The following is a 43535-nucleotide window of genomic DNA, read 5'->3' on the forward strand; positions in this document are numbered from 1 at the left end:
CCGGCCAGATCGCAGCCGGTGATCGTGGCGTTAGCCAGATCGCACTCTCTGAAATCCACGTCATGCAATTTGCACTCATCCAGCTTCAAGCCATTTAACTTCAGCCCCTGAAAGGTGGCATTGGTTAACATGCAGCGGGTAAATTGCAGTTCGGGATCAAGATTAAACGTGGGCCACTGTGCACGCGTCCAGTCAATGCCACTGAGCTTGCAGTCAGTAAAGGCGACTTCATAGAATGTAGACCAGGCAACGCCCATCACGCTGAGGTTGCAGTGGTTAAAGGTGCACTGGCTGAACTTGCAGCGGGTGAGTTGGGCAGAGGTGAGGTTGCAGTTATTGAACACGCACTCTTCAAAGCGAGTGCTTTCCAGACAGGCTGAAGTGAGGTCCAGCTTATCGAAGGTTTGCTGAAAATAGTCTTGATGACTGACCGGCTGTTCCACTGTGATTCTCCTTACTACTCTGCCGCTCAACGCGGGGTTGTCAGTATGCCCGGCTGCGTTTAGCGACACAAGAGAAGGGAATGTGGTGATTCGGGATAAGAATGTCACTCTGCTATTCACCAGAAAAATCAAATAGCCTCGAGGCACTCTGGCAGGATAAAGTGATTCTTCGCCCCCGATAGCCCTTAAGAGCAGGAGATCCCGGCATGTCAGAAGTAGAGATCAGCTACAAAGTTAACGAACCCATCAGTGAAGCGCAGTTCATCAGCTTGCTGAAGGAGACGTCATTAGGGGACAGAAGGCCGATCGCAGAACAGGATCGCATCGCGGACATGCTTAAACACAGTAATCTGCTGGTGACCGCGTGGAGTGGGGATAAGCTGGTTGGCGTAGCCCGTTCGCTTACCGATTTCAGCTTCTGCTGCTATCTGTCCGATCTGGCCGTGTCAGAAACGGTGCAGAAAGCCGGACTGGGTAAAAAACTGATCTCCGTTACGGCCGCGCAGCTGCATCCTAAGTGCCGGGTTATCCTGCTGGCGGCACCGCTGGCCGTAGAATACTATCCAAAAATCGGATTTGAACAGCATCCCAGCGCCTGGACCTTGCTGGCCGATCAATTCTGAGTCTCTGTCAGCGGGAACACCTGTGGCATTCCCGCCTGAACCGATCAAAGACAGCTAGCTTCCCCAGCGGGTTCTCAAATAATTGACCGCTTCCTGCGTCTGAGGTTGATTAAGGTAGTTCTCCCTGAACAGGATCGTGCCGCTAATCTGTGGCACGGACTCATTCAAATCGAGCTGCTTTTTCAACTCCGGCACGCCACCTTCTACCATCCAGTCCGGCTCCATCTTTGAAGGTTCGCCGACTTTATACAGCGCTACGCCGATATAGAGCCTGGTTTTGGTGTTTTTCACTACGTTTGCCCACCAGTTTGCCAGCACATCATACCGGGCGGCATCACGTTCGAACGGCCAGTAAAGCTGCGGAGCAATGTAATCCAGCCAGCCTTGCTGCACCCAGCGGCGGGTATCCGCATAGGACTCGTCATACGCGGCGGCTCCGCGCGTGTTGGAACCCGCCGGGTCATGTGAAATATTCCGCCAGACTCCGGCAGGGCTGACGCCAAACTGAACATCCGGCTTCAGCTGCTTAATAGTGCGCGAAACCTGTTCGATCAGCAACTCGGTATTGTGTCGCCGCCAGTCGGCTTTGGACGCAAATCCCTGACCGTATTCTTTGAACGTTTTACTGTCGTTCAGCGCCGAGCCTGGGGATTCGGTATAGAAGTAATCATCAAACTGCACGCCATCTAGTGGATAACGCGCCACCACTTCGGCAACAATGCTGGTGATCCAGTCGCGTGCGGCCGGGATACCAGGATCGAGCACGAAGCGGTCGCCTGATGTCCGCACCCAATCGGGATGCAGCACAAAGACACTTGCCGGATGCAGCGACACCGTGCGGTTCAGTTCTGCAACGGTTGAGGGTTTGGTGTTCACAGAAACGCGATACGGATTGAACCACACATGAACCTTGATGCCACGCTTGTGCGCTTCATCGAGCATAAATTGCAGGGGATCGTAACCCGGATCCTCACCAATCTTGCCTGTCAGCATATCTGACCAGGGCAAAATCTTTGAGGGCCACAGCGCGGTGCCATCCGGTTTTACCTGGAAGAAGACAGTATTGATCCCAAGGCTTTTCAGTTTATCCAGCTTGTCCTTCATGGCCTGCTGCTGCTGGCTGATGCGCAGGGCAGCACTGCTGCCATTGACTGAGGAGACTGGCGGCCAGTCCAGGCGTGAAACTGTCGTCAGCCAGACTCCGCGAACCGGTTCCTGCTGCTGTTGTGGCTTAACCGGCACAGGCTGCTTAGCGACCTGAGGGAAGGGAGTGACCAGCGATTTTGGCGGCTCGGAGGAGCAGCTGGCCAGCAGCAAAGCGGTGCCAACCAGCGCAAGCGTGCTTAATTTTCTGACCTTCGTGACCGGAGAAGAACGGTTAATAGAGGTGATGACAGGCTCCCTGCTTATCGGATAATTACTTGAAAAGATGCCGTATCTTAACCTAATCAGGTGCCTCAGAGACACCCGATGACTGGCAGCTCTTACTCAGGCGTATAGGAGATATAGCCCGCAATGCCGCCAGCACCACCATCTTTCGGATGATTAATGCCATCAGAGACGGGGACAGAGGCAAAATCGAAGGGAGAAGCGCCTTCAATGCAGGCCACATTAATACCATACAGTTCAGGATTAGAGCGGCGCTGGTGGAAGGTATAAACGCCGCAATCAGCACAGAAGAAATGCGCGGCTTCGCCCGAGTTGAAACGGTACTCCGTCAGTTTTTCCTGTCCTTTGAGCACTTCTACCCGTTTGCCCATGGCCATCACCGCGCCACGCATACTGCACAAGGAACAGTTACAGCGAAGCACATTATTGAACCCATCAATGAGTTCCACCTCAAACACGACTGAACCACAATGGCACTTAGCTGACTTAATGTCTGACATGACGACCTCTGGAGAGTGTGTTGATTAGCCCCCACGTACCGATCCTCGCCACACTACGCTTGCCTCATAGAGGCATTTGTCGCTGGGTTGATCAACGCGAGGGTTCAGTTCATTACTGTTTCTTTCCTGGTCGACCAGCCATTGCACCGCGTCGCGGGAAAAGTTTTCCATCGGCGGAGCGAAGGTAGTGAGGTTGTAGGACGACCAGCCGCTTTGCGCAATATTATCGTAGCCAACAATACACAGATCTTCCGGAATGCGTAACCCGAAACGGGTTCTCGCTTCATCCATAAAGCCACAGGCAACTAAATCAGTGACGCAAAATACGGCATCAGGTCGGTTCTGACGGGTAAGAAGGCGATGCGCTAAAATCTGCCCGCTCTCATAAGAGGTGGTGCCGAAACGTTCCACCTCCACAGTCACCCCAACGCGTTCTGCTGCGGCCAGAAAATCTTTCTCTCTTTTCATCAGGCTTGGTGTGCCAGCCAGTGAATTAGCAAAAGCCAGATGGCGACATCCTGCACGCAAAAAAGCTCTTAATGCCGTTTCTGCTGTTTTGCTGGAGTCCAGATTGATGCTCAGCGAGCCGGGAAGGGACTCATCACGGTTAATTAAAATCAGATGCTGACCGTGCTTATAACAGAGTTGCGTGATGCCACTGTCAGGCATACCGGAGAGGATAATAGAGGCATCGGCTCTGAAATTGATCGCCTGCTGTAGAGCAGACGAGACGCTGTTGTCTGAAAGGTCTGTGTTAATGATCATCGCCACTTTGCCGGCTTCCTGCAGAAAATGGGTCAGCCAACTGACCAGGCTGGCGCGGTAGGGCGTAGCCACATCAGAAACAATCAGGCAAACGATGCCGCTGCGATTGCTGACCAGGCTGCGGGCCAGATGATTCACATGATAGCCCAGCTCTTCCGCCGCTTTCATTACGCGTAACCGAGTACTTTCAGACACGCTGGCCCCGGGCGTAAAGGTGCGCGAAACCGCAGACCGGGACACACCCGCACGCAGCGCAACATCATACGCATTGATTCCCGTTTTACCCTGGCTCACATTTTCTCTCCCCCTGACAACAGAACCTGAATGACTATGACGCACTTGCACAAGTGTGCAAAATGAAAGAGTGGCGTTATGTTGCAATTTTGTGACACTACCAGCCAATTTCGAATCAAGGCGATTGACGGGCTATTTTATGTACTCTATTACTTTGCACACATGTGCAAGATAGTTGTTTTATCAGCATCAGAAATAACAATCAAGGAGAACACCTATGCGTCACACCTTGTTGATCACCGCCATGGCATTTTGTGGATCAAGCTTCTCGCTGGCTGCCAGCGCGGCCGGGAACCTGAATATGATTTGTTCTGCCGATGTGGTGGTATGCGAGCATATGACCACTCTTTTCAGCCAATCTCATCCTGATATTAAGGTCAGCATGGTCAGGCTTTCAGCCGGGGAAGCCTATGCTCGTCTGCGCAGTGAGGCCCGAAATCCCCGGACAGATATCTGGTGGGCAGGCACGGGAGACCCGCATATGCAGGCCGCATCAGAAGGGCTGACCCAGATCTATAAATCGCCGCTTTTGCCTCAGCAACATGACTGGGCACAAAAGCAGGCTGAAATTTCTGGTTATCGAACCGTTGGGATCTACGCCGGTGCGTTGGGCTGGGGCTACAACACCAGGTTACTCGCTGAGAAGAAAATGAAGGCGCCAGCCTGTTGGGCGGATCTGCTTAACCCGGAATTTAAGGGCGAGATCCAAATTGCTAACCCAAATTCCTCCGGCACGGCCTATAACGCATTAGCCACGCTGGTACAGATTATGGGTGAAGACAAGGCATTCGATTACCTGAAAAAACTCAATGACAATATCTCGCAATATACCAAATCCGGTTCTGCACCGGTGAAAGCCGCTGCTCGGGGTGAAACCACCGTAGGCATCGTTTTTATGCATGATGCCGTAGCCATGGAAGTGGAGGGTTTCCCGGTGAAAACGGTCGCGCCTTGTGAAGGAACCGGCTATGAGATTGGCTCAATGTCGATAGTGAAGGGCGCACGTAATCTGGCCAGTGCCAAAGCCTGGTATGACTGGGCGTTGAGTGCAGAAGCTCAGTCGCACATGAAAGAAGCCAAATCTTTCCAGCTCCCTTCAAACACCAAAGCTGAGATCTCTGAATACGCGCCTCGCTTCGAGAATATCAAGCTGATTGATTACGATTTCAAAACCTACGGTGACACTGCCAAACGCAAAGCGCTGCTGGGGCGCTGGGATAAGGAAATTGGTTCAAGCGCCCAATAACTCCACGTTGCTGGGGGTGCCCGGCAGCCTAAACCAACAGCGGTGGCTAACGCCTGACGTCCGCTTCAGCCTGTAGCTCAGGTCGAGGTGTTGAATGAATACAAATAACCGGCGATTAGTCGGCGCGCTGAGCCTTGGAGCAATAGCGCTAACAGTCTTGCCCTGGTACAGTCTGGAAGCGGGTTTCTTCCAGTTTGGCTGGCTGACCACACTCTGGAGCGATGAGACGTCAGCACCTGGACTGTGGCAAATGCTGTCTCATCTGCATCCCTGGCTGGCGGTGATTGTGACATTGTTTGGCCTGGCTGCGTTGAGTGGGTTAATCAAAAACAGCGGGGCACGAAGTGCTCTGTTACTGGCCGTCAGCGCTGCCGGCATCCTCTTTATGATCCTTGAAGGTCATGCGATCGGCTATAGCGGCTGGAACTGGATGTGGCTGGAAAATTCTTTTGGGCCGCTGGCGCAGGGGCAACCGGCGTTTGGCGCAGGGGGAATCCTGATGCTCACCACCTTCCTGCTGCTGTTCTCTTTTGCTTTAGCTGAGCGCGGCGTGCTGAAGGGCGATGCCTTTGTGGTGACCTCCATTGTGATGTTGGTTGCTCTGGTCAGCACATTTGTTCTGTATCCGGTGCTGAGCCTGTTCGTTGCCTCGGTGCAGGATGTGGACGGTAGCTTTAAACCTGATGGGCTGATCAGCAATATTCAGGATCCAGCAATCTGGAGTCTGTCCTGTTTGACAGGGGGAACTTGTGGTACTGCCTGGCGCACGCTGATGCTGGCACTTATGACGGCCACCGGTTCAACGCTGCTGGGATTAGCTTTTGCGCTGGCCGTCACGCGTACGGGATTGCCCTGTAAAAAAGCGCTGCGGATGCTGACCATCCTGCCGATCATTACGCCCCCCTTTGTTATCGGTCTGGCTCTGATCCTGCTATTTGGCCGTTCTGGTGTGGTTACCACGCAGCTTGCTGCGCTTTTTGGCATTGAGCCGGGACGCTGGTTGTATGGCATGACGGGCATTTGGATCGCCCAGGTGCTGTCCTTCACGCCGGTCGCTTTTATGGTACTGATCGGCGTGGTCGAAGGTATCAGTCCCTCACTGGAAGAGGCTTCGCAAACCCTGAGAGGCAACCGCTGGCAGACCTTTTCTCGTGTTTCGCTGCCGCTGATGGCACCCGGCCTGGCCAACGCCTTTCTGATCAGTTTTATCGAGAGCATGGCGGATTTCGGTAATCCTATGGTGCTGGGTGGCAGCCACGGCGTACTTTCTACCGAAATTTTCTTCTCGGTGGTCGGTGCGCAGAATGATCCCAGTCGGGCGGCGGTGCTGGCAATGATCCTGCTTTGTTTCACTTTATGCGCCTTCATTATTCAACGCGTTTGGCTCTCTGGTAAAAGTTTTGCCACGGTGACTGGCAAAGGGGACGGAGGCCGTCATGCGCAATTGCCTAAACCGATGCGTTTCGGCGTGTATGGCTTAGTCATTCCCTGGGGACTGTTCACGCTGGTGATCTACGGCATGATCATGATTGGTGGCTTTGTTCAGTCCTGGGGGTTGAACAATAACCTGACGCTGGAACATTACATCCGTGCATTCAGCATCACCTTGCAGGACGGGCATCTGCTCTGGAGCGGTGTTGCCTGGAACTCTTTCTGGACCACGCTGGAAATTGCGCTGATCGCCGCACCTCTGACCGCCATCGTGGGGCTGTTAACGGCCTGGCTGATTGTTCGGCAGAAGTTTGCTGGTCGCCAGGCGTTTGAATTCGCGCTGATGCTGAGCTTTGCTATCCCAGGCACGGTGATTGGCGTTAGCTATGTGATGGCCTATAACTTGCCTCCGTTAGAAATTACCGGCACAGCGTTAATCCTCATTGTCTGCTTTGTCTTCCGCAATATGCCTGTCGGTGTTCGGGGGGGCATCGCCGCGATGAGTCAACTGGACCAAAGCCTTGATGAAGCCTCTTTAACTCTGGGTGCCAGCAGCTTTCGCACGCTAAGAAAAGTGGTCTTACCGTTGCTGAAACCGGCCATCAGTGCTGCGCTGGTGTATGCCTTCGTCCGCGCGATCACCTCGATCAGTGCTGTGATTTTTCTGGTCAGCGCGCAGTACAACATGGCGACCTCGTACATTGTCGGGCTGGTCGAGAACGGTGAATACGGCGTAGCTATTGCGTATTCCTCCGTGCTGATTGTTGTCATGCTGGCGATCATTGCGCTGTTCCAGTTGCTGGTCGGCGAACGTCGGCTGGGCAGGGCAACCAAACCCACACAGGTGGCTGCGGTTTCACCCTCTACCTCTGCATTAACCCAGGAGAATGCTGTATGAGCGCTTTAAAAGCAGGAACCGTTGTTTTCGAACATGTCTCGAAGCGCTTTGCCGGATTTTCAGCCGTGCCCGACCTCAGTTTAACGGTGGAGGCGGGGACGCTGGTAACGCTACTTGGCCCCTCTGGCTGCGGCAAAACGACCACGCTGCGCCTGCTCGCCGGGCTGGAACATCCCACTTCCGGCACTATCAGGATCAGTGGTAAAGACGTGACCAATTTGCCGGCTAATGAGCGTGATGTGGCGATGGTCTTTCAGTCTTACGCGCTGTTCCCGCATATGACTGCGTTGGACAACGTCATGTATGGATTGCTGGCTGGTGGTATGAACAAGAAGGAAGCCCAGGATCGCGCAAGAGAAGGGTTGAAGATGATCGGTCTGGAGCAACAGGGACAACGACTGCCTTCTGAACTTTCAGGCGGACAGCAACAGCGTATAGCGGTAGCACGAGCGCTGGTACTGGAACCCCAGGTGCTGTTGCTGGACGAACCTCTTTCCAATCTGGATGAACGATTACGCCGCCGCGTGCGAACCGATATCCGGGACCTTCAGCAACGTCTTGGCTTTACGGCAGTTTATGTCACGCACGATCAGGAAGAAGCGCTGGCCGTTTCCGATAAAATCATCGTGATGCAGGAAGGCAAAATTGCCCAGCAAGGCGCGCCTGAAACCCTGTATCGTTCGCCAAACTCGGTGTTCATCGCCGATTTTATGGGGGAGGCCAATATTTTGCCTTGTGAAGTTGAAACATTGGAGGGGGATAATGCCTTGATTCGATTGGGCAGCCAGCGTTATCGCGTGCAGGGAAATGGCGTAAGGCCGGGCACTGCCCAGCTGTCGGTTCGCCCGCAGTTCATCACGGTATGTCCTACTGGTGAAGGTGCGCTGGACGGCGAAATTATTCATGCGACCTGGCTGGGCGATCATATTGAATACGAGGTGAAAACCCCCCTCGGTGCAGTATTTATTGTCGATACGCAAATGGACCAGAGGTTACCGCTTGCTGCTCAAGTTAAGCTGGATTTTAAACCGCAAGGTCTGGCGCTGATTGCCCCTTAAACCTGGATGTAAGGAAAAAATATGACTGATTTAGAGAATGGCGCTTTGATGGAGCGCCTGGCACTGGCAGAGAAAACAGCAAGAACGGGCGGCGCGCTGGCCCTGCGTTGGTTTAACCAGCGTGAAAGTTTAGTCATTGAAACCAAGAAAGATTTGCAGGATGTTGTCTCCATAGCCGACCGGGAAGTCGAGCAAATGATCGATCAGCAAATTCGTGCACAGTTTGCCAACGATGGTTTTCTTGGTGAGGAAACAGGCTTACAACCCGGTACTTCAGGGTTTACCTGGGTCGTTGATCCTATTGATGGCACCAGCCCATTTCTGAATGGCATGCCAAACTGGTGCGTCTCTGTCGCGGTGTTATTCCAGGGTGAACCGGTGATTGGGGTTATTTACGCGCCGTGTTTCGATGAATGTTACCTTGCTGCAACCGGAAAAGGTGCGACGTTAAACGGGTCGGTTCTCCAGGTTGATCCCAACAGAACATTGCAAAATCATGTGGTTGGTTTTGGTGCTAACAGTTATGTTACGCCGCAGGAAGTCGGCGAGTTGCTAAGCGGATTGCTGGCAGCAGGCGGCAACTTTATCCGCATCGGGTCTGGCGCGTTAATGCTGGCCTGGGTGGCAGCCGGACGTGTGGTCGGCTATTTCGAACCCTATATGCATGCGTGGGATTGTCTGGCCGGTTATTGTCTGGTGAAAGAGGCTGGCGGCTGGTATTTACCGTTTAATACCGAAGGTGACCGTTTAACGAAAGGCGCAAAAGTACTGGCCGTAGCGCCTGGTGCACAGGAAGAGCTTAAGCGGATTGCCGGAGTTGAATAACGTCCGGTCTGGCTAGAATTCAGAAGGAAAGGGCGCTGATAACCCTTTATGCCCTCTTTTTTTGCCCTTCCTACGTGAATTCTGCAAGGCCATGACCTTGATAGCAATGCAGAATTCACGTAGCGCGATCACACATCCAGCCGATGAATGACGCTAACGAACTGGCTAACACCGCTATTAATTTCCTTCAGGCTACGCGAAAGATCGGTGATCTTATCCTGTTCGGTGAGTACAAACTGTTTCACCGCATCCAACTGTTTATACATCTGCTGAATCAAATCGGCGTTCACTTCCACCACCGAGGTGATTTTTTGCGTGGCGCTGGCCGTTGAGGCAGCAAGCCGGCGAACTTCAGCGGCAACTACGCTAAACCCGCGCCCAGCTTCGCCAGCTCTGGCTGATTCTATCGCCGCATTCAGTGCCAGAATGTTGGTTTGCGCGGCAATGACGTTGATAGTATCGACCACTTCACTGATACTTTTTGCCGAAGCATTCAGCTGCGCGCCAATCTCGGTTGCGGCGTTCACCTGAACGGCAACCAGCCCGGAGTTACGAACCGTCTCCTCCAGCACTTCGTTGGCGTTATGGGTAATTTGAGAGGTTTGCTCGGAGGTGGTCACCGCGATATCTGCCACGCGTTTCGCTGCTTCAACGCGAGTGGTGATGTCCGAAGCGATCTTGATAACCTTACCAACACGGCCATCAGTATCGAAGACTGGGTTATAACTGGCTTCTAACCAGATGCGCTCACCGCTGGCCGTTTTACGTTCGAAGCGGCCCACGAAGTGCTGGCCTTTGCCAATTTTCTGCCAGAAGTCGGGGTTTTCGCGATAAAAGCTTTCATAGCAAAAGATACGGTGATGCTGACCGACGATATCAGATAACTTGTATCCCATATGGCTAAGGAAATTGTTATTGGCCGTAAGGATTTTACCCTCAGGCGTAAATTCAATGACCGCCATGGAAAGATCCAGTGCGGTGATAACGGCTTCTTTTTGCTCTAGTTCATGGTGCCGTGCGGTAATATCGCTGGCAACCTTAATGACTTTATACACCACACCTTTATCATCAGTGACCGGGAAATAGGTCGCACTGAGATAAAAACGCTGGTGCGCTTTGCTGAAGCGTTCAAAGATCCCCGTTACCGACTCGCCAGTAGCCAGAGTCTGCCAGAATGCACGATAATCGGCTGAATGGGCGTACTCAGGTTTGCAGAAAATACGGTGATGCTTGCCCTGAATCTCACTCAGGTCGTAGCCAGTAACCTCTAGAAACTGCTCATTGGCGCTGAGGATCTCTCCATCAGGTAAAAACTCGATCCAGGCTACGTGCTGTTTGATCGCATTGATATCACGGGCGATGCTGTTACTTTTGGACGAGGGCAGAGAAAAACTCGATTTTTTCACACCAAACATAGAACACCTCAGGAAGTTATCAATACTCAATGATCCAGCTGCGGGCGGGTGTTGTAGTGGCTAATTGAAACTGGCCACGACCCTGGCATCTGAATACTGTTCGGCAAGCCCACAGTGGGATGCATTGTTTTCCCGCAGGACACTTAATCATTCCCCAGTATTGGGTGAAGGACTGTATCTCTTGACGCACCAGGTGCGCAGGCTGGGATGAATTGTGTGTAGCTTTCCTGATGTTCTGACAAGATTTATGACAGGCACACCAATGCCTGTACTTAAACTGATATCGGCAGCAGCGCGAAAAGTTTGAGGGTTGAAAGACGAAATATTAGGGATACTTCACAAAAATGTGGAGCGGGGTGACCAGAGGAGAGACCAGACGGTGGAAACTCACGCTAACGTACCCACAAAATATGAATTTATCGATTACATAACGTTTATCACTCATTAGGCCGGTTTGAGCGTGTTACGCCTGACAGGGTCAGTTTGGCTGGGTGGGCAGGGAAAGAGTGAGCTGTGAAGTCTGTGGTTCAATACCTCAAATGCAATTTAACATAATATACATTATGCGAACCAAGGTAAGATCACGTGGAATCTGACATTTTGAGCGCCCATGGGCTTTGAACGCTTTTTAGCTTCACGGCCTTTGCATCGCCTGCTTTAGATGATGGCTGATAAAATCCTGCTTCAGTTCCTGATAACGCTTTATGTCGCACGTTGCTGCCGCAATGTGTTTAACCTCCGCGTAAGCTTCTGCCACTTTCGGGTTTTCAATCAGGTAATCTCTGAACACCAGATGCGTAAAGATTTGTTCATCTCCCACGTTGAACGCATGCACCTGATGACTCCGTCGGTCGCCGCCTTTGATAAAGTATCTTCTGCCGGCTATGCCGTTTTCACCTCGAGCTTCGTATCCTGCAACGGCCATCAACTCGCTGTGTGTATCCAGCTCACCCAATTCTGTGACTTCCAGCAGAATGTCGATCACGGGTTTTGCCGCCAGGCCTGGCACTGATGTGCTGCCGATATGATGACTGGCTATCAATACTGAATTCAACGCCAGGCATAACCGAACCCGTTCTACTTCATACTGGCCTGGCCATTGCGGATCATACGGCGTTACGATCACATCCCGCATCTGCATCTGCATCTGCCCTCAATTCTTGGGTTGTAAACTGGTGTCGCTACGTGAATTCTTTATAAACTCGGGAGCCATGACCCTGCAGATTTCACATAGCACGCCGGGATATTTAACATAAATCTGGATTGCAGAAACCTAATTTTCTGCCTTCGTGGGCATCTACCCTGCGGCGGCCTCTTTTGCTTGAGCCGGGCCATTTCGACTTAGCTCTCACATGAGCGTCACTTGATGAAAACCTTAAAAGGTCATAAGTGACACTTTATAATGCAAGTTCGGCATTAAAAGTCCCTCCTTAAGTTCATTGCTCATTTAAGTGTCAAATATGACACTTTATTGCTATCGACAAGGATAAATGGCACCATAACCCTGATGAAACCTCTGGAAGTGTCAAAAATGAACCTTGATGAAATCAGAACCCTGATAAAAAACCTTTCTGAGTCAGAGAAGCAACAGCTGTTCAGTGGGTTATCTTCAGACATTCACCCTTTGAACACGCCAGAATCAGTGCGTAGCGCTCAAAAGATGCCGCAACTCAGTTTGTTGGAGTTTTCATTGCTTCCCCGGCTGCTGACAAGTGAACTCAAACGACAGAACATTACTTATGAGGAAATGGCCATTCAAACAGGCGTTTCCATCTCAACGTTTAAGAGACTTGTTGCTAAACCCTCAGCAGCGAAAGCTATCAACCTTCACGCATTACTTAAAGAGCTTGGGATAAAAGTATGGCTCGAAAAATAGGCGTCTGGCTTTACAACAAGCCAGCAGGCACATTGAGTGAAGATGAATCGGGATTTATCTTTTGCTATGAGGCGAATTATGTCGGCATCGCCCTCTCTCTGAGCATGCCTGTAAGAGCTGAGCCTTATATGAGTGAAGAGCTTCATCCCTTCTTCAAGGGATTAGCGCCTGAGGGATGGTTGCGTAAGCGATATTCTGAAATTCAAAAAATAGATGATAAAGATCTTTTCGGTTTGCTGATGCAAAATGGGAATGATTTGCTCGGTGCAGTCATACTTAAAGAGATGACATAATGAATCCAAAACACTGCCTGATAAATCTTAACCTGCTTAAAGATCAAGAGGTAAGAAACGGTTATTCAACAAAAGGGATTAAGCACCTGTTTGGTCGCTTAAAAGTGGCTCTTAACCTACCCTTTACCCGCAGCCAGTTCATTCAAGAGCTTCCTGAACGTCAAAAAGGGATGAGTATCTCTGGGTATCAACCCAAGCTGTCTCTTCGCCTGGAGGGAGAAGAGCTAAGGGTTGTCAGCAACAACGGTACCTATATTTTAAAACCCTCTCCAGAGGAATATCCCCATTTAGCGGAAAATGAGCATGCGACAATGTGCGTCATGCAACGCCTGAAATTTGATGTTCCTCCCTTTGGCCTGATCCGATTCAAACAGGATGAAAACCGTCCGGATGAACTGGCATTTGTGATCAAGAGATACGATCGCCTGGATGCAGAGATGAGACTGCATCAGGAACAGTTAGATGGCGCAATGGGGCTTGGCGATAAATACGGCAACATTAACAACAAGAAAGCGGTCAGCTATGAGAAAGCCGCAAAATTTCTGAACAATGCGGTCAGTAGCAGTTTGAAGAGCAAACGAGACGTTTTCTTACGTATCGTTTATGCCTATGTGCTGGGTAATAATGATTTTCATCTGCGTAACCTTGGCATCATCCTCCCTGAAGAAGGTTCTCCCTGCCTGGCGCCGGTTTATGACTTTATCAGTGTTGTGCCCTACCCTGCGGCATTCGGAGAGTACCTGGCGTTGCCTCTTCTCGAGCGTGAAGAAAATGATGTAGAGTGCTCGCCCGGGATGGATTCAGCCTATGGGGAATATCTGGGTGCCGATTTTATCCTTCTTGCAGAAGGTATGGATATTAAAGCCTCTTTAGCCAAAAAGTGGCTTGCCGAGGTGGGTAAAAACCATCAGCTTATTATTGATACTTATACTGATAGCCATATGCCAGAAGACCAATGCCAGGCCGTTCTCGCATACGTTGCCAGGAGGATGACGCTGCTGGCTATAACCGAGCTTGAATAAAGCCTCAAAATCCGTAGTTCTTACCACACAATGTTGAGGTTTGATTTTTTTTTCCCGCACTTCCGTTTCAGCGTAGTTCATAAATGAGGTCTGGCGCACAATAGGAGCGCATAAGCTGGCGGGTTTCGGAGCCGTCACCAATGGCCTTAGTACTCTTCAACATATAAATACCCAATGCCTAATATCTGACTGGCGCGATCCAACCGGCCGAAGTGAATATTGGTGGCTTTCCTTTTGGTGCTGTCCCGGTGATCAAACGGGTTTAGTGCAATTTGATCAATCAGCGTTTCACGCCATGCCTCACCAAAAGCACTGCTGCGACCGTACAGCCAGATTTGATTAATATTCAGTATATTCAGAAAGTTATACAAACTAATTCCTATCGCTTTGGCCGCCTGATTAACCCAGTGCATAATCCATGGTTCGCCCTCCTGCCAGGCCTGCAACAGCGAGGCAGTGGAAGGAGTTGGCTGATCGGGATGGCGTACCAGTGCCTGATGCTTTAAGGCGGAAAGTGAGGCGACGGTTTCCAGGCAGCCCTGACGACCACAGCTGCACAGCTTGCCGTTCGGATCGAGTATCGTATGGCCAATTTGCCCGCTGCCATTCAGGCTACCGCGATACACCAACCCGTTGATCACGAAAGACGAACCAATGCCGTAATCGACATTGATCACGCAATAATCCGCCTGATGGCTGCTGTTCAGCCACTTTTCTGCCAGTGCCAACATTACGCAGTCGTTGTCGACGCGCACCTGAATGCCCAGTTTCTCTTCGAGCAGGTATTTCAGTTCAATCGGTGTTTTCCAGGGGGCCTGCGGCATATGTTGCGAGACTCCGGTAACCGGATCGACCTGCCCGTGAATTGCCAGTGCAAGGTTGATCACGCGGTCCGGCCAGCGAAGGCGATTATGCCGCCAAATCTTTTCTATCTCTGCCACCAGTTCATCCGGCTGGGTCACCCTAATAGCCCTGTGTTGATAGCCGCCCTGAGCCACCAGCTGGGCATCGGCCAACTGGCTCTCAATCCTTCTGGGTGTGATGCTCATACACAGTGTCCATGCCCCCGCTTCTGGCAGCTGAAAGCTACCGTTGGTTTGCCCGCGATTACTTAGCTGCTGCTCTGAGTGCCAGATACGGCCCTCTTCAATTAACGCACGCAATATCTTACCGGCCGCCGGGATCGAGAGACCGCTAAGCTGCGCCAGTTGCGACTGACTCAGCCGTTTATGCTGCCACATCAGCTGCATAAAAAGCTGTTTATTCCAGCGTCGCATCTGCTGATTATTTATTCCGTTTTGCACTTCCAGACCCCTTCTTCGCAGGCCAGTCCGACAGAATGACGATCATTCTGTCGGTTAACCCGTTTTAAACCAGTTTACTAAACAGTGTTAACTATGTTCTGTGACCCGCTCTCCAGCCCTTAACACAGCATTCCATTAAAGTTCACAGCCTCAATGAAAGTGACGGGAAAAGGAGAGGAACAGATGCGCTTTACGCTGCGTAAACCCCAGCAACTGGCTGATGAACTGCGATCCACTCAGGTTTACGATGGGATGTTGGCGGTCTGGAGTCTTGGTCAGGCGGGAATAGTGTTGAAAAATGCTCAGGGTGATCTGATAGCTATCGATCCTTATCTGAGTGATGCGATTGAACGTAATAATCCCGGCAATGAGTTTGTCCGTCGTTTCCCTCCGGTGTTTCCTCCTGAAGCGCTGGCGGTATGCGATGCCGTACTGATCACCCATTTCCATGACGACCATCTGGATCGTGAAACACTCGGCCCTCTGGCAGATATTGCCCCGCTGTTACCCTTCTGGATCCCCTCTCCCGATGCGTTGCCGATGGTGCAGGAAGGATCCCGTCTTAGCAACAACATCCGCGCGGCCATAACAGGTGAAGCGTTCGACGTCGGTGCATTTCAGGTGCTGCCGGTTGCCGCAGCCCATAGCGACTATGACACCAACGCGCATGGACATGACCGCTATCTCGGCTATTTCATCACCTGTGGTGATATTCGGTTCTGGCACAGTGGAGACACGCTGGTTACGCCGGAATTACAGGCTGAAGTGACGAGGCTGAAGCCTGATATCGCCGTACTGCCAATCAACGGCGGCGATTATGCGCGGATGAAACGGGGCATTCTGCCGAATATGAGCTTCCGCGATGCGGCAGATTTAAATCATCAATTGGGCTGCGACCTGCTGCTGCCCTGCCATTACGACCTGTTCAGCTGTAACAGCGATAACCCCAGCTATTTTGTTGACTACATTATGGCGAATTACCCGGGCGACAAGTTCCACATGATGATGCCCGGCGAACGACTTATTTATATGACAACTCCCCGAAACCAGTAGCTACACCTTATAACAACAGAAGGGAAAACCTGCGATGACAATCTCCTCTGCTTCACCTGCACTGCTCAATCGACTTGGCATTCCACCCAGTCTGGCCTGGGGCTACATTGCCGTACTGATCTTTATGGTCGGTGACGGCGTTGAGTCCAACTATCTGGCACCCTATCTGAGCCAAAATGGTTTCACCCTGGATATCGCCGCCACGGTCATCGCCTTCTACGGCATCACCGTCACTATCGGCTCCTGGCTCGCAGGATCGCTCTCCACCCTGTATGGCCCACGTAGGGTGATGATGCTTGGTGCAGCAATCTGGATCATCTTTGAAATTCTGTTCCTCAGCTTCGCCTTGCCGAGCAAAAGCGTAGTGCTGACCGCCCTGACCTATGGACTGCGTGGCGTAGCCTACCCGATGTTTGCCTATGCGTTTCTGGTGTGGATTCAGGCTGCGGCACCGGCAGAGATGCGTGGCTCGGCGACCGGTTGGTTCTGGCTGGCGTTTACCGGTGGCTTGCCAACGCTCGGCTCACTGGTCGCTATCTTCTCCATCAACGTGCTAGGTGAATATGCCACCTTCTGGCTGTCACTGGGCCTGGTGATACTGGGCGCCTTAATCATGCTGATTGCGGTCAAAGATCGCACCGGCCATGCGCCCCTGCTCGATCCTTCGCTCCGCCAGCAAAGTAAGCTTAAAACCCTGATGGGTGGTATCGATATTCTCTGGCGTCGCCCACGTATTGCGGCAGCCGCCGTGGTTCGCATCATCAATACCACTCCCTATTTCGGCTTCTTTATCTTCCTGCCAGGCTTCTTCACCGAAATAGGGTTTTCTCAGACCGAGTATCTGGCTTTGATAACCATTATGGGGTTGGTGGGCATGAGCTTTAATCCGGTGATTGGCAAACTCAGCGACCGCATCGGCTGGCGTCGTGTGCTGACCTTCTTCGGTGGCGTTGGCTCTGCCATCTCCATGCTGCTGATGTACTTTGTTCCGCAATGGAGCCACGGCAATTTCACTCTGAGTGTGATCTTCGCCTGTCTGTACGGCATAACGTTGTGCGGTTATGTGCCCGCAGCAGCGCTGTTTTCATCCCTGTGTGACAAGAAAGACAAAGGCAATGCGATGGCGATTTACTGCTTTGCGGCCGGTCTTTCTACCTTCTTTGGTCCGGCACTGTACGGCATTCTCAACGCATTATTTGGTACCGCTGGCGTGATTTGGTTCTATGCCTCGCTATACATCGTCAGTGCACTGGTTTCCTGGTTCTTCCTGCTCAGTCCGCTGGATCCAGGTGAACAGAATAATCCGGCAGCAGCGCGTGCACGGATACTGAACCCAGTGGCTTCTGAGTAAAGGAATAGCAATGAATAACTACGATTACATCATTGTCGGCGGCGGAAGCTCCGGTTGCATCGTGGCGGCAAGACTGGTCAAAGAGCAGCATGCTCGCGTTTTGCTGCTGGAAGCCGGAAGCGATCGTTACGATCCTGTATTGAAAATGCCCGCAGGGTATATGAAGTTTCTGGCCAGCGACCGTTACCTGACCTTGCACCAGACCGAATCCCAGCCACAGCTGAATGGCCGGGGAGTGATTGTTCCACAGGCCAAAGTGCTGGGTGGTGGCTCAACAGTCAATGCGATGGTCTATATGCGTGGTCATAAACAGGATTATGTGGACTGGAATACCACCGTGGATCACCCTGCTATAGACTGGTCATTTGACGCGCTGCTGCCGCACTTCAAAGCAATTGAAGATAACGACCATCTGGGCGCGCCTTTTCACGGCACAGGTGGACCAATGAAGATTTCGCATCTCGGTCACTTCAGTCCACTCAGCCGCGCCTACGTCAAAACGATGCAGGCATTAGGCATCCCCTACACGCCAGATTTCAACTGTGGTGATCCGCGTGGCGTTGGTTTTATGCAACATACTATCGACTGGCAAACCCGAAAACGCTGTAGCGTTGTCGATGCCTTTATCGAGCCACTTAAAAATGACCCGAACCTGACGGTTGTGACCGGTGCCAGCGTCAGTGAACTGCTGTTTGATGGCGACCGGGCCGTTGGCGTGGCCTGGCAACAAAAGGGAGAAGCAAAGCAGGCTCGAGCGGATAAAGAAGTGATTCTGGCAACGGGTGCATATCAGACGCCAAAACTGCTGATGCTTTCAGGGATCGGGCCGCAAGATCAGCTTGCAGCCCAGAATATTCCGGTGCGGCATGTGCTTCCGGGCGTTGGTAAAAACCTTCAGGATCATTATGAAGTTCCGGTGGTGGCCACCACCAACGGTGCATTTGGCTATTACCGCCAGGATAAAGGCTGGCCGATGATCAAAGCCGGACTGCAATATCTGTTGTTTAAAACTGGCCCGGTCACCACCACCGGCGTGGAAACCTGTGCCTTCTTTAATCCACTGGATCTCAACGCTACGCCGACCATTCAGATGTTCTGCGTACCGACGGTCTATCTGGACCGTGATGTGCTGGGAACCGATCCGGGCCATGGTGTTACGGTTAACTCACTGCTGTTAAGACCCAAAGCCACTGGCAGCGTGACGTTACGCGATGCAAATCCGGCCTCATTACCTTGTATAGATACGCAAATTTTTGGTCACCCAGACGACCTTGCCACCACGCTCGGCGGACTGCGCTTTGCACGCAAAGTTATTGCCAGCGGGCCGATTCACACCTTGATCGACAGGGAAATTTTCCCGGGTGCTGAAATCACCTCGGAAAAGCAACTAAGCGACCACTGCAAACGGATGGTGAAAACCGGCTATCACCCAGTCGGTACCTGCCGTATGGGGCATGACCAGGATCCTATGGCGGTGTTACATGCGGATTTACGCGTGCGTGGGGTGAGAGGATTGCGCGTAGTGGATGCCTCAATGATGCCCAATATTATCAGTGGCAATACTAACGCTGTGGTGATGGCCGTGGCGCACCGGGCAGCAGATCTGATTATGGGGAACGAGCAGGTACTGCAGGAAAGAAAACCGCTGGAGGAATTAGAGTGAGCGAAAAAATCCAACGGCTTCAGAACGCTATGCGGGAAGCAGAGCTGGATGGCCTGCTGTTGACTCGCAGGGACAATATCGCCTGGCTGACTGAAGGGGCTACTTTTTACGTCGTCGACCGTGCGGAAACTGGCGTAGCCAGTCTGCTGATCACCCATCAAGGGGTCACGCTGATTGCGCCAGACAATGAGTTACCGCGCATTCTGGCAGAAGAAACCCTCCCATTTCCCCTGCGCACAGTCAGTTATCCATGGTTCACCGAGTTTAATAAAGTGCTGACCTCGCTGCCACTTTCCCGCTTGGGTAGCGATACGCAACTGCCGGAAACCGTTAACTGCGAGGCACAACTGATCGCTATGCGTAGTGGTCTCAATCCGGCTGAGCGCGAACGATTTTTTGAATTGGGTCAACAGGTTGCCACTTTGGTTGAAAAGGTGGCACGCCGTGTTCGTCGAGGAATGACCGAACGTCAGGTTGAGGCGGAAATTTATGCAGAATGCCTGCCGTCAGGTATTCGCCCGTTATGTACGCTGGTGGCGGCGGACCAGCGTATAACTGATTATAAACACCCTATTCCAGGCGCTACCGCAGTACAGCAGAAAATGTTGATTACCCTGGGTGCGGAGCGTCACGGGCTAAATGTCAGCCTGTCTCGTATGGTGCATTTAGGTGAACCCTCTGCCGCCGACCGGCACAAGCTTCAGGCGGTGGCAGAGATTCATGCCGATATGTTGGCCGCATCTCTGCCCGACCGCCGCTGGCAAGACATTTTTGGGGATATCCAGGCCAGCTATGCGCGTCAGGGCTATGCCGACGCCTGGCAGACGCATCATCAGGGTGGGCCAGCAGGCTATGGCTGTCGGGACTTTATTGTGGCGGCAGAAACATCCGGACTTCTGGCCGTTAATCAGGCACTTGCCTGGAACCCCACTCTGCCCGGCGTCAAAAGCGAAGAAACGGCAATGGTGACTGAAGAAGGTCTGCGCTTTTTGACCCGTACCGATGACTGGCCAGTAATCACTTTACAACGTGGCAATAGCGTCTGGACATTTGCCGACTGGCTGGTTATTTAGCCGTTACACACAGGAAAATTTATGTCTGAACGATTGAAAGGAAAAACGGCCATTATCACCGGTGCTGCCAGCGGTATTGGCAGCGCTATCGCAACGCTGTTCGCCGAAGAAGGAGCCAGTCTGGCGTTGCTCGATATTAATGTTGCTGACTGCCAGGTTTTGGCAACCCATCTGACGCAAAAGACAGGCCAGTCTTGTCTGGCCTGTCAGGCCGATGTTACCGATGCGTCGCAAATGCAGCACTGTGTAGCAGAACTCATGTCTGAATTGGGGCCACCGGATATCCTGATTAACTGCGCTGGCGTTAATGTGTTCCACGATCCGCTCAGTATGAGTGAAGATGAGTGGCAGCGATGCCTGGCCGTGAATCTGCAAGGCCCGCTGAACGGTATCCGCGCGGTATTGCCAGCCATGTTGGCACGTCAGACAGGAAATATCGTCAATATCGCCTCCGTCCACGGCCACAAAATTATTCCAGGAACCTTTCCCTATCCCGTGGCAAAACATGCCCTGATTGGTCTCACCCGTTCGCTGGGTGTAGAGTACGCCAGCCAGGGAATTCGGGTTAACAGCGTGTCCCCAGGCCTGATCCTCACGCCAGCCGCCGAAAAGTGGTTAAGCAGCTGCCCAAATCCTGATGCAGAAAGAGCGCGTCAGCAAGATTTGCTGCCTTGTAAACGTATTGGTGAGCCGAAAGAAGTCGCCTATACCGCACTCTTTCTGGCCTCCGACGAAGCCCGTTTTATCAATGCGGCAGATATTATAATGGATGGCGGCCGTAGCCAGCTTTATCATGATTAGGTAGCTTATAAGGGGGATCTGAGGATAAGTCTGACACCATTTAATCGGCTAGGTGAGCAATGTTATTCAACAAGCGACTGGTCTCGGTACTTTTTTCGGTGATGGTGTTCGGCCTGACCTACGGCATCAGTTCGCCGCTGATCGCTTTTAAGCTTATTCACGCTGGGATGCCGGAGAGCCTGATCGGTTTTAACGCGGCCATGCAAGCGGCCGGGGTTTTCTTCGTTGCTCCGTTTATCCCTGCGCTTTTCCGGCGATTCCGCCCCACTACGCTAATGCTGGTTTCACTTCTGTCACTGGTGGCCATTTTTATGCTTTTCCCCGTTGTCGCCTTGCCCTACTGGTTTTTACTGCGGCTGGGGCTGGGCATGTTCAGCGAAGTCATCATGGTACAGACCGAAACCTGGCTTAACGGCAGTACGATCGAACGGGCCAGAGGAAAAGTGCTGGCGCTCTACACCGCCGGTATGTCACTCGGGTTTGCCTCCGGTCCGTTGCTGCTGGTCAGCACCGGTAGCGTAAGCGATATCGCTTTCTATGTTGCTGCCTCGCTCGCCGTTTTCGCCGCTATGCTGATTGGCCTGACAGGTATGCCCCGCACGGATCGGCCCGGAGACGGGACTGAAAGCCTGCTCAACAGTCTGAAGCTGGCAACGCTGCCGATAATGGCCACGGTGCTGAATGCCGCTGTTGAAGTGCTGGGGATGAACTTTCTTTCGCTTTACGCAATGAAACTGGGCTGGAGCGAGTCGGCATCAGTGCTGTTGATCTCCGTGCTGATGTTCGGTGCGATCATTTTGCAACTGCCCGTTGGGTGGCTAGCCGATAAAGTTAACCGTTTATCCCTGATGCGAACATTGGCCTTTATTGCCGCTTCACTGGCATTTGTCTGGCCCTATATCCTTACCTTCCACGTTATCGCTTACGCCGTGCTGTTTATCTGGGGCGGAGTGTTTGTGGGAATTTATACCGTGGCCATCACCTGGGTTGGTGAGCGCTTTCAAGGGGCTCAGCTGGCGGGGATTTATTCTGCTATGTCGATGGCCTGGGGCGCAGGAGCGCTGGCTGGTCCGCTGCTGGGCGGATTCGCCATGGAGTATTCTCTCCATGGATTGCCCTGGCTGACCGGGATACTGTGCCTGATGTTCGCGTTGTTTAGTCTGCGCCTTCCCCGCGCTTAAAGCAGGAACCATTGGCAGTTCGTCGCTTTCGTTTAAGAAACGACAGCAGCGAAATATTCGAAGGATGAACGAGTGCATGCAGCGCGCGGGTATAGTCGAGCACTAAGCCCGGCGTCCAGGCCATGGTGGTGGCTCGCTTGCGGAGCTGCGCCGCAATCCACAGTTCGGGAATAAAGAACAGGCGCAGAAATCCTGGCCAGCTACAGCGTTCCCTCAGTGTGCCGTCAAGCGCCGCTTCCAGCGCATAGGCCACGCTGCTCGAGCAATTACGCCAGGTCAGATTGTAGGTTTCAACCTGCCGATAACGCGCCCAGAAGTCGTTCAGCGACGCAGCGTTATAGCTCGTAAAGAGGATATTACGATCCGCTTCACACCACTTATTCGCCTCTGTCGGATAATCTTTCTGGAATTCCCCTCTGACCGTGTTCGATTCCACGGCTTTAAGCGTATTGAAAAATTGCGATGGCGACCGATCGATATCCTCGCCTGGATAGAGACTAATATAGAGTGAAGTCGGGACTTCCAGGGCTGCGTGCCCTGTGGAGATCACACCATTGATATCTACTGCAGCGATATAGCGGTTGAGGACCGGACGGGGCAACGTCTCGGTTACCGCTGAGCCTTCCGGCGTCCATACATGAACAATCAGCTGCCCTGTCACCAGCTCATCGGGTGAGGTACGTGGAGTTGAGGTTGTGCCAGTCAGATCCTCCGGAGCGAGAATATCAAACACCGAACGCCCATTTTTAATCCGCAGCATTCGGATGGAAAGAAGCAACCACTGGATCCCTCCGGTGAGCAGCACCATGCCGATAAACTGCGAAACCGTGCCGTCATGTTGAGTTGGAAAAGGTAAAAACAGAAAGATGGCGAAGGCAAGCTGTGCTAATCCAGAGAGCAGAGAGCGGCGCCAGTGTTGGAATTGCACCACAATTGCAGAGGCGATAACAAACAGCCCGGTAAAAAAGTAGGCCATCCCTAAGACAACCGCCAGTACCAGGCTACCCTCGTGATTTCCGAACAAAATGAGCATGGAAATAAGAAAAAACAGCCCGCCTTTGAAGTAAAAAACCCCGCGCTGGGTCCCTTTGGCAGCCGATCCGACCATCAGCGAGACGATGCTGTCCAGCAGCAGAAGCAGACCAAATACATGGAGCGGAAAGTGCCGATGACCTTGCAACCCATCAATAAAAATCGACAGGCCAAGCCCACCCCAAAACACCCCTACCAACATCAGCACCGGTGCGGATTTTCTGACAAAGGTGGCGCCCGCAAGTAACAAGGCTATCTGTAGCATATTAGCGCCCTCCTTCTTTTGCAGGTGTCATCAGGCTGCCAGGTGCCTCAGCCCAGAAACCGATAATCGCGTCGGCGTCAGTACCAGCCAATATCAGTGTTCTTGTTTCGATCATCTTTACCGGATTGCGTCCCTCAAGTTGCAGCGTAAAGTGAAAATCTTCCTCTACTGTTTGATTGTCATGCACCGCCTGCCAGCGATCTTGCAACCTTATTTTCTGTGTCTTATCCGGGATATGTGCCAGCAGTTGCTCTTGTGAATGTATCTGCTCCAGCTCAAGGCTTAGTGAAGACTTTGCATGCGGATTCCAGCTAAGCGCGCCAGTCTGCAGGTCTAAGGAGTACGCTATGTCCCAAAGGGTGCTTTTAGCCGCACCAACCGCAGAAAAGTTCTTCTGCGCCCGGATAAAGACAATCAGCAATGCCGATCCCGACAGGTAGCATTGGGCCAACACTATCGACTCTTCAGCCGTCAATCGGGCGAGATAGAAAGGTCCGGTTTCCTGCCATGAAGCCCAAATGACTACAGCGCTGAACAGAATAAAAGCCACCGATCCGAAGCGATTACTGCAGAGTGTTGCAGTGATAGTCACCAGGATAAGGGGGATGCAGGCCATGCAATAAATTAAGGCAATGTTCTGAGCGTTATCCGGCATTCTGATAAAAGTGATCATCGTGACAAGCAGCACGGCCACCACCAACACCACAGAAACCCAGCGAGGGACTCGAGAACTCTTATCGCGTTTCGAGAACAGACCTACCAGCGCCGGGGTAACGAATATCGTGCCGGTGACATTGGCACTCCACCATATCCAGATATTTTCCAGTAAGGGATCGGCTCCCTGTAGAGAAAGTAACAGCACAGCCACCAGAGAGGCGACCCCGCTGAACAAAATGGTGGCCATAATCCAGTTCACCACTTTATATAATTCATCATGCCTGCGGGAAAAATGTCGCACGCTCCAGGCAATAACCAGATCGTTCAGAAGGGAGACGAGAGTCAATATCAGAGAAACAGTGAGAGGGGTAGGAAAGGAAAAACTCAGTACTATTCTGGCAATACAAAATGAAGTGAAAAGCAGGACCCAGTGATTTCGCGGTGAAAGGAGAAATGCGCTTATCGCTACCCCCGCCGGGAGCCAGACAAAGGCAAGATGACCGTCAGGATTGTCCAATGTTAACGAAAGAAAACCCAGCAAATAATACAACAAGCCCCATCCGAGTGCAGTAGCCATCCACACCCTATTGTTTTCTATCATCTTCGTTAGCATATCGAATCCTGGTGTTGTTGCCATGGACGTATGTTTTTATGACTCGCAGTGAAGAGTATGTCTCATGTTTTGATTTTGCATAGGATATTAAGCAGTAAAACGACAGGCTGGCCGGGCCGGATCGTAACTTGATTGGCCAGCCTGTTGAGGGGCGCTGGCCGCACGAAAATCATGATAATAAAGAATGTTCAGTTGCTTCCTGATTACCGCATCCGAGCGTTTCGGATGCGGCTTAGCATTACTCTTCTTCGATAGAGGTCAGCAATGCATTCTGGATAATACGCTGTGCCTGCATCGCGTCCTGACGCGCCTGCGCAGCTTGCAGCGCCGGGATATCCAGTTTATCCAGCGCACGGTAGATATGTTTAAGGAAGCGGATCGACAGGCGCGCCGCCTCGACATTATCTTCCCGGAACGGGAACTGATCCAACTGCCAGACGCCATCCCAGTTGTTCATCTTTAGCACATAGAAGAATTCGAAGATCTCCGTCATATGCACGGTGCCAACGACTAAATCGTCATCCCAGCCACGCAGGTTGTCGTTCACATCCATACCAAACAGGCGACCCCTGTCGATAATCAGCTGCGCGGAATCCGCCGGGGATTCGCCACCAAATAGGGCGTGGCCAAAATCTAACAGCACGCCGACATTATCCAGCCCGATGTCATCGATACCCAGCAGCGTACGTGCGGCTGAATCCCAGGTCATTTTTACCCTTGGCTCGCGGGGTTTGTACTCAATGGCAAATTTCACATCCGGGTTTGCGGCTGCAAGCTCGCGCATCCCATCAACGGCCAGCTTCCACAGCTGTTTGTGATCCACCTGGAACGGATAATCCCAGCCATCCTGTCCCGGCCAGACCTTCACATAGCTCGCGCCTAATTCACGCACGACATCAGCGGCTTCATTCATCAACTGCATCGCTTCGGCACGGGCCACCGGATCGGGGTTGGTAAAGGCGCCCCGCGACCATTTTCTCAGGTAGATCTCAGGCGTAATGCCAATGGCTTTCAGCCCTGCGTCAGCCAACGCTTCTTTCACCTGGCTTAGGGTCACGCCAGGCGAAAAGGGATAAGGAATATCTACATAGGACAAATCCCCTACCAGTTTCGCCTGCTGAATCTGCTCAAGCGTATTCAGAGCCGGACCGTAACCATCAACCGCATAGCGGTCGACGTAGTTTGCAAAATGCCATAAACCAGCACCGAATTTTGGGTAGTTGTAGGTAGTCATCTTGATTATTCTCCATGCTTAACGACGTAAGAGGTTGTGCGCAGACGTTGCTGCGCAAGGGAAAATATTACGGATGCGGCCTTATTTAGGCTCCTTGCAGATCCTTAGCGCATGACGGACGACACCCGCCGCATCAATTTCATGACGCTCGCGCATGGCGGCGCGGTCAGCGGCGATAGCATATTCACCGTCGGCAATCCCCAGGCGCAGCAGCGGGATACCACAGCCACCTTCGGCCAGCACCTCCGCCACCAGACTGCCCAGCCCACCGTTGATATTGTGCTCTTCTACCGTGATCACTTTCGGGCAACGCTGTACTATTTCGCGTAGCTGTTGGGTATCACAGGGACGAATGGACGGCACAGAGATCACAGCAGCCGAGAGGCCAAGATCCGCCAGCGCAGCGGCAGCATCCACAATTTCATGCACCGTCGACCCGGTGGCGACCAGGGCGATATCGCTGCCTTTTCGCAGCACATTGATGGCACCAGGAACAAACTGGTAGTCATCCCCATGCAACTGCGGCAGCGCTTTCCCGTCCAGACGAATATAGACCGGCCCTATATGCTCCAGCGCGTAGTCAATAATCTGGCGGCACTCCAGTGGGCAGCCAGGGGCAAAGATCTGAATATTGCCGAACCCACGCATAATCGCCAGATCGTCAATACTGTGATGGGTGCTGGCCAACGGGCCATAACTGGCTCCGGCATTCAGACCGAACAACTTAACGTTGGTGTTGTTGTAGCAAACGTCGACCTTGACCTGTTCATTGGCGCGGGAAACCAGGAATGGCGCTGCATTACAGGTGACGGCAATTTTTCCGCCGATGGCCAACCCGGCAGCAGTGCCAACCAGCACTTGCTCGGCAATACCCACATTCACCAGTCGACCAGGGAAAGCCTTGATGAACGGCGAAATTTTCGCGGTAGAGGTGGAGTCTGCCACCACCGGAACCACGTCAAGTCCGCGCTCAACGGCGGCAATTAATGTCTCCACCATCACCGTAGCTAAATGCTGTGCATTACTCATCTTTCAGCTCCTCTAACGCCAGCGCAATCTCTTCGCCTTTTGGTACCCGGTGATGCCATTCGACCTGGCTTTGAATAAACGACACACCAAAACCTTTCTCGGTATTGGCAATCACCACGTTGGGTTTGCCGTTGGTGGGCAGATTTTCCAGGGTGGTGACCACCGACTGCATGTCATTGCCCGCGCATTCGGTAACGTTGAGGCCAAAGGCCAGCCACTTTTCCGCCAGCGGGTCGGTATTCATGATCTCGCGAGTGGCACCCGCTAACTGCAACTTGTTCTTATCATTGATAATAATCAGGTTATCAAGGCCATAATGGGCGGCAACCAGCGCGGCTTCCCAATTACTGCCTTCCGTCAGTTCACCGTCACCGGTGACGACATACACTTTGCGACCGCTGCCATCTTTCTTTGCCGCCAGGGCAATACCCACGGCGACCGGCAGGCCATGCCCTAGCGCCCCTGTATTCAACTCAACACCGGGCGTTTTGTGTTTCACCGGATGCCCCGGAAGATGAGAATCAGCATGCTGATAGGTTGGCAGCCAGCTTTCCGGAAAATAGCCCGCTTCTGCCAGTACGCAGTAGTAACCACCAACCGCATGGCCTTTCGACTGAATATAGATATCTCGCGAATCGTCCTGGGTGCGGTCAGGTGCGCAGTTCAGCAATCGAAAATACAGTGCCGTCACGATCTCGACCTGCGAGAGATCGGCACCGGTATGGCCTCCCGCCGGACTCCCCGCGTTCATCTGAATAATGCGACGGCGTACGGCCCGAGCCTTGTGTTGCAGCTGTTCGACTGTCAGGTTGAATGGATTCATCACATCACCTCTGAATTTTAATTTAATACTGAATATAAATTCACGCTGAGCAAAAAAATAAGCCGTCGCGGGGTTAGCCCGTTCGACTGGCTCCCCCTTCCTCAATCAGCGCCTTTTGCGCCACCACAGCGGCCTTCCGCTGCATGCGGTTTTGCATCTGATCGATAATGACCGCGACGATGATCACAATGCCTTTGATCACCATCTGCCAAAACTCACTCACGCCCATCATAATCAGCCCGTCGGCCAGGAAACCGATAACAAAGGCCCCTATCAAGGTGCCAAGGATTGTCCCGCGCCCGCCCGCCAGTGATGTGCCACCCAGTACCACAGCCGCAATGGCGTTCATCTCGAAGGATGAACCGTTAGCCGGATGGCTGGCCACCAACTGAGACGACACCACAATTCCGGCAATCGCGGCGCAAAAACCGGACAGCGCATACACCATGATTTTGACCCGCTTCACCCTCACGCCGGACAGTTCAGCAGCATGTTCGTTATCCCCAATGGCGTATACCTGGCGGCCAAAAGGCAGGCGACGGGCGACATAAGCAATCACCAGCGCCAGAACAATCATCATCCAGATGGCATAAGGCAGACCAAGGAAGTACCCGGCACCAATCTTGTCAAAACCGGTATTGTTCAGTTGCGGATTACCCTGCAGGCCAGGGAAAGTTTCTCCCCCTGAGGTCAACATTGCCGCCCCGCGCAGAATGTACATGGTGCCAAGTGTGCAGATAAATGGCGCTACGTTATAACGGGTGATAATCCAGCCGTTCGCGGCCCCGATGATGCCACCGATCAACAGGACCAGCGGCACAATCACCCAAACGCTGGGAAAGATAGCAATGCCAAACATCGGCAGGACAATCCCTTTGGTGATCAACCAGCCGGCGATCATGCCGCACAGCCCGAGGGTGGCACCAATCGACAGGTCGATACCGGCAGTAATAATCACAAACGTTATGCCCAGCGCCAGGAAGGCGTTAATGGCAATGTGTTTCACCATAATCACCATGCTGCCAATGGCCAGAAAGTCCGGTACGGTGACAGAAAAGAAGCCAACAATCAGGATCAGCGCAATAAAGGTGCGCATTTTTAACAGCAGCAGTAACACGCCTTCGCGCGAGTTAAACACCTTCGATGACGGGATGGCCAGCGCGGCCGTGGTGGTATTTTTCATATCAGAACCCCTGAGCACTTGCTTTCACCAGCGCCGACTCTTCCGCCGCTGCACGTGGAACATTGGCGGTCAGCTTGCCGCCCGACATCACCAGGATCCGGTCTGAAACGGCCATGATTTCTTTCAGATCGGAGGTGGAGAACAGCACAGCAATGCCCTGCTTAGACAGCTGGACCATCATGCGAAACACATCCGCCTTCGCCCCGATATCAATGCCACGGCTGGGTTCATCCAGCAGCAACAGCCGCGGATTAGTCAGCAGAGATCGGCCAATCACAACCTTCTGTTGATTGCCCCCACTCAGGGCGTTAATCGTGACCTCCGGTGAAGAAATTTTGATCGACAGATTAGTGACGGTGTCACTGACTACCGCCTGCTCTTGCTGGCGTGAGATGGCAAAGCGGTATTCGAGCCGCTGCCACAGGCTGCCGATTGTCAGGTTGCTGGCCACGGATGACACGGGGAATATGCCGGTGCGTTTACGGTCCTCCGGCACCAGGCTCATGCCCATGCGGATACGCTCGGCGGTATTCAGACGCTGGGGAACAGGCTTACTGTCCAACCACAGTTTGCCGAGATAATCACGCTGAGTCCCCAGCAGACACTCGAACAACTCGGTGCGGCCAGCCCCCATCAGGCCATAAATACCGACTATTTCGCCGGCACGGACGTTGAATGTGACGTTGTCCACGGTGGCAATACCCGCAGGCCCGACACAGGTGATATTCTCTGCTTCCAGTACCGGCACGCCAAATTCACGTCCGGGTTCAAGGAAGCTGGTAACAGGTTCGCTACCGAGCATTTCGCGCACAATCCAGGGCACATCAATATCACTGACCTGGGCTTCTGCCTGAAAGCGGCCGTCACGCAGAATGGTAATCACATCACCAATCGCCATCAGCTCTTCCAGTCTGTGGGAAATATAGAGAATGGATACGCCCTGGCGGGTCAGTTCACGGATCACCCGGAACAGGATCTCCACCTCCGTTTTACTGAGCGCAGAAGTAGGTTCATCGAGAATTAAAATGTCCGTATTTTCTGCCAGCGCCTTAGCAATCTCTACCAACTGTTGCTGACCGACCTTCAGGTTGGCAACGAGTTCACGCGGGGAAATAGCCTGATCAAGCCGTTGCATCAGCGCAGCGGTCCGCGCCTCCTGAGTTTTCTCATCGATTGGTTTCAGCCCCTTTTGTAGCTCGCGGCCAAGGAAGATATTTTCTGCCACCGACAGATTCTCAAACAGGTTCAGTTCCTGATGAACCATCCCTATTCCCAATTTCGCTGCCGCACGGGTGTCAGACAGGACTACCCGCTTACCGTCGAGCCAGATTTCCCCACTGGTCGGTTGCTGCACACCGGCAAGGACTTTCATTAGCGTCGACTTACCGGCGCCGTTCTCACCGATAATCACATTCACCTTGCCGCGCCAGACGTTGTAGTCAATATTGTCCAGCGCCAGCGTACCGGGGTAGAGCATGGATATCCCTTTGGTACGCAAAATAATCGGGTCGGGCTGGCTCATTGCGGCGGCTCCTGTTTCACAGTGACGGCAATCACATCCTGGACCTTGCCGGGCTGCAGCGTCACCGCCAGCATCAGCTGAACCGGTTTCCCTACCCAACTTTCATCCATCGGCGGCAGCTGTTGCACCGCCTGACGGTTAAGTGCTTTGGTCAGTTGGGCATACTGAACCTGATTGGTGAACTCTTCGAATTTGAACCCGGCAGCATCACGTATCGCATTGCTACGCACCACGGGACCGATGGCAACGGGAACCGCCTCCCCATCCAGCGTAACGGTGAGGAATCGTTCGTTCTCACCGGCCGCCGTGATGGCTGTGACCGTGCCTGTGCCGCGGACAAACAGGCTCTCGCTGCTGCCGGCTTTCACCGAAGTGCTGCGAGTTTTCATCGCCTCCCAGCTCAGACCCTGTTTTTCACCGGCTTCCAGCACTTTGCTGCTCCAGGTGGCTTTCGCCACCTGTTGTGCTGTTTGATCGCGGTAGCCCTGCTGCGCCGTCGGATCTTTCGGGATTATGGGCTGACCATTAGCATCCAGATCAACCACCGTACAGGCACTCAGCAACAGCGCAACGACCGCCAGCAGGCTACCTTGTGCAAGTTTCGTCACCATCGTGGGCTCCAGGTTTACTTCGCGAGGTTGAAGATTTTCAGCTTGCTGGCATTGGTGTCGTCAATCAGCACGCAATCCATCAACTGTTTCTCTTGCATCTGCGCTTTACCGTGGGTCAGGTAATAATCTGCCTGCTCTATCGCCATCTGAGCCTGTGCCCAGCCCGGCTGCAATACCGTGGCTTTGATATTGCCCTTATTAATAATGGAGTCACGAACATAGTCGCTGCCGTCAAAACCCACGATGATCACCTCTTTTTTACCGGCCGCTTTCAGCGCAGCTTCGGCACCCAATGCCATGGTGTCATTTCCGGAGATGACACCAACGATATTCGGATGCTTTTGCAGGATGGTTTCCATACGACTGAAGGCTTCGGTCTGGCTCCAGTTAGCACTTTGCTGTGCCACCATCTTCATATCCGGATAGTCATCAAGGACGTCGTGGTAACCCTGAGAACGCACCCCAGCGTTGGTATCCGACTCTTTACCCAGCAGTTCTACGTATTCACCTTTGTTCTTCAGCAATTTGGCGAATTTCTCCGCGCCAAGCTGTGCGCCCTGATAGTTGTTGGAGACGATCTGTGCCACCGCGATACCTGTTTTATTAATTTCACGGTCAATCAGGAAGGTAGGAATACCGGCATCTTTGGCCTTTTGTACCGGTCCCACCGTGGCATCGGCCCCGGCGTTATCCAGTACGATGGCTTTGGCCTTACGGCCAATGGCCGTTTCAATCAGCTGGTTTTGCTTACTCACGTCATCATCGTGCGATGCCACGAGTGTGCTGTAACCCAGTGCTTTTGCTTTTTGCTCTGCGCCGTCGGCTTCCGCCTTGAAGAAGGGGTTATCGTGAGAAGGAGTGATGATGACAATCAGCCCTTTATCGGCTGCCAGAGCGGCTGCAGAAAGCGTCATGGCAGAAAACAACAGGCTGGTCAGTAGGGTACGTTTCATTTATTATCTCCACTATGAATAAATATTCAAGCATGATTTATTATTCAAACACTATTGTTTACCCGACTTAAGTTGTCCAAAAAAAACACTAAGAAAAGCGAAGATGATCACAGCTTGCGCCGGAATTTGCTCTGTATCGTGCGCCAGTTGTCATTTTCAACGCCTTGCATGACAATGAACTGCGCACGGCTACGGAGGAACTATGTCGAAGCAGGATGAACAACGCTTGATGGTGAAAATCGCCACGCTTTATTACACCGATGGGATGAAACAGTCCGATATCGCCAAAACACTGCACCTTTCCCAGTCGTTTGTTTCACGTATGTTGATGCGTTGCCTGAATGAAGGCATGGTGAAGATCAGCGTGATCCCACCGGGCAATATTTTCCCGGCACTGGAAAACAGTCTGGAAAAGAAATACGGCATCCAGCAGGCCATCGTGGTAGACACCGTGGAAGATGCCAGCCCGGCACAAATTCGTCAGGCGATCGGTTCCGCCGCTGCGCACTATATGGAAACTCGTATCAGGGCTAACGATTTGGTGGGCATCTCTTCATGGAGTGGCACTATCCGTGCCATGGTCGATGCACTGCACCCACAGAGTATTAAGGCGCGTGGGGTAATCCAACTCCTCGGGGGGGTGGGCGCTAATGGGAATGTTCAGGCGACAATTCTGACGCAAACGCTCGCTGCCTACCTGAGCTGTGAGGCAGGGCTCCTGCCGTCGCAGAGTATTGAGCGTTCGGTTGATGAGCGACTGCGTCTGTCGACGAACAGTGAGGTGGCGGAAGTGGTCAGCAAGTTTGCCGAAGTCGATGTGGCCATTGTGGGCATCGGCGAACTGGAGCCTTCTCAGCTGCTGAAAAACTCAGGTAACTATTACGATGAGGGAATGTTGAAGATCCTCTCCGCGCGCGGCGCAGTCGGCGATATTTGTCTGCACTATTACGATGCTGAGGGTCAGCCAGTCTTAACGGCGGATGAGGATCCGGTGATTGGTATGGAACTGAAACAGGTACACGACTGCCCACAGGTTGTCGCGCTGGCGGGCGGGATCAGTAAAGCCAATGCTATTCGGGGGGCGTTGACAGGAAAGTACATCAACGTGCTGATTGTTGACTTCCCTACTGCCCGCTGCCTGCTGGATTAACGGTAATACCCTTCCCAGTCATTCCCCCACTTAACAGCACCCGATCGGTGCTGTTTCTTTTCAAAAAGCCGGTAAGTGATCTTCCAACATTATATTTATAAATGGTACGTAAATTGGGTGCGGTATAAATAAGGTCACCAGAAATAAATTAGCGTATCTACATATTCTGGCAATTTACCGATCAAAATCTATAATTCAAAAAGGTCTCTCACGGGTGAAACGACAGGGGTAATGATGAAAGCGAAGACGACGATATGCAGTCTGGCATGTCTCTGGTCTGGGTATGCGTGTAGCACTGGTTATGTTTCCGGACAGGAACAGCAATATATCCACGATGGTTTATCGTTATCGGGTTCACTCGGTTATCTTGGGGGAGAGTCGAAAGAATATGTTTACTTTGATGGCCGGCAATTAAGCCGACTTGACTGGAAGATAAAAAACGCAGCAATAATCAAACTTGAAGCTAATTATGATGTTCTTCCCTGGCTAAGCGTCAATGCATCCGGTTGGACAACGTTGGCCTCGGGCTCAGGAAGCATGAACGATTATGACTGGCAAAACACAAGTTCAACAGACTACACAGACAGCTCATCAAGTTCAGCCGTGCTCAATGAAGCGAATGAGTTTGACCTCAACCTCAGAGGCTGGTTGTTGAACACCAATGATTACAAGGCTGGAGTGATTGTCGGGTATCAACAAACTCGCTTTAGTATGACCGCGAGAAATGGAACCTATGATTATGCAGGAACAGATGCTAATGACGACTATGACCCAAATGCACCACGAGATGTGGGTAGTTTCCCGAGAAATCAAAATCTCGTCGGCTATTCGCAAACCTATAAAACACCCTATATTGGACTTACAGGAAAGTATTCGATCAATAAATTTGAATTCAGCACCCTGTTAAAATACAGTCACTGGGTTGAAGCCAGTGACTCTGATAATCATTACCTGAATAAAGAAATCACTGAAACCAATAACAATAATGCAGAGCTCTGGTCTGGGGAAGTCAATGCCGGGTATTGGGTGACACCCAATGCTAAAGTGTTTACTGTTGCCACATACACCTACTATCCGAATAAAAAAGGTGACATTGGTAAATGGGACAGTGATGGATATGAATCAATGTCTGATGGCGGTGGAATTCAGAACCGAAACTGGTCCTTAACCGCAGGATTGCAGTACCTGTGGTAACAGAAGCCCCAACCAGAAGGTTGGGGTTTTACTTTTCGCGGCGACAGTGGCCGACGCGGCAACGCTGAAATTACTCACTCCCTGCCCTGATCATGAAGAAACTTCATGTTCGGTGAATTATCATCACTTTTCCTCACTTCAAGGCTATGGCATAAAGTAAGCACTGCTTTCAGCAACCGACATTATGAAGACAACTGAATAAGTAAACCATGACATAAATTGTGGGCACTCTTATCAATAAAGAGATGAATTCAGGTCTTATATCTAAAATAAGGATGCCAGACACAATGAATAACGAATTCAAATTTAACATTAACAGTATTTCTTTCGATGAGAATTATAATCCATCCAAAAATACTCGTATCACCACCAACTTCGCCAACCTGGCCAGAGGCGAGATGCGCCAGCAAAATTTGCGCAACACGCTGAAGATGATCGACGATCGTTTCAACACCCTCGCGCATCTGGACAACCCAACAGGCGATCGTTATTCAGTTGAGCTTGAAATTGTTTCTGTTGAGATGGATGTGGAAGGCAAAGGTCATGCCTTCCCGGTGATTGAAATTTTGAAAACAAACATCATCGATAAAAAAACCAACCAACGTATTGAAGGCATTGTAGGAAATAACTTTTCCTCTTATGTCCGTGATTATGACTTCAGCGTTGTGCTGCTTGAGCACAACAAGAATAAATCTGGCTTCAGCACGCCTGACGATTTTGGTGATTTACATGGCAATCTGTTCAAGTGCTTCATCCATTCTGCCGCTTACAAAGCGCATTTCAGTAAAACGCCGGTTATCTGCCTGAGTGTTTCCAGCAAAAACACCTATCATCGCACTGAGAATCATCATCCGGTTCTGGGCTATGAATACCTGCAAGATGAAGATTCCATGACCGATCGCTACTTCAATAAAATGGGCCTGCAGGCTCGCTACTTTATGCCGAAAAACGGTGTTGCACCTTTAGCATTTTATTTTACTGGTGACTTAACAAACGATTACACGGATCTGGAGCTGATCGGCACCATCAGTACGATGGAGACGTTCCAGAGAATTTACCGACCTGAGATTTACAATGCTAATTCTGCAGCCGGAAAAAAATACCAGCCGAGCCTGAATCACCGGGATTATTCATTAACGAAGATTGTTTATGATCGAGAAGAACGCAGCCAGTTAGCGGTTGAACAAGGTAAGTTTACTGAGAAGAACTTTATTAAACCTTACCGCACTATTCTTGAGCAATGGTCAGCTAATTACGTTCTTTGATTCATCAAATTGACAAGGTTATCTATTATGAAAGTATTATTACCCACGTCTACTGCGGGCAGCTTGCCTAAACCCTCCTGGCTGGCACAGCCAGAGACGCTTTGGTCACCGTGGAAATTGCAAGGTGATGAACTGATCGCGGGTAAACAGGATGCGCTGCGTCTGTGCCTGCAGGATCAACTTCAGGCTGGTATTGATATCGTCAGTGATGGTGAGCAAACTCGCCAGCACTTCGTCACCACGTTCATTGAGCACCTGACCGGTGTTGATTTTGAAAAGCGTGAGATCGTTAAAATCCGCAATCGCTATGATGCGAGCGTCCCGACTGTGGTTGGTGAAGTTAGCCGTCAAAAGCCGGTTTTTGTTGAAGATGCCAAATTTTTGCGTCAGCAAACCAATCAGCCGATCAAATGGGCCCTTCCTGGCCCGATGACCATGATTGATACACTCTACGATAGCCATTATAAAAGCCGCGAAAAACTGGCCTGGGAATTTGCCAAAATTCTGAATCAGGAAGCCAGAGAACTAGAGGCCGCTGGCGTTGATATCATCCAGTTTGATGAACCCGCGTTTAATGTCTTCTTTGATGAAGTGAATGACTGGGGGATTGCCGCGTTAGAAAGAGCCGTTGAAGGACTTAAATGTGAAACAGCTGTGCATATTTGCTACGGCTACGGCATTAAAGCTAACACCGACTGGAAAAAAACGTTGGGCACCGAATGGCGTCAATATGAAGAGATTTTCCCTAAACTGCAAAAATCTGCGATCGATATCGTTTCACTGGAATGTCAAAACTCCCGTGTTCCCATGGATCTTATTGAGCTGATTCGCGGTAAAAAAGTGATGGTTGGTGCCATTGACGTCGCAACCAATACCATTGAAACCGCTGAAGAAGTCGCTAATACGCTGCGAAAAGCGCTGCAATTTGTCGATGCTGACAAGCTCTATCCTTCTACCAACTGCGGCATGACTCCGCTGCCACGCCATGTGGCAAACGGTAAATTAAGTGCGTTAAGTGCCGGCGCAGCAATCGTTCGTAAAGAACTCTCTGCCTAAAGCAGAGCGTCTCAGCCCGGGGTAAGTCATCCATTCCTTACCACTACCCGGGCTGAGCAATTAGCTGGAATCCCTTCCCCCTGCTCTACGTACCTGCACAAGATGCCAAGATTAGAGTTAACTCTTCCCCTTAAATTTACGCTTTCACTTCCGTGACACCCTTGATATCGAGCGGTGCTTCAGGGATCTCATAGCTGCCCCGCTTACGGTATTTATCTAACAGGTGTATGTTGATTTTACGCAGCACGTCACCGTTAAGTTGATAAAGACGGAAATAGAGCACTAAGGTGATAAGGAAAAAGACCGCAGGCAGCGCAATCATAATGAACTGCATACCCAAAAGGGTGTTTGGTGCCTGCGCAACATTCGGGACATAGCCAATCAGACCAAGCACGATGGCAATAAACATAGCGGCAAAGGCTGCGCCGCCTTTTACCACCATGGTTTGCACGGAATAGGCGATACTTTCACAGCGAACGCCCAATTTGTACTCACCGTAGTCGACAGTGTCTGCCACCATAATCACCTGCAATACCCAGAACAATGCGGTGCCAACGTTGAGCAAAATTCCCGCCAGAGAAATCATCCAGAGATTGTTATAGCCGGTTAGCGCTATTCCCAGCAGCACTCCACAGCCTAAAATCGGCAGTATCGAAGCGCCGGCCCACAGCACACGTCTTGACAGCGCTTTAACCAAACGGGGGAAGAAAATCAGCGTGAGCAGATTCGCCGCGCCGGAATAGGACATATAGTAGGCAAAATTATCGGCGTTGCCGATAACATAGGTGAAGTAATAGATAGCAAAACCGTTAATCACATTCGAGGCGACGTTATAGGACAAAGCCATCCCCAACAGACAGGAAAGCTGATCGTTTTTATATATCAGCGCCACTATCCCTTTCAGGGTCAGACGGCTGCTGTCAGTCGTTGCTTCGTTATCGGAGGAATACACTTCTTTAACGTTACGCAGGGTGATGATTGTTGAGGCAATAAAAAAGGCGATCAATATCAGCGTGAACATCTGGAAACCCAACCCACGATCTGTACCCCCGATATAATTGACAAAGGGCAAGGTAATCCCTGCGGTGACAAAGCCGGCCAGGCTGGCAAAGAATCGAGGAAACGGCACCAGCTGTTCCCTTTCGCGCTTATCAAGCGTGATGGTTGGTACCAGAGACCAAAAAGGAATATCCATGATGGTATAGGTCATTCCCCACAAAATGTACGTCACCCAGACAAAGACAATTTGGGTGGTTCCTTCGAAAAGGTGCGCGCTGAACAGTAAAAACAGAATCACCGAATTTGAAATCGTCCCGATGAAGATCCAGGGTTTAAACTTTCCCCAGCGTGAACGAGTGCGGTTGACCAGCCAGCCCATGATCGGATCGTTAATGGCATCCCATATTCTTGCGACAAGGAACAGTGTCCCTACCATCCCCACGGACAATCCAACGACATCGGTGTAGTAATACATCAGGTACATGTAAACAATAACGATAGCGAAGTCTTTGCCAAATGCGCCAAATCCATAACTGAGTTTTGTTTTAATTGATATGCTCATAGGGTACCGGAGCCCTGTTACCAGCGCTCCCCTCTTGTTATCAGACATGTCAGGTGACGAGCATCACGCCCGGCGAGTAGGGTTAAGCACGGTGAAGCCAGTCCGGCAGCCAGCTGCCGTGTGAGGAAATCAATTCATCCACCAGCGCGTAAATCTCATCGATGCCAAGAACGGCTGCGGTATGAGGATCGAGTAAAGCCGCGTGATAAACACGATCGCGGTTCTCGGTCAAAATGGCTTCAGTCAGCAGAGTCTGCACGTTCACATTGGTTTGCATCATCGCAGCCAGGTGCGAAGGCAATTTACCGATATGCGTAGGCTGAATACCGTTGGCATCGACCAGACAAGGAACCTCTACACAACAATCCTGCGGCAGATTCTCAATCAGAGCAGCGTTGCGCACATTACCATAAATAACTTCTGGTTCGCCGGTCCACAGGGCATTCATGATCGCGCTGGCATATTCACGGGAAGGTTTGACCTCGATCTTATCAGCCGTTTTGTATTCCACCAGCTCCCGTTTCCAGGTGGCAATTTGTTCTACGCACCGCTTCGGATATTCATCAAGTGGCACTTTATAACGCTCGATCAGATCTTCGCGGCCAGGTTTAATAAACCACGGCGTATATTCTGCAAAGTGTTCAGAGGATTCGGTGACGAAATAGCCCAGCTTTTTAAACATTTCATAACGGACAATGTTTTCACAGCGTGGATTGCTGTGGGCATTTGGTTTTGGTGCCTGGCCGGACTCATACGCGCGCAGTAAATCGGGATAGATGCTGACGTATTCGCCATCCTCTCCTCTCTTCTCCAGCGACAAATAGAAGGCCATATGATTGATCCCGGCGCTGCGATAACGCAACGTTGCAGGATCAAGATCTAAATCATGCGCCAGTTCTTCCGCCGTTCCCTGTACTGAGTGGCAAAGACCAACCTGTTTTATCTGCGGATAACGGGCGTACATCGCCCAGGTATTCATCGCCATTGGATTGACGTAATTCAGCAAGGTCGCGTTCGGGCAGACCTCGAGCATGTCTTCACAAATATTCCACAGGTGCGGGATAGTGCGTAGCGCGCGCATAATGCCACCAGGACCCAGCGTGTCCGCTATGGTCTGTTCGAGTCCGTGCCGTTTGCAGACCTCAAAATCGGTCACTGTACAGGGCTCGTAGCCGCCAATCTGGAACGCCACCACCACGAAATCAGCCCCCTGTAGCGCGCTTTTCTGGTCGGTATGGCAAGTGATGTCGCCATTGGCCCCCGTTGAGTCCATCAGTTTGCGCACGACAATATGCGATTCTTCCAGTCTGGTCGCATCGATATCCATCAGAGCAATCTGGGCCGATTTCAGCGCTGGACGCTGAAAGACATCACCCAGGATATTTTTCACAAAAATAGTGGAACCCGCGCCGATAAAAGTAATTTTGGGTGCTGACATTTTCTTTCTCCCTTGAGTAAGTGAACCCCCTCAGCCTGACAGTTCAGCCGGTGTTTCTCTTCCATCTTCCGTAGAGAGCATTCCCGGAAACTCAGCTTTTTTTCTTTGCGCCGGTAAAACTGAGTATTTGGGAGTAATGGGGTAAGAAAGGAGAGAATACGGTGTGAAAACAGCCAGATAAGCGCATGGCAATCTGCAAAGCAACGGGCTGTTCACAGTTTCTGGACGGACGTTGTGCCATATTCTCAGTTCAGTCAGGAACCGGAGTTAAATATGGATATGCCCCTGCCCCCCGATCCCTTTATGTGCAACAGCACGGACAGTGAAACACTCAGCCCGCTGTCACTCTATTCCGAGTATCAGCGCATGGATATTGAGCTGCGGACGCCAGATTATATGGAAACCAGCCACTGGCATGGGCAAGTGGAGATCAATGTGCCGTTTGACGGTGATGTGGAATACCTGATCAACAATGAGACGGTGGTGATTAAACAGGGACATATCACGCTGTTCTGGGCCTGTACCCCGCATCGCCTGACCCGCCCAGGCGACTGTACAAATATGGCTATTCTTAACCTGCCAATGCACCTTTTTCTCTCCTGGCCGCTCGATAAACAGCTTATTAATCACGTCACCCACGGCATGGTGATCAAGTCGCTGGCGGAACAGCAACTTAGCCCCTTCGAAGTGCAACGCTGGCAGCAAGAGTTGCAGCACCAGAATGAGCAGGTGCGTCAGCTTGCCATCGATGAAATAGGGTTGATGCTCAAGCGCTTTAGTCTCTCCGGCTGGCAGCCGATTCTGGTGACTAAACTGCCGCGAAATCAGAGTACGGGGCCTGGCATCTCACGCCACTCACAGTTCTACGTCAGCCAGATGCTGGAGTTTATCGGCGCCAATTTTGATCAGGCGTTGACCATTGAGCAAGTAGCCGACCATGTGAAGCTCAACCCAAACTATGCGATGGGGATTTTTCAGCGGGTGATGCAGTTAACGATGAAGCAGTATATTACGGCGATGCGCATCAACCATGTGCGCGCCCTGCTAAGCGACACCGATAAGGCTATCCTCGACATTGCATTCACTGCCGGGTTCCGCTCCAGCAGTCGCTTCTACAGCACCTTCAATAAATATGTCGGCATGACGCCACAGAAATACCGCAAGCTTAGCCACGCTATGGGGGATAAGAATTAGGTCCTGAGGCTTGCCCTCTCAGAGGGTAAGATTGCCCTTACACGCTAAAAATCATGACCCTCATCACAGTCTGACACCTTATTTTGTAATCGATTACTTTTAGCGTGTAGTTTTGTAATCGATTACTTTCATAAGGATGACGCTATGTTTCTTAAAAACTTACTCTGTGCCGGACTTATCGCGGCAGGCACGTTAACGACCTTTAGCAGCCAGGCAGCGGATGTTGAGAATGAAATCGCCCTGCAAATGTACACCTTACGCAACGTTGGTTCAGTTGATGAACAGTTTGCCATGGCGCATAAGGCCGGATTTAAACACGTTGAGATTGTCGGGACGCATGAGCTTGATGCCGCGAAGATGAAGGCCCTGCTCAGCAAGAATCAACTGAAGGTCACTTCTGCTCACGTACAGCTTTCTGCTCTGGAAAACGAGTATCAGCAGACGGTGGCGTTTAACAAGGCCATCGGTAACAGCACGATCATCGTGCCGTGGATTGAAGCTGAAGACCGCCCTACCACCTCTCAGGGGTGGATTGATTACGCCAAACGGTTGGATAAAGTCGGTGCCAGACTCCATCAGCAGGGTATCCAGCTGGGTTACCACAATCATAACTTTGAGATGAAGAAGTACGGAGGGGTGACGGCGTTAGAGATCATCATGAACAACACGCAACCCAACAATCTTACCCTTGAAATGGATGCAGCCTGGGTCTCTCGTGGGGGGGAGGACCCTGCGCGGTTCCTGAAGGAATATCCGGGGCGCATTTACGCTATTCACGCGAAGGACAACGCGGCTATTGGGATCCGCGATGATGAAATGAACTTTGCCCCGCTTGGTGAAGGATTGCTGGACTGGCAAACGATTTTACCGGCGGCAAAAGCCAGCGGTGTGAAGTGGTTTATCATCGAACACGATAAGCCTAAGGATCCCTGGAGCATCATTACGACTTCACACCGGAATTTACACGCTGCGCTGAGCAAACTCTCTGACTAACTACGCGCTGTGACGGATCACTAACTGCCAGCTCATCATCATCCGCTCTGTGGCTGATGATGGGTTATCGATTTTCTTTAATAACAGGTTAAGCGCCTGACGTCCGATATCACGCGAAGGCTGTGCGATGGTGGTCAACTGTGGAGAAACAATTTCGGCAAGCTCAGTCCCGTCAAAACCCACCACGGCAATATCCTCTGGCACACGAAGCCCGGCCTGGTGAATTGCCGAGATGGCGCCTGCCGCCAGCACATCAGACACAGCAAAGACGGCATCCGGATGCTCCTCACCCGCCAGCAAGGTTTCCATCGCCTGCTTCCCGGCGCTAAAACTCAGTTCGCTGGCGTAAGAGATGGCCTGCCAGCTTCGTTGGCTCTGCCCTAACTGGTCGAGGTAACCTTTTTGCCGAAGCTGCGCATATTTGTAGCTAAGATCGTGGTTAATCAGCGCAATACGTTGATGATTTTTACCGACCAGATAGCGCACCACCTCTTGCGAGGCTTCAGCATCACTGATCCCCACACAGGAAATGTCGCCAGCGTCAGCATATTCAGCGCACTGAACCCACGGCGTGGTATTGATCAGCTGCGTCAGTTCAGGGAGTTTACTGAAGGCATCCATGGTGATGATGCCATCCACCATTTTGCCAGCCAGCAGCTGCAGGCTGGATCGCGAGCGTTCGATATTCGAACCCGAATTACACAACAGAATGCGATAGCCGTTGGCTTCGGCCTGCTCTTCAATGCCTTTGACCACATCGGCGCAGAAGGGATTGGAGATATCTGACACCATCACCAGGATCATCGAGCTGCGGGCAGTACGTAATTGTCGCGCTAACAGATTAGGCTGATAATTACTCTCTTTGATCGCCTTAAGCACTTTCTCACGGTTCGCATCCTTAACGGAGTCACTGTTATTTAACACCCTGGAGACGGTAGCGACAGAAACGCCCGCAAGACGGGCGATTTTTTGAATAGACATGGTGGCAACTCTTGCTCAGTCAGATGACACGAAGGCTACCATAAATTCGCGTGAACAATAAGTTAGCCCGATCGTCAGAGCGCGATCGGGCTGAAAATCAGATCTCCACGCTGACCCAGCACTGTTGCTGATGACTGTGGACAATCGCCTCAACAATCGCCATCACTTGTGCCCCTTCATGGAAAGTCGCGAATCCGCCTGCCTGCGGGTTTCCCTGCTCTACCGCCTGATAAAACGCCTGCATCATATTGCGGAACGCATCAGGCCAGCCCTCAAT

Annotated in this window: 40 protein-coding genes; 20 read left to right on the forward strand and 20 right to left on the reverse strand. The window is 51.7% G+C overall.

Translation table 11 applies throughout. The features are described 5' to 3' along the window. Positions 1 to 443, reverse strand: a 443-nt coding sequence (locus WCC56_RS18640) for a pentapeptide repeat-containing protein (RefSeq protein ID WP_424693815.1), incomplete at its 3' end; no start/stop codon positions are given. A 206-nt stretch (positions 444 to 649) separates the two neighbouring features. Between WCC56_RS18640 and WCC56_RS18645 the strand changes: the two genes are divergently transcribed. Then, positions 650 to 1066, forward strand: coding sequence for a GNAT family N-acetyltransferase (locus tag WCC56_RS18645; protein ID WP_424693816.1), 417 nt, complete (start codon positions 650 to 652; stop codon positions 1064 to 1066). A gap of 54 nt (positions 1067 to 1120) precedes the next feature. On the opposite strand, the gene WCC56_RS18650 is transcribed toward WCC56_RS18645, so the two are convergent. The 3 genes from WCC56_RS18650 to WCC56_RS18660 form a co-directional block, all read right to left on the reverse strand. After that, positions 1121 to 2449 (reverse strand): glycoside hydrolase family 10 protein, encoded by a 1329-nt coding sequence (locus tag WCC56_RS18650; protein ID WP_424693851.1) that lies wholly within the window; start codon positions 2447 to 2449, stop codon positions 1121 to 1123. 101 nt (positions 2450 to 2550) lie between these two features. Continuing rightward, positions 2551 to 2955, reverse strand: a complete 405-nt coding sequence (locus tag WCC56_RS18655) for a GFA family protein (protein ID WP_424693817.1) — start codon at positions 2953 to 2955, stop codon at positions 2551 to 2553. Between the two features lie 24 nt (positions 2956 to 2979). Further along, positions 2980 to 4014, reverse strand: a complete 1035-nt coding sequence (locus tag WCC56_RS18660) for a LacI family DNA-binding transcriptional regulator (RefSeq protein ID WP_424693818.1) — start codon at positions 4012 to 4014, stop codon at positions 2980 to 2982. Between the two features lie 217 nt (positions 4015 to 4231). On the opposite strand from WCC56_RS18660, the gene WCC56_RS18665 reads away from it, so the two are divergent. From WCC56_RS18665 to WCC56_RS18680, 4 genes are all read left to right on the forward strand, one after another. Beyond that, positions 4232 to 5260 (forward strand): ABC transporter substrate-binding protein, encoded by a 1029-nt coding sequence (locus WCC56_RS18665; RefSeq protein WP_424693819.1) that lies wholly within the window; start codon positions 4232 to 4234, stop codon positions 5258 to 5260. A gap of 94 nt (positions 5261 to 5354) precedes the next feature. Continuing rightward, complete coding sequence (locus WCC56_RS18670; RefSeq protein WP_424693820.1) at positions 5355 to 7589, forward strand: ABC transporter permease; 2235 nt, start codon at positions 5355 to 5357, stop codon at positions 7587 to 7589. Next, a complete protein-coding gene (locus tag WCC56_RS18675; RefSeq protein ID WP_424693821.1) occupies positions 7586 to 8647 on the forward strand; it encodes an ABC transporter ATP-binding protein in 1062 nt (353 codons plus the stop codon). The genes WCC56_RS18670 and WCC56_RS18675 overlap by 4 nt, the downstream gene beginning before the upstream one ends. 21 nt (positions 8648 to 8668) lie before the next feature. Further along, positions 8669 to 9472, forward strand: coding sequence for an inositol monophosphatase family protein (locus tag WCC56_RS18680; protein WP_424693822.1), 804 nt, complete (start codon positions 8669 to 8671; stop codon positions 9470 to 9472). 128 nt (positions 9473 to 9600) lie between these two features. Here WCC56_RS18680 and WCC56_RS18685 read toward each other — a convergent pair whose 3' ends face one another. Further along, on the reverse strand, positions 9601 to 10887 hold the full coding sequence (locus WCC56_RS18685; protein WP_424693823.1) for a methyl-accepting chemotaxis protein: 1287 nt from the start codon (positions 10885 to 10887) through the stop codon (positions 9601 to 9603). A gap of 634 nt (positions 10888 to 11521) precedes the next feature. Then, complete coding sequence (locus WCC56_RS18690; protein WP_424693852.1) at positions 11522 to 12028, reverse strand: GrpB family protein; 507 nt, start codon at positions 12026 to 12028, stop codon at positions 11522 to 11524. A gap of 390 nt (positions 12029 to 12418) precedes the next feature. Here WCC56_RS18690 and WCC56_RS18695 point away from each other — a divergent pair, with 390 nt between their 5' ends. From WCC56_RS18695 to WCC56_RS18705, 3 genes are read left to right on the forward strand one after another with little or no spacing between them, the layout of a single operon-like run. Then, a complete protein-coding gene (locus tag WCC56_RS18695) occupies positions 12419 to 12763 on the forward strand; it encodes an XRE family transcriptional regulator (protein ID WP_424693824.1) in 345 nt (114 codons plus the stop codon). Continuing rightward, positions 12748 to 13056 carry a HipA N-terminal domain-containing protein gene (locus WCC56_RS18700; RefSeq protein WP_424693825.1) on the forward strand — a complete coding sequence of 103 codons (309 nt, stop codon included), beginning with the start codon at positions 12748 to 12750 and terminating at the stop codon, positions 13054 to 13056. Before WCC56_RS18695 ends, WCC56_RS18700 begins: the two co-directional genes overlap by 16 nt. Then, a complete protein-coding gene (locus WCC56_RS18705; protein WP_424693826.1) occupies positions 13056 to 14078 on the forward strand; it encodes a HipA domain-containing protein in 1023 nt (340 codons plus the stop codon). Before WCC56_RS18700 ends, WCC56_RS18705 begins: the two co-directional genes overlap by 1 nt. Before the next feature lie 146 nt (positions 14079 to 14224). Here WCC56_RS18705 and WCC56_RS18710 read toward each other — a convergent pair whose 3' ends face one another. Further along, entirely contained in the window at positions 14225 to 15355 is a 1131-nt protein-coding gene (locus tag WCC56_RS18710) for an ROK family transcriptional regulator (protein WP_424693853.1), read from the reverse strand. A gap of 210 nt (positions 15356 to 15565) precedes the next feature. Here WCC56_RS18710 and WCC56_RS18715 point away from each other — a divergent pair, with 210 nt between their 5' ends. Genes WCC56_RS18715 through WCC56_RS18740 form a run of 6 tightly spaced genes read left to right on the forward strand, consistent with a single transcriptional unit; the run spans position 15566 to position 22504 of the window. Continuing rightward, a complete protein-coding gene (locus tag WCC56_RS18715; RefSeq protein WP_424693827.1) occupies positions 15566 to 16435 on the forward strand; it encodes an MBL fold metallo-hydrolase in 870 nt (289 codons plus the stop codon). 34 nt (positions 16436 to 16469) lie between these two features. Next, complete coding sequence (locus tag WCC56_RS18720) at positions 16470 to 17786, forward strand: MFS transporter (RefSeq protein ID WP_424693828.1); 1317 nt, start codon at positions 16470 to 16472, stop codon at positions 17784 to 17786. A gap of 10 nt (positions 17787 to 17796) precedes the next feature. Further along, a complete protein-coding gene (locus WCC56_RS18725) occupies positions 17797 to 19449 on the forward strand; it encodes a GMC family oxidoreductase (RefSeq protein ID WP_424693829.1) in 1653 nt (550 codons plus the stop codon). Further along, a complete protein-coding gene (locus tag WCC56_RS18730; RefSeq protein WP_424693830.1) occupies positions 19446 to 20522 on the forward strand; it encodes a M24 family metallopeptidase in 1077 nt (358 codons plus the stop codon). Before WCC56_RS18725 ends, WCC56_RS18730 begins: the two co-directional genes overlap by 4 nt. 21 nt (positions 20523 to 20543) lie before the next feature. After that, positions 20544 to 21323 carry an SDR family oxidoreductase gene (locus WCC56_RS18735; protein ID WP_424693831.1) on the forward strand — a complete coding sequence of 260 codons (780 nt, stop codon included), beginning with the start codon at positions 20544 to 20546 and terminating at the stop codon, positions 21321 to 21323. Between the two features lie 59 nt (positions 21324 to 21382). Next, positions 21383 to 22504: an MFS transporter gene (locus tag WCC56_RS18740; protein ID WP_424693832.1), complete on the forward strand. Its 1122-nt coding sequence runs from the start codon at positions 21383 to 21385 to the stop codon at positions 22502 to 22504. On the opposite strand, the gene WCC56_RS18745 is transcribed toward WCC56_RS18740, so the two are convergent. The 9 genes from WCC56_RS18745 to WCC56_RS18785 all read right to left on the reverse strand — a co-directional run bounded on the left by WCC56_RS18745 (position 22479) and on the right by WCC56_RS18785 (position 32426). Further along, entirely contained in the window at positions 22479 to 23801 is a 1323-nt protein-coding gene (locus WCC56_RS18745) for an MFS transporter (RefSeq protein ID WP_424693833.1), read from the reverse strand. The genes WCC56_RS18740 and WCC56_RS18745 overlap by 26 nt on opposite strands. 1 nt (position 23802) lies before the next feature. Beyond that, the gene (locus WCC56_RS18750; RefSeq protein WP_424693834.1) at positions 23803 to 25095 is read right to left on the reverse strand and encodes an MASE1 domain-containing protein; all 1293 of its coding nucleotides are present in this window, start codon (positions 25093 to 25095) and stop codon (positions 23803 to 23805) included. A gap of 214 nt (positions 25096 to 25309) precedes the next feature. After that, positions 25310 to 26305, reverse strand: coding sequence for a sugar phosphate isomerase/epimerase family protein (locus tag WCC56_RS18755; protein ID WP_424693835.1), 996 nt, complete (start codon positions 26303 to 26305; stop codon positions 25310 to 25312). 81 nt (positions 26306 to 26386) lie between these two features. Next, positions 26387 to 27334: a transketolase family protein gene (locus WCC56_RS18760; RefSeq protein ID WP_424693836.1), complete on the reverse strand. Its 948-nt coding sequence runs from the start codon at positions 27332 to 27334 to the stop codon at positions 26387 to 26389. Then, positions 27327 to 28157, reverse strand: coding sequence for a transketolase (locus WCC56_RS18765; protein ID WP_424693837.1), 831 nt, complete (start codon positions 28155 to 28157; stop codon positions 27327 to 27329). Before WCC56_RS18765 ends, WCC56_RS18760 begins: the two co-directional genes overlap by 8 nt. A gap of 73 nt (positions 28158 to 28230) precedes the next feature. Then, the gene (locus tag WCC56_RS18770; RefSeq protein WP_424693838.1) at positions 28231 to 29340 is read right to left on the reverse strand and encodes an ABC transporter permease; all 1110 of its coding nucleotides are present in this window, start codon (positions 29338 to 29340) and stop codon (positions 28231 to 28233) included. 1 nt (position 29341) lies between these two features. After that, positions 29342 to 30862, reverse strand: coding sequence for a sugar ABC transporter ATP-binding protein (locus WCC56_RS18775; protein ID WP_424693839.1), 1521 nt, complete (start codon positions 30860 to 30862; stop codon positions 29342 to 29344). Continuing rightward, the gene (locus WCC56_RS18780) at positions 30859 to 31473 is read right to left on the reverse strand and encodes a DUF2291 family protein (protein WP_424693840.1); all 615 of its coding nucleotides are present in this window, start codon (positions 31471 to 31473) and stop codon (positions 30859 to 30861) included. Before WCC56_RS18780 ends, WCC56_RS18775 begins: the two co-directional genes overlap by 4 nt. A 14-nt stretch (positions 31474 to 31487) precedes the next feature. Continuing rightward, positions 31488 to 32426, reverse strand: a complete 939-nt coding sequence (locus WCC56_RS18785; protein ID WP_424693841.1) for a D-ribose ABC transporter substrate-binding protein — start codon at positions 32424 to 32426, stop codon at positions 31488 to 31490. A gap of 202 nt (positions 32427 to 32628) precedes the next feature. Between WCC56_RS18785 and WCC56_RS18790 the strand changes: the two genes are divergently transcribed. The 4 genes from WCC56_RS18790 to WCC56_RS18805 all read left to right on the forward strand — a co-directional run bounded on the left by WCC56_RS18790 (position 32629) and on the right by WCC56_RS18805 (position 37091). Next, positions 32629 to 33576, forward strand: a complete 948-nt coding sequence (locus WCC56_RS18790; RefSeq protein ID WP_424693842.1) for a sugar-binding transcriptional regulator — start codon at positions 32629 to 32631, stop codon at positions 33574 to 33576. 231 nt (positions 33577 to 33807) lie between these two features. Next, a complete protein-coding gene (locus WCC56_RS18795) occupies positions 33808 to 34770 on the forward strand; it encodes an omptin family outer membrane protease (protein WP_424693843.1) in 963 nt (320 codons plus the stop codon). Between the two features lie 287 nt (positions 34771 to 35057). Beyond that, positions 35058 to 36035: a DUF1852 domain-containing protein gene (locus WCC56_RS18800; protein WP_424693854.1), complete on the forward strand. Its 978-nt coding sequence runs from the start codon at positions 35058 to 35060 to the stop codon at positions 36033 to 36035. A gap of 27 nt (positions 36036 to 36062) precedes the next feature. After that, the gene (locus WCC56_RS18805; RefSeq protein WP_424693844.1) at positions 36063 to 37091 is read left to right on the forward strand and encodes a methionine synthase; all 1029 of its coding nucleotides are present in this window, start codon (positions 36063 to 36065) and stop codon (positions 37089 to 37091) included. A gap of 136 nt (positions 37092 to 37227) precedes the next feature. Here the strand turns inward: WCC56_RS18805 and melB are convergent, their stop codons facing one another. Both melB and WCC56_RS18815 read right to left on the reverse strand, forming a co-directional pair. Beyond that, positions 37228 to 38652, reverse strand: a complete 1425-nt coding sequence (melB, locus tag WCC56_RS18810) for a melibiose:sodium transporter MelB (protein ID WP_424693845.1) — start codon at positions 38650 to 38652, stop codon at positions 37228 to 37230. Positions 38653 to 38734: 82 nt separating this feature from the next. Beyond that, positions 38735 to 40090, reverse strand: a complete 1356-nt coding sequence (locus WCC56_RS18815) for an alpha-glucosidase/alpha-galactosidase (protein ID WP_424693846.1) — start codon at positions 40088 to 40090, stop codon at positions 38735 to 38737. A 273-nt stretch (positions 40091 to 40363) separates the two neighbouring features. Here WCC56_RS18815 and melR point away from each other — a divergent pair, with 273 nt between their 5' ends. Further along, positions 40364 to 41284 (forward strand): transcriptional regulator MelR, encoded by a 921-nt coding sequence (gene melR / locus WCC56_RS18820; RefSeq protein ID WP_424693847.1) that lies wholly within the window; start codon positions 40364 to 40366, stop codon positions 41282 to 41284. 144 nt (positions 41285 to 41428) lie between these two features. Beyond that, positions 41429 to 42277 (forward strand): sugar phosphate isomerase/epimerase family protein, encoded by an 849-nt coding sequence (locus WCC56_RS18825; protein ID WP_424693848.1) that lies wholly within the window; start codon positions 41429 to 41431, stop codon positions 42275 to 42277. Here the strand turns inward: WCC56_RS18825 and WCC56_RS18830 are convergent, their stop codons facing one another. Then, positions 42278 to 43258 carry a LacI family DNA-binding transcriptional regulator gene (locus WCC56_RS18830; RefSeq protein WP_424693849.1) on the reverse strand — a complete coding sequence of 327 codons (981 nt, stop codon included), beginning with the start codon at positions 43256 to 43258 and terminating at the stop codon, positions 42278 to 42280. It lies immediately after the preceding gene. A 97-nt stretch (positions 43259 to 43355) separates the two neighbouring features. After that, the coding region (locus tag WCC56_RS18835; RefSeq protein WP_424693850.1) for a Gfo/Idh/MocA family oxidoreductase at positions 43356 to 43535 on the reverse strand (180 nt) is incomplete at its 5' end.

It is taken from the genome of Erwinia sp. (assembly GCF_049696395.1).
Taxonomy (GTDB): Bacteria; Pseudomonadota; Gammaproteobacteria; order Enterobacterales; family Enterobacteriaceae; genus Erwinia.

Bases quoted from the DNA above. Each gene is read 5' to 3' on its own strand.
- WCC56_RS18815 (WP_424693846.1), bottom strand. From the start codon at position 40,090: ATGTCAGCACCCAAAATTACTTTTATCGGCGCGGGTTCCACTATTTTT.
- WCC56_RS18765 (WP_424693837.1), bottom strand. From the start codon at position 28,157: ATGAATCCATTCAACCTGACAGTCGAACAGCTGCAACACAAGGCTCGG.
- WCC56_RS18830 (WP_424693849.1), bottom strand. From the start codon at position 43,258: ATGTCTATTCAAAAAATCGCCCGTCTTGCGGGCGTTTCTGTCGCTACC.
- WCC56_RS18705 (WP_424693826.1), top strand. From the start codon at position 13,056: ATGAATCCAAAACACTGCCTGATAAATCTTAACCTGCTTAAAGATCAA.
- WCC56_RS18805 (WP_424693844.1), top strand. From the start codon at position 36,063: ATGAAAGTATTATTACCCACGTCTACTGCGGGCAGCTTGCCTAAACCC.
- WCC56_RS18715 (WP_424693827.1), top strand. From the start codon at position 15,566: ATGCGCTTTACGCTGCGTAAACCCCAGCAACTGGCTGATGAACTGCGA.
- WCC56_RS18655 (WP_424693817.1), bottom strand. From the start codon at position 2,955: ATGTCAGACATTAAGTCAGCTAAGTGCCATTGTGGTTCAGTCGTGTTT.
- WCC56_RS18825 (WP_424693848.1), top strand. From the start codon at position 41,429: ATGTTTCTTAAAAACTTACTCTGTGCCGGACTTATCGCGGCAGGCACG.
- WCC56_RS18785 (WP_424693841.1), bottom strand. From the start codon at position 32,426: ATGAAACGTACCCTACTGACCAGCCTGTTGTTTTCTGCCATGACGCTT.
- WCC56_RS18725 (WP_424693829.1), top strand. From the start codon at position 17,797: ATGAATAACTACGATTACATCATTGTCGGCGGCGGAAGCTCCGGTTGC.
- WCC56_RS18695 (WP_424693824.1), top strand. From the start codon at position 12,419: ATGAACCTTGATGAAATCAGAACCCTGATAAAAAACCTTTCTGAGTCA.
- WCC56_RS18790 (WP_424693842.1), top strand. From the start codon at position 32,629: ATGTCGAAGCAGGATGAACAACGCTTGATGGTGAAAATCGCCACGCTT.
- WCC56_RS18745 (WP_424693833.1), bottom strand. From the start codon at position 23,801: ATGCTACAGATAGCCTTGTTACTTGCGGGCGCCACCTTTGTCAGAAAA.
- WCC56_RS18645 (WP_424693816.1), top strand. From the start codon at position 650: ATGTCAGAAGTAGAGATCAGCTACAAAGTTAACGAACCCATCAGTGAA.
- WCC56_RS18775 (WP_424693839.1), bottom strand. From the start codon at position 30,862: ATGAGCCAGCCCGACCCGATTATTTTGCGTACCAAAGGGATATCCATG.
- WCC56_RS18770 (WP_424693838.1), bottom strand. From the start codon at position 29,340: ATGAAAAATACCACCACGGCCGCGCTGGCCATCCCGTCATCGAAGGTG.
- WCC56_RS18735 (WP_424693831.1), top strand. From the start codon at position 20,544: ATGTCTGAACGATTGAAAGGAAAAACGGCCATTATCACCGGTGCTGCC.
- WCC56_RS18750 (WP_424693834.1), bottom strand. From the start codon at position 25,095: ATGGCAACAACACCAGGATTCGATATGCTAACGAAGATGATAGAAAAC.
- WCC56_RS18800 (WP_424693854.1), top strand. From the start codon at position 35,058: ATGAATAACGAATTCAAATTTAACATTAACAGTATTTCTTTCGATGAG.
- melB (WP_424693845.1), bottom strand. From the start codon at position 38,652: ATGAGCATATCAATTAAAACAAAACTCAGTTATGGATTTGGCGCATTT.
- WCC56_RS18795 (WP_424693843.1), top strand. From the start codon at position 33,808: ATGATGAAAGCGAAGACGACGATATGCAGTCTGGCATGTCTCTGGTCT.
- WCC56_RS18780 (WP_424693840.1), bottom strand. From the start codon at position 31,473: ATGGTGACGAAACTTGCACAAGGTAGCCTGCTGGCGGTCGTTGCGCTG.
- melR (WP_424693847.1), top strand. From the start codon at position 40,364: ATGGATATGCCCCTGCCCCCCGATCCCTTTATGTGCAACAGCACGGAC.
- WCC56_RS18675 (WP_424693821.1), top strand. From the start codon at position 7,586: ATGAGCGCTTTAAAAGCAGGAACCGTTGTTTTCGAACATGTCTCGAAG.
- WCC56_RS18670 (WP_424693820.1), top strand. From the start codon at position 5,355: ATGAATACAAATAACCGGCGATTAGTCGGCGCGCTGAGCCTTGGAGCA.
- WCC56_RS18685 (WP_424693823.1), bottom strand. From the start codon at position 10,887: ATGTTTGGTGTGAAAAAATCGAGTTTTTCTCTGCCCTCGTCCAAAAGT.
- WCC56_RS18680 (WP_424693822.1), top strand. From the start codon at position 8,669: ATGACTGATTTAGAGAATGGCGCTTTGATGGAGCGCCTGGCACTGGCA.
- WCC56_RS18700 (WP_424693825.1), top strand. From the start codon at position 12,748: ATGGCTCGAAAAATAGGCGTCTGGCTTTACAACAAGCCAGCAGGCACA.
- WCC56_RS18760 (WP_424693836.1), bottom strand. From the start codon at position 27,334: ATGAGTAATGCACAGCATTTAGCTACGGTGATGGTGGAGACATTAATT.
- WCC56_RS18690 (WP_424693852.1), bottom strand. From the start codon at position 12,028: ATGCAGATGCGGGATGTGATCGTAACGCCGTATGATCCGCAATGGCCA.
- WCC56_RS18665 (WP_424693819.1), top strand. From the start codon at position 4,232: ATGCGTCACACCTTGTTGATCACCGCCATGGCATTTTGTGGATCAAGC.
- WCC56_RS18740 (WP_424693832.1), top strand. From the start codon at position 21,383: ATGTTATTCAACAAGCGACTGGTCTCGGTACTTTTTTCGGTGATGGTG.
- WCC56_RS18710 (WP_424693853.1), bottom strand. From the start codon at position 15,355: ATGCGACGCTGGAATAAACAGCTTTTTATGCAGCTGATGTGGCAGCAT.
- WCC56_RS18720 (WP_424693828.1), top strand. From the start codon at position 16,470: ATGACAATCTCCTCTGCTTCACCTGCACTGCTCAATCGACTTGGCATT.
- WCC56_RS18755 (WP_424693835.1), bottom strand. From the start codon at position 26,305: ATGACTACCTACAACTACCCAAAATTCGGTGCTGGTTTATGGCATTTT.